54 protein-coding genes and 1 riboswitch (2 of these 55 running past the window's edge) are annotated in these 54,920 nt (G+C 63.3%); of the genes, 18 read left to right on the forward strand and 36 right to left on the reverse strand.

Going from position 1 to position 54,920, the window contains the following annotated elements:
- From phaZ to rph, 4 genes are all read right to left on the reverse strand, one after another.
- Nucleotides 1–1,364: the 5' portion of a polyhydroxyalkanoate depolymerase gene (gene phaZ, locus AC0CMF_RS16010; RefSeq protein WP_374630039.1), read on the reverse strand. It extends 280 nt beyond the left edge of the window; the window shows 1,364 of its 1,644 coding nt (coding positions 1–1,364); its start codon is at nt 1,362–1,364; its stop codon lies off the left edge, out of view.
- A gap of 318 nt (nt 1,365–1,682) precedes the next feature.
- Nucleotides 1,683–2,840 (reverse strand): radical SAM family heme chaperone HemW, encoded by a 1,158-nt coding sequence (gene hemW / locus AC0CMF_RS16015; RefSeq protein WP_019964187.1) that lies wholly within the window; start codon nt 2,838–2,840, stop codon nt 1,683–1,685.
- Nucleotides 2,837–3,478, reverse strand: a complete 642-nt coding sequence (gene rdgB / locus AC0CMF_RS16020) for an RdgB/HAM1 family non-canonical purine NTP pyrophosphatase (RefSeq protein ID WP_019964186.1) — start codon at nt 3,476–3,478, stop codon at nt 2,837–2,839. Before rdgB ends, hemW begins: the two co-directional genes overlap by 4 nt.
- Nucleotides 3,479–3,486: 8 nt before the next feature.
- Entirely contained in the window at nt 3,487–4,200 is a 714-nt protein-coding gene (gene rph, locus AC0CMF_RS16025) for a ribonuclease PH (RefSeq protein WP_122522363.1), read from the reverse strand.
- Between the two features lie 196 nt (nt 4,201–4,396).
- On the opposite strand from rph, the gene hrcA reads away from it, so the two are divergent.
- The gene (gene hrcA / locus AC0CMF_RS16030) at nt 4,397–5,446 is read left to right on the forward strand and encodes a heat-inducible transcriptional repressor HrcA (protein WP_186391455.1); all 1,050 of its coding nucleotides are present in this window, start codon (nt 4,397–4,399) and stop codon (nt 5,444–5,446) included.
- A 30-nt stretch (nt 5,447–5,476) separates the two neighbouring features.
- Complete coding sequence (locus AC0CMF_RS16035; protein WP_374630040.1) at nt 5,477–6,283, forward strand: HesA/MoeB/ThiF family protein; 807 nt, start codon at nt 5,477–5,479, stop codon at nt 6,281–6,283.
- 68 nt (nt 6,284–6,351) lie between these two features.
- Here the strand turns inward: AC0CMF_RS16035 and secB are convergent, their stop codons facing one another.
- Entirely contained in the window at nt 6,352–6,846 is a 495-nt protein-coding gene (gene secB, locus AC0CMF_RS16040; protein WP_050473564.1) for a protein-export chaperone SecB, read from the reverse strand.
- A 215-nt stretch (nt 6,847–7,061) separates the two neighbouring features.
- Between secB and AC0CMF_RS16045 the strand changes: the two genes are divergently transcribed.
- The 4 genes from AC0CMF_RS16045 to AC0CMF_RS16060 all read left to right on the forward strand — a co-directional run bounded on the left by AC0CMF_RS16045 (nt 7,062) and on the right by AC0CMF_RS16060 (nt 12,916).
- The gene (locus AC0CMF_RS16045; protein ID WP_058898195.1) at nt 7,062–8,420 is read left to right on the forward strand and encodes an ActS/PrrB/RegB family redox-sensitive histidine kinase; all 1,359 of its coding nucleotides are present in this window, start codon (nt 7,062–7,064) and stop codon (nt 8,418–8,420) included.
- 60 nt (nt 8,421–8,480) lie between these two features.
- A complete protein-coding gene (locus AC0CMF_RS16050; RefSeq protein WP_050473562.1) occupies nt 8,481–9,038 on the forward strand; it encodes an ActR/PrrA/RegA family redox response regulator transcription factor in 558 nt (185 codons plus the stop codon).
- 244 nt (nt 9,039–9,282) lie between these two features.
- A complete protein-coding gene (locus AC0CMF_RS16055; protein WP_374630041.1) occupies nt 9,283–11,082 on the forward strand; it encodes a hypothetical protein in 1,800 nt (599 codons plus the stop codon).
- Nucleotides 11,083–11,230: 148 nt separating this feature from the next.
- Nucleotides 11,231–12,916, forward strand: coding sequence for a methyl-accepting chemotaxis protein (locus AC0CMF_RS16060; RefSeq protein ID WP_374630042.1), 1,686 nt, complete (start codon nt 11,231–11,233; stop codon nt 12,914–12,916).
- A gap of 154 nt (nt 12,917–13,070) precedes the next feature.
- Here the strand turns inward: AC0CMF_RS16060 and coaA are convergent, their stop codons facing one another.
- The 7 genes from coaA to hisB all read right to left on the reverse strand — a co-directional run bounded on the left by coaA (nt 13,071) and on the right by hisB (nt 17,883).
- Nucleotides 13,071–14,036, reverse strand: coding sequence for a type I pantothenate kinase (coaA, locus tag AC0CMF_RS16065; RefSeq protein WP_050473560.1), 966 nt, complete (start codon nt 14,034–14,036; stop codon nt 13,071–13,073).
- Between the two features lie 124 nt (nt 14,037–14,160).
- Entirely contained in the window at nt 14,161–14,484 is a 324-nt protein-coding gene (locus AC0CMF_RS16070) for a phosphoribosyl-ATP diphosphatase (RefSeq protein ID WP_094462661.1), read from the reverse strand.
- A 53-nt stretch (nt 14,485–14,537) separates the two neighbouring features.
- On the reverse strand, nt 14,538–15,317 hold the full coding sequence (gene hisF / locus AC0CMF_RS16075; RefSeq protein WP_058898198.1) for an imidazole glycerol phosphate synthase subunit HisF: 780 nt from the start codon (nt 15,315–15,317) through the stop codon (nt 14,538–14,540).
- The gene (gene hisA / locus AC0CMF_RS16080; RefSeq protein WP_374630043.1) at nt 15,314–16,057 is read right to left on the reverse strand and encodes a 1-(5-phosphoribosyl)-5-[(5-phosphoribosylamino)methylideneamino]imidazole-4-carboxamide isomerase; all 744 of its coding nucleotides are present in this window, start codon (nt 16,055–16,057) and stop codon (nt 15,314–15,316) included. Before hisA ends, hisF begins: the two co-directional genes overlap by 4 nt.
- Nucleotides 16,058–16,120: 63 nt before the next feature.
- The gene (gene hisH / locus AC0CMF_RS16085; RefSeq protein ID WP_374630044.1) at nt 16,121–16,774 is read right to left on the reverse strand and encodes an imidazole glycerol phosphate synthase subunit HisH; all 654 of its coding nucleotides are present in this window, start codon (nt 16,772–16,774) and stop codon (nt 16,121–16,123) included.
- On the reverse strand, nt 16,771–17,277 hold the full coding sequence (locus tag AC0CMF_RS16090; RefSeq protein ID WP_374630045.1) for a DUF2628 domain-containing protein: 507 nt from the start codon (nt 17,275–17,277) through the stop codon (nt 16,771–16,773). The genes hisH and AC0CMF_RS16090 overlap by 4 nt, the downstream gene beginning before the upstream one ends.
- 12 nt (nt 17,278–17,289) lie before the next feature.
- Nucleotides 17,290–17,883, reverse strand: coding sequence for an imidazoleglycerol-phosphate dehydratase HisB (gene hisB / locus AC0CMF_RS16095; RefSeq protein ID WP_374630046.1), 594 nt, complete (start codon nt 17,881–17,883; stop codon nt 17,290–17,292).
- 213 nt (nt 17,884–18,096) lie between these two features.
- Between hisB and pyrF the strand changes: the two genes are divergently transcribed.
- Nucleotides 18,097–18,825 carry an orotidine-5'-phosphate decarboxylase gene (gene pyrF, locus AC0CMF_RS16100; protein WP_374630047.1) on the forward strand — a complete coding sequence of 243 codons (729 nt, stop codon included), beginning with the start codon at nt 18,097–18,099 and terminating at the stop codon, nt 18,823–18,825.
- A 517-nt stretch (nt 18,826–19,342) separates the two neighbouring features.
- Here pyrF and AC0CMF_RS16105 read toward each other — a convergent pair.
- Entirely contained in the window at nt 19,343–20,131 is a 789-nt protein-coding gene (locus tag AC0CMF_RS16105; protein ID WP_374630048.1) for a dioxygenase family protein, read from the reverse strand.
- 230 nt (nt 20,132–20,361) lie between these two features.
- Here AC0CMF_RS16105 and dut point away from each other — a divergent pair, with 230 nt between their 5' ends.
- Nucleotides 20,362–20,823: a dUTP diphosphatase gene (dut, locus tag AC0CMF_RS16110; RefSeq protein ID WP_374630049.1), complete on the forward strand. Its 462-nt coding sequence runs from the start codon at nt 20,362–20,364 to the stop codon at nt 20,821–20,823.
- A 157-nt stretch (nt 20,824–20,980) separates the two neighbouring features.
- Here the strand turns inward: dut and AC0CMF_RS16115 are convergent, their stop codons facing one another.
- Genes AC0CMF_RS16115 through AC0CMF_RS16125 form a run of 3 tightly spaced genes read right to left on the reverse strand, consistent with a single transcriptional unit; the run spans nt 20,981 to nt 22,721 of the window.
- The gene (locus AC0CMF_RS16115; RefSeq protein ID WP_374630050.1) at nt 20,981–21,277 is read right to left on the reverse strand and encodes a hypothetical protein; all 297 of its coding nucleotides are present in this window, start codon (nt 21,275–21,277) and stop codon (nt 20,981–20,983) included.
- Entirely contained in the window at nt 21,267–21,905 is a 639-nt protein-coding gene (locus AC0CMF_RS16120) for a nucleotidyltransferase domain-containing protein (RefSeq protein WP_374630051.1), read from the reverse strand. Before AC0CMF_RS16120 ends, AC0CMF_RS16115 begins: the two co-directional genes overlap by 11 nt.
- Before the next feature lie 3 nt (nt 21,906–21,908).
- On the reverse strand, nt 21,909–22,721 hold the full coding sequence (locus tag AC0CMF_RS16125; RefSeq protein ID WP_374630052.1) for a pentapeptide repeat-containing protein: 813 nt from the start codon (nt 22,719–22,721) through the stop codon (nt 21,909–21,911).
- A 399-nt stretch (nt 22,722–23,120) separates the two neighbouring features.
- On the opposite strand from AC0CMF_RS16125, the gene cysK reads away from it, so the two are divergent.
- A complete protein-coding gene (gene cysK, locus AC0CMF_RS16130; RefSeq protein WP_374630053.1) occupies nt 23,121–24,083 on the forward strand; it encodes a cysteine synthase A in 963 nt (320 codons plus the stop codon).
- 256 nt (nt 24,084–24,339) lie between these two features.
- On the opposite strand, the gene AC0CMF_RS16135 is transcribed toward cysK, so the two are convergent.
- From AC0CMF_RS16135 to AC0CMF_RS16170, 8 genes are all read right to left on the reverse strand, one after another.
- The gene (locus AC0CMF_RS16135) at nt 24,340–25,455 is read right to left on the reverse strand and encodes a siderophore-interacting protein (RefSeq protein ID WP_374630054.1); all 1,116 of its coding nucleotides are present in this window, start codon (nt 25,453–25,455) and stop codon (nt 24,340–24,342) included.
- Nucleotides 25,452–26,741 carry an MFS transporter gene (locus AC0CMF_RS16140; RefSeq protein ID WP_374630055.1) on the reverse strand — a complete coding sequence of 430 codons (1,290 nt, stop codon included), beginning with the start codon at nt 26,739–26,741 and terminating at the stop codon, nt 25,452–25,454. Before AC0CMF_RS16140 ends, AC0CMF_RS16135 begins: the two co-directional genes overlap by 4 nt.
- 61 nt (nt 26,742–26,802) lie before the next feature.
- On the reverse strand, nt 26,803–29,013 hold the full coding sequence (locus AC0CMF_RS16145; RefSeq protein ID WP_050473540.1) for a TonB-dependent receptor: 2,211 nt from the start codon (nt 29,011–29,013) through the stop codon (nt 26,803–26,805).
- A gap of 155 nt (nt 29,014–29,168) precedes the next feature.
- Complete coding sequence (locus AC0CMF_RS16150) at nt 29,169–30,953, reverse strand: IucA/IucC family protein (protein ID WP_374630056.1); 1,785 nt, start codon at nt 30,951–30,953, stop codon at nt 29,169–29,171.
- On the reverse strand, nt 30,950–31,906 hold the full coding sequence (locus AC0CMF_RS16155; RefSeq protein ID WP_374630057.1) for a GNAT family N-acetyltransferase: 957 nt from the start codon (nt 31,904–31,906) through the stop codon (nt 30,950–30,952). The genes AC0CMF_RS16150 and AC0CMF_RS16155 overlap by 4 nt, the downstream gene beginning before the upstream one ends.
- Nucleotides 31,907–31,922: 16 nt before the next feature.
- Entirely contained in the window at nt 31,923–33,770 is a 1,848-nt protein-coding gene (locus AC0CMF_RS16160) for an IucA/IucC family protein (protein ID WP_374630058.1), read from the reverse strand.
- A gap of 88 nt (nt 33,771–33,858) precedes the next feature.
- Complete coding sequence (locus AC0CMF_RS16165) at nt 33,859–35,205, reverse strand: lysine N(6)-hydroxylase/L-ornithine N(5)-oxygenase family protein (protein WP_374630059.1); 1,347 nt, start codon at nt 35,203–35,205, stop codon at nt 33,859–33,861.
- A complete protein-coding gene (locus tag AC0CMF_RS16170; protein ID WP_374630060.1) occupies nt 35,202–36,491 on the reverse strand; it encodes an MFS transporter in 1,290 nt (429 codons plus the stop codon). The genes AC0CMF_RS16165 and AC0CMF_RS16170 overlap by 4 nt, the downstream gene beginning before the upstream one ends.
- Before the next feature lie 395 nt (nt 36,492–36,886).
- Here AC0CMF_RS16170 and AC0CMF_RS16175 point away from each other — a divergent pair, with 395 nt between their 5' ends.
- From AC0CMF_RS16175 to AC0CMF_RS16185, 3 genes are all read left to right on the forward strand, one after another.
- The gene (locus AC0CMF_RS16175) at nt 36,887–37,657 is read left to right on the forward strand and encodes a PRC-barrel domain-containing protein (protein ID WP_160318750.1); all 771 of its coding nucleotides are present in this window, start codon (nt 36,887–36,889) and stop codon (nt 37,655–37,657) included.
- Between the two features lie 112 nt (nt 37,658–37,769).
- Nucleotides 37,770–38,072 (forward strand): hypothetical protein, encoded by a 303-nt coding sequence (locus AC0CMF_RS16180; RefSeq protein ID WP_082206017.1) that lies wholly within the window; start codon nt 37,770–37,772, stop codon nt 38,070–38,072.
- Nucleotides 38,073–38,075: 3 nt separating this feature from the next.
- Entirely contained in the window at nt 38,076–38,498 is a 423-nt protein-coding gene (locus AC0CMF_RS16185) for a hypothetical protein (protein ID WP_186391481.1), read from the forward strand.
- Between the two features lie 197 nt (nt 38,499–38,695).
- Here the strand turns inward: AC0CMF_RS16185 and AC0CMF_RS16190 are convergent, their stop codons facing one another.
- The 3 genes from AC0CMF_RS16190 to AC0CMF_RS16200 all read right to left on the reverse strand — a co-directional run bounded on the left by AC0CMF_RS16190 (nt 38,696) and on the right by AC0CMF_RS16200 (nt 40,485).
- Nucleotides 38,696–39,607 (reverse strand): diacylglycerol/lipid kinase family protein, encoded by a 912-nt coding sequence (locus AC0CMF_RS16190; RefSeq protein ID WP_374630061.1) that lies wholly within the window; start codon nt 39,605–39,607, stop codon nt 38,696–38,698.
- A gap of 105 nt (nt 39,608–39,712) precedes the next feature.
- Nucleotides 39,713–40,300 (reverse strand): RNA polymerase sigma factor, encoded by a 588-nt coding sequence (locus AC0CMF_RS16195; RefSeq protein ID WP_050473528.1) that lies wholly within the window; start codon nt 40,298–40,300, stop codon nt 39,713–39,715.
- Entirely contained in the window at nt 40,297–40,485 is a 189-nt protein-coding gene (locus AC0CMF_RS16200) for a NepR family anti-sigma factor (protein WP_094462866.1), read from the reverse strand. Before AC0CMF_RS16200 ends, AC0CMF_RS16195 begins: the two co-directional genes overlap by 4 nt.
- 194 nt (nt 40,486–40,679) lie before the next feature.
- On the opposite strand from AC0CMF_RS16200, the gene AC0CMF_RS16205 reads away from it, so the two are divergent.
- From AC0CMF_RS16205 to AC0CMF_RS16220, 4 genes are all read left to right on the forward strand, one after another.
- Nucleotides 40,680–41,480, forward strand: coding sequence for a response regulator (locus AC0CMF_RS16205; RefSeq protein WP_058898218.1), 801 nt, complete (start codon nt 40,680–40,682; stop codon nt 41,478–41,480).
- A gap of 251 nt (nt 41,481–41,731) precedes the next feature.
- Nucleotides 41,732–41,896, forward strand: a complete 165-nt coding sequence (locus AC0CMF_RS16210; RefSeq protein ID WP_072242536.1) for a DUF1328 domain-containing protein — start codon at nt 41,732–41,734, stop codon at nt 41,894–41,896.
- Nucleotides 41,897–41,984: 88 nt separating this feature from the next.
- Nucleotides 41,985–43,016: a sensor histidine kinase gene (locus AC0CMF_RS16215; protein ID WP_374630062.1), complete on the forward strand. Its 1,032-nt coding sequence runs from the start codon at nt 41,985–41,987 to the stop codon at nt 43,014–43,016.
- Between the two features lie 143 nt (nt 43,017–43,159).
- Nucleotides 43,160–44,788 carry a CHASE domain-containing protein gene (locus tag AC0CMF_RS16220; RefSeq protein WP_186391484.1) on the forward strand — a complete coding sequence of 543 codons (1,629 nt, stop codon included), beginning with the start codon at nt 43,160–43,162 and terminating at the stop codon, nt 44,786–44,788.
- Between the two features lie 21 nt (nt 44,789–44,809).
- On the opposite strand, the gene AC0CMF_RS16225 is transcribed toward AC0CMF_RS16220, so the two are convergent.
- Genes AC0CMF_RS16225 through AC0CMF_RS16240 form a run of 4 tightly spaced genes read right to left on the reverse strand, consistent with a single transcriptional unit; the run spans nt 44,810 to nt 47,433 of the window.
- Entirely contained in the window at nt 44,810–45,415 is a 606-nt protein-coding gene (locus tag AC0CMF_RS16225) for a thiamine phosphate synthase (RefSeq protein ID WP_374630063.1), read from the reverse strand.
- Nucleotides 45,412–46,188, reverse strand: coding sequence for a thiazole synthase (locus tag AC0CMF_RS16230; protein WP_050473523.1), 777 nt, complete (start codon nt 46,186–46,188; stop codon nt 45,412–45,414). The genes AC0CMF_RS16225 and AC0CMF_RS16230 overlap by 4 nt, the downstream gene beginning before the upstream one ends.
- 1 nt (nt 46,189) lies before the next feature.
- Nucleotides 46,190–46,387, reverse strand: a complete 198-nt coding sequence (thiS, locus tag AC0CMF_RS16235) for a sulfur carrier protein ThiS (RefSeq protein ID WP_122522306.1) — start codon at nt 46,385–46,387, stop codon at nt 46,190–46,192.
- Nucleotides 46,384–47,433 carry an FAD-dependent oxidoreductase gene (locus AC0CMF_RS16240; RefSeq protein WP_374630064.1) on the reverse strand — a complete coding sequence of 350 codons (1,050 nt, stop codon included), beginning with the start codon at nt 47,431–47,433 and terminating at the stop codon, nt 46,384–46,386. Before AC0CMF_RS16240 ends, thiS begins: the two co-directional genes overlap by 4 nt.
- Before the next feature lie 76 nt (nt 47,434–47,509).
- Nucleotides 47,510–47,625: riboswitch (TPP riboswitch) on the reverse strand.
- Nucleotides 47,626–47,858: 233 nt separating this feature from the next.
- Between AC0CMF_RS16240 and AC0CMF_RS16245 the strand changes: the two genes are divergently transcribed.
- Entirely contained in the window at nt 47,859–48,308 is a 450-nt protein-coding gene (locus tag AC0CMF_RS16245) for a GNAT family N-acetyltransferase (protein ID WP_374630065.1), read from the forward strand.
- A 51-nt stretch (nt 48,309–48,359) separates the two neighbouring features.
- Here the strand turns inward: AC0CMF_RS16245 and AC0CMF_RS16250 are convergent, their stop codons facing one another.
- The 3 genes from AC0CMF_RS16250 to AC0CMF_RS16260 form a co-directional block, all read right to left on the reverse strand.
- The gene (locus AC0CMF_RS16250; protein WP_094462687.1) at nt 48,360–48,860 is read right to left on the reverse strand and encodes a GNAT family N-acetyltransferase; all 501 of its coding nucleotides are present in this window, start codon (nt 48,858–48,860) and stop codon (nt 48,360–48,362) included.
- Nucleotides 48,857–49,129 (reverse strand): YjhX family toxin, encoded by a 273-nt coding sequence (locus AC0CMF_RS16255; protein ID WP_094462688.1) that lies wholly within the window; start codon nt 49,127–49,129, stop codon nt 48,857–48,859. The genes AC0CMF_RS16250 and AC0CMF_RS16255 overlap by 4 nt, the downstream gene beginning before the upstream one ends.
- 471 nt (nt 49,130–49,600) lie before the next feature.
- Nucleotides 49,601–50,419: an oxidoreductase gene (locus AC0CMF_RS16260; protein ID WP_122522666.1), complete on the reverse strand. Its 819-nt coding sequence runs from the start codon at nt 50,417–50,419 to the stop codon at nt 49,601–49,603.
- Nucleotides 50,420–50,701: 282 nt separating this feature from the next.
- Between AC0CMF_RS16260 and AC0CMF_RS16265 the strand changes: the two genes are divergently transcribed.
- On the forward strand, nt 50,702–51,187 hold the full coding sequence (locus tag AC0CMF_RS16265) for a PaaI family thioesterase (protein ID WP_094462689.1): 486 nt from the start codon (nt 50,702–50,704) through the stop codon (nt 51,185–51,187).
- A 199-nt stretch (nt 51,188–51,386) separates the two neighbouring features.
- Here the strand turns inward: AC0CMF_RS16265 and AC0CMF_RS16270 are convergent, their stop codons facing one another.
- Entirely contained in the window at nt 51,387–54,500 is a 3,114-nt protein-coding gene (locus AC0CMF_RS16270) for an efflux RND transporter permease subunit (protein ID WP_374630066.1), read from the reverse strand.
- Nucleotides 54,500–54,920, reverse strand: partial view of an efflux RND transporter periplasmic adaptor subunit gene (locus AC0CMF_RS16275; RefSeq protein WP_374630067.1) — the final stretch only. It continues 692 nt past the right edge of the window; only the last 421 of its 1,113 coding nucleotides appear in the window; its start codon lies beyond the right edge, outside the window — the gene reads right to left on this strand; its stop codon occupies nt 54,500–54,502. Before AC0CMF_RS16275 ends, AC0CMF_RS16270 begins: the two co-directional genes overlap by 1 nt.

Consider the following 54,920-nt stretch of genomic DNA (forward strand, 5'->3'; position numbering starts at 1 on the left):
TTGGCGGCGGCGGCAGCCGCCTCCGCCTTGGGCGCCGGTGCAGCTTCGGCCCTGGGAGCTTCGGCCACAGGCTTTTTCACCTCGGCCGGAGCGGCCGGCTTGGCGGCAGCAGCCTTCTTCAGGCGGTCGCGGTTGGCCTGGGAATGGGTCAGGATGAAGTCGATCATGCGCGGGGCAATTTCGGCGCGGAAGCGCGAGCCGTTGAACACGCCGTAATGGCCCACATTCGGCTGCTCGTAATGCACCTTCATGTCGTCCGGCAGGCTGGTGCAGAGCGTATGTGCGGCACGGGTCTGGCCACGGCCGGTGATGTCGTCCTTCTCGCCCTCGATGGTCAGCAGCGCCGTGTTGCGGATGGCGCCGCAATCCACCAGTGTGTCGCCGTGCTTCATCTTGCCCAGCGGCAGGGAGTGCTCGATGAACACGGTCTCCACCGTCTGCAGATAGAACTCGGCCGTCAGGTCCATTACCGCCAGATATTCGTCGTAGAATTCGCGGTGCTTCTCGGCGCTGTCACCGTCACCCTTGACGAGATGCTTGAAGAAGTCGCGGTGGGCGATGACGTGCCGGTCGAGGTTCATGCTCATGAAGCCCGAAAGCTGCAGGAAGCCCGGATAGACGTAGCGCATCATGCCCGGATGCGGGAACGGCACCTGCATGATGACGTTGCGCTTGAACCAGTTGATGCCCTTGGACATGGCCAGATCATTGACGGCAGTCGGCGCGACGCGGGTGTCGATCGGCCCGCCCATCAGCGTCATGGTCGAGGGCGAATAGGGGTCGTTGCGCGCTTCCATCACGGCGACAGCCGCCAGAACCGGCACGGACGGCTGGCACACGGCCACCACATGGGTGTCCGGCCCGAGGAAATGCAGCATGGAGATGACGTAATCGATGTAGTCATCCAGATCGAACTTGCCGTCCGAGAGCGGCACCATGCGGGCGTCGATCCAGTCGGTGATGTAGACATCGGCGCGCGGCAGCATGGCCTCCACCGTGCCGCGCAGCAGCGTGGCATAGTGGCCGGACATGGGCGCCACAATCAGGATCTTCGGGTCATTGCGGCGCTGGGGGGTGCCCCGCTCGAAATGCAAGAGGTCGCAGAAGGGGCGGCGCCAGACCACGCGCTCGCTCACCGGCACCTTCATGCCGCCGATCGTGGTTTCCGGCAGACCGAATTCCGGCTTGCCATAGCGCCGCGTCGTGCGCTCCAGCACTTCGCAGGCCGCCGCAACCTGACGGCCGAGCTGCGTGTGGCTCATCGGGTTGAACGGGTTCTGGAAATAGAGCCGTGTTGCGTCCGCTGCGGCACGCACCGGGCCCATGGCGGCATGGTTGATCTCGTAGAGATGATAGAAGGGCAACACTTCTGATCCTTCGTCGCTGGCCCGGCGAACACGCGCTGTCTCACCCGCGTATATCAAGCCCGGCTTCTGGCATTGCAGCAGAATAGGCTGATATTGCCCTCTGCATCAATAGCCCGATTGTGAACAGCCTGACACCAACAGATTGACAGCCCGTGAAGCCAGTTGAGGGCCCTGTATCATACGAAAGACTATTTGCTGCACCGCTGTTGTCGCAGTGCAGCATGAAAATAGAGGGAAATCCTATTTTGCTTAAGGACTTATTGCCGGAGAGTTGAAGCCCCTCGGCGGGGCTGTCCCGGCGGCAGGCGCGGGGCTTTACGCCGCCAGATCCGCCACGACTGCGTCCAGCACGAAAAAGCCGTCGCGGGTGGCGCGGACACGGGTCTCGTCCAGCTTCTCGACCATGCCGTGCTCCAAAAGGTCGTTGAGGCGGCGCGGGTCGATGGAGCGGCCGGACAGCCGCTCGTAGCGGCGCATGTCGACGCCCTCGATCAGCCGCAAGCCCATCAGCAGATATTCATCGCCCTGCTCTTCGTCACTCAGCGGCAGGTCTTCCACCATGCCGTGGCCACGCTCCTCCACATGGGCAAGCCATGTTTCCGGGTGCCGCTCGATGGCGGTGGCGCGCTTGGTGGCGCCCAGCGACAGGCGGCCATGGGCACCCGGGCCGACGCCGACATAATCGCCGTAGCGCCAGTAGACGAGGTTATGGCGGCATTCCGCGCCCGGGCGGGCGTGGTTCGACACTTCATAGGCCGGAAGGCCGAGATCGGCGGTCAGATCCTGCGTCAGCTCATAGAATTCGGCGCCCAGATCCGGGTCCGGTACGATCAGCTTGCCCGCCTGATAGAGGTTGAAGAAGGGCGTGCCTTCCTCGATGGTCAGCTGATACAGCGACAGGTGATCGGCGGCGAGCTTCACCGCCTGGCGCAGCTCCGCCTCCCAGCCGGTCACCGTCTGGCCGGGCCGGGCATAGATGAGGTCGAAGGACAGGCGCGGGAAGGTTTCGCGGGCAATCTCGATGGCCTGCAACGCCCCGGCCACGTCATGCAGACGGCCCAGCTGGCGCAGGTCCTGATCATTGAGCGCCTGTACGCCCAGCGACACACGGTTGACGCCCGCCGCCCGGTAGCCCCGGAAACGTTCCGCCTCGACGCTGGAGGGGTTTGCCTCCAGCGAGATTTCCACGTCCGTATCAATCGCCCAGTGCCGGGCAATCGCCTCCAGAATGCGCTCCACCGTGCGCGGCAGCATCAGCGATGGTGTGCCGCCGCCGAAGAAGATCGACTGCACCGTCCGGTTCGGCGTCCAGGCAGCAAAATGCGCCAGCTCCCGCTCGAAAGCCGCAACAAAGCGGTCCTGATCGACCGGCTGGTGCCGGACGTGGGAATTGAAGTCGCAATAGGGGCACTTGGCCGCGCAGAAGGGCCAGTGCACATAGATGCCGAAGCCGCCGTCCGGGGTGGTGGTCATTCTTGCTCCAGGCAGGCCTTCGAAAAGGTCACAAAGGCGCGGGCGCGATGCGACAGGGCGGGTGTGGTCGCCGACCAGCCGTGCTTTTCCGCCGAAGTCATCTCGCCGAAGGTGCGCTCGTGGCCATCGGGCTGGAACATCGGGTCATAGCCGAAGCCCTGCAGCCCGCGCGGCGGCCACACGATCTGGCCTTCCACTTCGCCGCGGAAGAATTCCACATGGCCATCGGGCCAGGCAAGGCACAGCACGGCGACGAAGGACCCGCGCCGGGCCTCCGCCGTCACGGCACCGGCCTGCTGCAGCTTTTCTTCCACATTGCGCATGGCCATGGAGAAATCTTTCTCCGGACCAGCCCAGCGGGCGGAATAGATGCCGGGATCGCCATTGAGCGCGGCCACGCAGAAGCCGCTGTCATCGGCCAGCGACGGCAGGCCGGAGGCCTCGGCCGCTGCGCGGGCCTTCAGCTCCGCATTGGCCTCGAAGGTGGTGCCGGTTTCTTCCGGCTCCGGCAGATCCAGCTCGCCGGCAGAAACCACATCAAAGCCATAGGGGCCCAGCAGCTCGCGGATTTCGCGCAGCTTTCCGGCGTTGTGGGTGGCCACGACCAGACGGCCCGGCTCCAGCTTGCGGTGTGCCATGGGGTGCCTCACAGGATGGACATCTTCTGCAGGTCGATCAGGCGGCCGATGCCGCTGCGGGCGAGATCCAGCAGGGCCTTGAACTCTTCCTCGGAGAAGGGTGCGCCTTCCGCCGTGCCCTGGATCTCGACAATGCCGCCAGTGCCGGTCAGCACGAAGTTGGCGTCGGTCTCGGCAGCCGAATCTTCCTCATAATCGAGGTCCAGCACCGGGTTGCCCTTGTAGATGCCGCAGGAAATGGCGGCCACATGGTCCTTCAGCACCGGCTTCTTGACGATCTCGCGGGCGCGCATCCATTCGATGCAGTCATGCAGGGCCACCCATGCGCCGGTGATGGCAGCCGTGCGGGTGCCGCCGTCGGCCTGGATCACGTCGCAGTCGATGGAAATCTGGTTTTCGCCGAGGGCTTCCAGATCGACCACGGCGCGCAGCGAGCGGCCGATGAGGCGCTGGATTTCCTGCGTGCGGCCCGACTGCTTGCCGGAGGAGGCCTCGCGGCGCATGCGCGTGCCGGTGGCGCGCGGCAGCATGCCGTATTCGGCCGTCACCCAGCCCTTGTTCTGGCCGCGCAGCCAGGAGGGAACGCGCTCTTCCAGGCTGGCGGTGCACAGGACGTGCGTGTCACCGAACTTCACCAGGCAGGAGCCTTCGGCGTGCTTGGACACACCACGCTCCAGAGTGACGGACCGCAGCTCACCGGCGGCGCGTTTGGACGGACGCATATCTGGCTCCTGACTTGAAAATGGCCGGTGCGGCGCACTGGCCCACAGATCTTTCCGCGCTTGTAGCCCTGAGACCCGAGAGCCGTAAAGGCCTGCTTGCACTCTGCGGCCATTTTGGTCCTATATCTTGCAGAAGAGCCGTGAATTGCCAGAAGCTGGCAGAGCACGAAACCCGGCAGAGGATGAGGTTGGATACGTGAGCCTGACCGATCTGGACAAGCGGTCCCGCGAGATTTTCCGCTCCATCGTCGAGACCTATCTGGACACCGGCGAGCCGGTCGGCTCGCGCAATGTGGCGCGCGGCCTCGGCATGTCGCTGTCACCGGCTTCCGTGCGCAACGTGATGGCCGATCTGGAGCATCTGGGGCTGCTCTATTCCCCGCACACCAGCGCCGGGCGCCTGCCCACCGAAACGGGCCTGCGCTTCTTCATCGATGCGCTGCTGGAGGTGGGGGACCTTTCACAGGAGGAGCGCGAGCGCATCGACGTTCAGGTGCGCGCCTCCAGCCACACCAAGGGCACGATGGAACATGTGCTGACGGAGGCGAGCCAGCTTCTGTCGGGGCTTTCCAGCGGCGCGGGCGTGGTGCTGACCCATAAGCAGGATGTGCGCCTGCGCCAGATTGAGTTCATCCGCATCGAGCCGCTGAAGGCCCTCGCCGTTCTGGTGGGGGAAGATGGCTCGGTGGAGAACCGCATCATCGACCTGCCCGCCGGCCTGCCGCAGTCGGCGCTGATCGAGGCGGGCAACTATCTCAATGCCCAGATCCAGGGCCGCACCCTGTCGGATGTGCGCCGCGAACTGGAGCGCCTGCGCGAGGCCAACCAGGCCGAACTGGACAGCCTCACCCAGAAGATCGTCGAGGCCGGTCTTGCGGTCTGGGCCGGGGAGGGCGGCGAAAGCGACACGCTGATCGTGCGCGGCCAGTCCAACCTGCTCACCGATGTGGATGTGGCGGAGGATCTGGAGCGGGTGCGCCTGCTGTTCGACGATCTTGAAAACAAGCGCGACCTCATCCAGCTGCTCGGGCTTGCCGAAAAGGGCGACGGGGTGCGCATCTTCATCGGTTCGGAGAACAAGCTGTTCTCGCTGTCCGGCTCGTCGCTGGTGGTCTCGCCCTACCGGGACCGGGAGCAGCGCATCGTCGGCGTTCTGGGCGTCATCGGCCCCACCCGCCTCAACTATGCCCGTGTGATCCCGATGGTGGATTACACGGCCCGCCTCGTCAGCCGCATGCTCGGCTGACGGGCTTTTCAGACACAGACAGGATCCGTCATGTTTTCTCCCGCAGAGCTGGAGCGCTATGCCCGTCACATCGTGCTGAAGGAGGTGGGCGGGCCGGGCCAGCAGAAGCTGAAGGCCGCGCGCGTGCTTGTCATCGGCGCGGGCGGGCTCGGCGCGCCGGTGCTGCAATATCTTGCGGCGGCGGGTGTGGGCACGCTGGGCATCGCCGATGACGACACGGTGTCGCTCTCCAATCTGCAGCGGCAGGTGATCCATGACACGGAGCATCTGGGCGAGCCGAAAGTGTCGAGCGCGGCCGAAGCGATTGCCCGGCTCAACCCCAATGTGACCGTGGAGCCGCATCCGGTGCGGCTCGCGGGCCACAATGCCATGCAGCTGGTCCAGCGCTATGATCTCGTCATCGACGGATCAGACAATTTCGCCACGCGCTATCTGGTGTCCGATGCCTGTTTCTTTGCCCGCAAGCCGCTGGTGACGGCTGCCGTGGGGCGCTTCGACACCACCATCACCCTGCTGAAGCCCCATGAAACCGGCGCGGATGGCACGCCCAACCCGACCTACCGCTGCCTCTTCCCGAAGCGGCCGGCGGAGGGCCATCTGCCCACCTGCGCCGAGGCCGGCGTTCTGGGGGCGCTGACGGGTCTTGCCGGGACGCTGCAGGCGCTGGAGGCCATCAAGGAGATCACCGGCATCGGCACAGGCCTGACCGGGCGGCTGCTGATGATCGACACGCTGGCCATGCGCTTCGAGACCATCAACTACCGCCGCTCGCCCGCCAATCCGCTCAACGGTGACAATCCGAAGACCTGGGCGGAGCTGCTGGAAGAGGCGCACTGATCCTTGAAAAGCAAAGGCCGCAGCCCGGAGGGTCTGCGGCCTGAAGCTGTCTTGAAGACTGCGCCGGATCAGTTCGGAACCGGAGCCGCTTCCTGGTTCGCCATGTTCTGGCGGTAGAGCTGGGCGAAGTCGATCGGGTCCAGCATCAGCGGCGGGAAGCCGCCGTTGCGGGTCGCATCGGCCAGGATCTGGCGTGCAAACGGGAAGAGCATGCGCGGGCACTCGATCATGACGAAGGGGTGCAGGTGCTCGTTCGGTACGCCGTTGATGCGGAACAGGCCGCCATAGACCAGCTCCACGTTGAACATCACCATGTTCGGGCGCTCGGCCTTGGCGCTCAGCGACAGGACCACATCGAAATGACCATCGGCGACCGGCTGGGCGCTGACGTTCACCGAGATGTCGAGCTTCGGCTGTTCGCCTTGCTGCAGCGAGCGCGGCGCGTTCGGGTTCTCGAAGGACAGGTCCTTGATGTACTGGGCCAGGATGCTGAGGCCCGGTGCTTCGCCGCCCTGTGCATCGCTGCCCTGCGCCGCGGCGCCACCTTCGTTGATGTCCGTCATCTGTCTCGTATCCGTCTTTCAGTTTCAGGCCCGGCAGAATGCTCCGGGCCATCAAGCGGCAAGCCGGTGCCCGCTCGTCGGTCGCAGAACACCATCTGGACTGGCTGGCTAGCACGCGAACACCTGTTCACACAAGAGGCCAGGGCATACAAGAGGTGAGGGCACACAAGAGGAGAGGACTTGCCACGGCACGGATTTCGGCTCAGTTAGAAGCCATGAGCAACCCAGTTGAATCCGGTTTCATCCTTTCCCACCGCAGGCTCAGCCTGGATACGCTGGTGCGCCTGCGCTGGCTGGCGGTTGCGGGCCAGACCGTGGCCCTGCTCGTGGTGCAGCTGGGGCTGGGCTATCCGGTGCCTTCCGCGCCTGCCTTTGCGCTGGTCGCCTGTTCGGCCTGGCTCAATGTGTTCCTGAAGATCCGCTCCCCTTCCGCCAAACGCCTGCCGGACTGGGCGGCGGCCGGGCAGCTGGCCTATGACATCCTGCAGATGAGCGGCCTGCTGTTCCTGACCGGCGGCCTTGGCAATCCCTTCGCCTTCCTGCTGCTGGCGCCGGTGATGGTGTCGGCCACCGGCCTGTCGGGCCGCTTGACGCTGATGCTGGGCCTGCTGGTGACGGTCTGCGCCACGCTGCTGGCTTTCCTCCACCTGCCGCTGCCCTGGCCGGAGCCGCATGTCTTCTCGCTGCCGGATGTCTATTCGGTGGGCGTCTGGGTGGCGCTTGTCTCCTCCCTCGCCTTCATGGCCGTCTATGCCTTCCGCGTGGCCGTGGAAGCGCGCCAGCTGGCTGATGCGCTTGCCGCCAGCGAGCTGGTTCTGGCGCGCGAGCAGCATCTCAATGCCCTCGATGGTCTTGCCGCTGCCGCCGCCCACGAGCTGGGCACGCCGCTGGCAACGATTTTCCTGACGGCCAAGGAGCTCTCGCGGGAATTTGATGAGGGGGATCCGCGCCGCGAGGATGTGGTGCTGATCCGCGCTCAGGCCGAGCGCTGCCGCGATATCCTGCGCCAGCTGACGACCCTGTCGAGCGACAAGGACCAGCTGTTCCAGCGCATGCCCATGTCGCAGCTGATCGAGGAAGTGGTGGAGCCGCACCGCGGCTTCGGCATCGACATCAAGGTGGGTTTCGCCGGCAAGGAGCCGGAGCCGGTGGGCGTGCGCAATCCGGCGATCCGCTATGGCCTCGGCAATCTCCTTGAAAACGCGGTGGATTTTGCAGCCTCCGCCGTTCAGGTGAAAACCTCCTGGGATCACCGGACCGTCCGGATCGAGATCCGCGATGACGGTCCCGGCTTTACCCCGGACGTTTTGTCGCGGATCGGCGAGCCCTACATCTCCTCCCGTGCCTCCCGTTCCCAGACCGGCGGTGGCCTGGGACTTGGCTTTTTCATTGCGAAAACCCTGCTGGAACGGACCGGCGCGCGGCTCATGCTGGAGAACCGCCCGGCCCCCGAAACAGGGGCTGTCGTGCGTATTTCCTGGCCCCGCAGCAGCATTGAAGGCGCCACGGATATGGACCCGGCCGCGGTTTCTGGCCATATAAAGGACACTATTCACGAGCGAGGGGCTCCGTGAGCGGCCAGACACCATGCTGGCAGCGGAGCTGATCACGTCTGTAAATACAGGACGGCACCCATGAGTGACACAGAGCTTCGCAAGATCGAGGCGGAAGACAAGAGTCTGCTGCTTGTTGATGACGACAAGGCCTTCAACCAGCGCCTTGCCCGCGCCATGGAAAAGCGCGGGTTCGAGGTGGAAACAGCGGAAAGCGTGCGTGAGGCCATCGCCAAGGTGGGGGCCCGTGCTCCGGCCTTTGCCGTGGTCGACATGCGCCTTGAAGATGGCAGCGGCCTTGACGTGATCGAGGCGATCCGCGAAAGCCGCCCCGACGCCCGCGCCGTCATCCTCACCGGCTACGGCAACATCGCCACGGCGGTGACGGCGGTGAAGCTCGGCGCCATCGACTATCTCTCCAAGCCCGCCGATGCGGATGAGGTTTTTGCCGCGCTGACCCGTGAAGGCGACGAGAAGGCCGTTCCGCCGGAAAACCCCATGTCCGCCGACCGCGTCCGCTGGGAGCACATCCAGCGCGTCTATGAAATGTGCGAGCGCAACGTCTCGGAAACGGCGCGCCGGCTCAACATGCACCGGCGCACGCTGCAGCGGATTTTGGCCAAGCGCGCCCCGCGCTGATGTGAGACCGTGCGGCGCATGAGCAATTTCAAGGCATGATGCGTCAGCATCCCGGAGCCTTGCTGTAAGCCGGGCCGCCAGCCTCGCACCAGATGCAATTGATAGCGCTGGGGCACTTCCGGCGCTTTGGGTGCGGGCCTCAAATGAGCAAAATCCCGCCCCAAGTGTTTGCGATATTGCCGTGAGTGGCCCGGCAAGGCTAAAAGCGGCTCGCGCCGGGCTTGTCCCGGACGGGTGCAAACGCATGAAGATGAGGGACGACATGGGGTGGATGTTCAGCGGCGGTGCCCGGGGTGCGACGGCCGGACTTCTGACGCTTCTGGCGGCCACGTTCCCTGCGCAGCCCGTCTTCGCCCAGAGCTTGCCGGAGCAGATCCGGGTGCAGGTCGTTCCGGCCGAGCCGGGCATCCGCTCCATTCTGGTCAACAAGCGTTACCGCCCGATCATCTCCCGCGGCATTGAAGGCGCCGTGGTCGAGACTGTGACGGGCGCCGTTGATCCGTCCACGGTCGGCTGTCAGGTCGAGCTTGAAATCACGCTGGAGAACAGCCGCGTCCTGCGCGAGAGCGCCGATATCTGTGCCTCCGGTGGCGCGGTGACGGTGGATGTGAAGCGGGAGGTTGGCGGCCGTCCGCGCGTCGTCGGCGGTGCAGGTGTCACTCCGGCGCCGGCCAGCCCCTCGGGCTCGTCCTCCTCCTCGCAGCCCGCTCAGAGCCAGAGCACGCAGACCCCGGCCGCAACGGCTCCGGCGGCGCAGGCGCCCCAGACACAGCCGCAGACACAAACCCAGACTCAGCCGCAGGTCCAGACGACGCCGCAAACGCAGGCCCAGCCGCAAACCCAGAGCGAGCCCCAGAGTGAGTCCCGGCCGCAAGTTCAGGCTCCGGTTCAGCAGAGCCAGCCGGCACCGCTGCCGCCGCTGGACAGCCCCGTCCAGCCGGCCGCGCCAGTGGAGCGGGAATGGACGGTCACCGGCACCGAGCTTGGCTCGACCCAGGCTCAGCTCGTGCATGGCTCGGCGCAAGGCGCAGATGCCGATTTCATTGCCCGCTGCACGCCGCAGTCCGGCTTCATTACCGTCAGCGTGCCCCAGACCGCCGCTCCGGTCTATCAGGGCAGCCCCGTCTCCGTGGCGCTGAAGTCGGAAGAGTTCTACACGGGCTATGATGCCACCGGTTCCGATGCGAACAACCCGCAAGGGCGCCCCCTGCCGGAGTTCACCGTGGCCGCCACCGATCCTGTCTGGGATGTGATGGCGCGCAAATCCGTGCTGGAGGTGATTGTCGAGGGGGCCGTCACGCCGGTGTCCCTGAAGGGCAGTGCCCGCTCGGTGCGCCTGTTTGCCGCCGCTTGCGCCTTGCCGGACCAGATCGTGGACCCCAATTCCAACCCGGCCATGGCGGGCGGCATGGGAGATCTGGCTTGCGCTGAACTTGGCGGGATCCGCTCGCTCGACGGCGGCTTCCGCGGCCGCATGCTGTTCCGCAACGCCCGGGGCGGACCCATTGATGTGTTCTGGATCGATTATTCCGGCATCCAGCAGTTCTATGCGCGCCTTGAGCCGGGGCAGGTGCTGGATCAGGAATCCATCATCTCGAATGCCTGGCTCGTCACGACCGATGTGGGCCAGTGCCTCGGCATTTACATCAGCCGCGAGCCGCAGCAGACCGTGGTGATCGGACAGTCGAATGCAGGCCCCATACCCGGTCAGCAAGGCCTGCCGCAGGGGGCCTTCACCCCCGCGCCGCCCGTGCAGCCCATGCAGCCGCAGGCTCCGGGCATGCTGCTGCCGCCCGCGCCCATCGGCAATGTCAGCACCACGAACTATGTCTGCACCGCCGGTATCGACCTGCAGGTCGTCTATGACACCGCCCGGGGCGTTGCCATGGTGACCGAGTTCGGGCAGGTCTCCGTCACGCTGCCGCGCGTCAATGGCGGGACAGGCTTCCGCTATGAATCAAACGGCTATGTCCTGCAGGGCCAGCGGGACAACGTCACCTGGTCCCGCCCGGGTCTTTACGACGTCTTCTGTGGGCGGGGTTGAGGCAAAGGACGGACTGGCGTCCTGAAAAATGTTGTTTCACCGGGCGAAGGGTCTGTTCTTCATCGCAAGGACTGCAATTATCAATAATTAATTAGGTAAAACCCCTTACTCCCTTTGAGCTGATACTATCGGCCAGAGGGTGGGTTGAATGTCGTTTTCCCGTATGCCGCTGATCTGGAAGTTCAGTCTTCCGGTTATCGCGGGTTTCCTGTTTACGCTTGTTGTCGGCTTTGTTGGCCTGAGTTCGTTGAAAGAGGCAATGCTGGAAGAGCGCCTCAACTCGGTCCGCCATCTCAGTCAGTCCGCACTGACAATTGCCAAGAGCTTCCATGAGCGCGCCCAGCGTGGCGAGATGACCGAAGAGGCGGCCAAGGCTGCGGCAAAGGACGCAATCGGCGCGATGCGCTACGAGGGCGACAACTACGTTTTTATCTTCCAGTATAACGGCGATACCATTGCCCATGCCCGCGCCTCGCTGGTTGGCACCAACATGCTCGGCATGACCGATGAGAACGGGACCCGCGTCATCGCTGGCCTGATCGATGTGGCCAAGAGCGGCGGCGGCGCCTTCCGCTATCTCTGGCCCCGTGCAAGCGGTGATGAGCCGTTGCCGAAGTGGAGCTGGGCGGAAGGCTTTGCCCCCTGGCAGTGGATGATCGGCACCGGCGTTTACATCGATGATCTGGATGGCGCCTTCTGGCGGCAGGCCTATGTGGACATTGGCCTGATCTCGCTCGGTGCACTGCTGTCGCTCGGGCTGGCCGGTCTGGCGATCCGCAACATCCGGGGCCCCATCGCCAGCCTGACCCGCAACATGCGCCTGCTGGCCGGCGGCGAAGCCAGCGTGACGATTGAAGGCACCGGACGGGGTGACGAGATTGGGCAGATGGCTGACGCGATGCTTGTCTTCGTCCGGAACGAGCAGGCCCGCAAGACGCTCGAAGATGAGCAGCGGAGCGCACAGGAAGCCGCCGCACGCCGTGGTGAGGAGGTTCAGCAGCTCAGTGCCGAGTTCGACGGGCAGATCACCGCTCTGATGAGTGTGATCGAGGACTCCGTCCGCAAGCTTCAGGCCGCATCCGTCGAGATGACCGAGGGCGCCGAGCTGACCTCCCGCCAGACCGGGACAGTGACGGCAGCTTCCGAACAGGCGGCCCGCAACGTGGAAACGGTGGCCGCCGCCGCAGAGGAGCTTTCGGCATCGGTCGCGGAAATCCGCCGCCAGGTTTCGGCCTCGACACAGATCGCTGCCAGGGCTGCCTCCGAAGCAACCGCCACAAACACCCGCATGCACGGCCTGTCTGAAGCTGCCGGGCGGATTGGCGAGGTGGTCACCCTCATTCAGGCGATTGCCGAGCAGACCAATCTTCTCGCCCTCAATGCCACCATCGAGGCAGCGCGTGCCGGGGAGGCCGGCCGCGGCTTTGCGGTTGTGGCCGCCGAAGTGAAGGAACTGGCGACCCAGACTTCCAAGGCAACGGAAGAGATCTCGAGCCAGATTTCGGCTATTCAATCGGAAACGGGCAAGGCAGCGGATGCCATTTCCTCAGTCACCGCCATCATCCAGCAGATGAACGAGATTGCTGCGTCCATTGCAGCTTCCGTCGAACAGCAGGGCGCGGCGACGGGCGAGATTGCCCGCAATGCCAACGAGGCCTCGCGCGGCACCATTGAGGTGACCTCCAGCATCAGCGCGGTCAATGATGCAGCGGCCTCAACCCGCACGACTGCCGGAACCGTGGATGCCTCTGCCCGCCAGCTGGAAAGCAATGCAGGCGACCTGCGCCAGCAGGTGTCGCGTTTCCTTCAGGACATGCGCCAGCGTGCGGCCTGACGTAAAATAGCCTCATACCAATGCTCAATGAGCTTGACTCATCGAGCATTGGTTAAGCCCATGCGGTGCTTGAACCTTTTCAAGGGGTGATGCGTCAGCATCGCAAGCCTTGCCATGTCCGGGGTCAGTTCCAAGAACATCCCATGGTCTGGCGTCAGATACGCCGCAGGGCGACTTTTGAAATCCGGTGATTGGCATCCTTGGTCAGGATCAGGTCGGCGCGCGGGCGCGTCGGCAGGATGTTTTCCTGCAAATTCAGCAGGTTGATGTTGGTCCAGATGGTCTTGGCCGTGGTCAGGGCTTCCTCATCCGTGATCCGCGAGTAGCGGTGGAAATAGGAGCCGGGATCGCGGAAGGCGGTTTCACGCAGGTGCATGAAGCGCTCCACGTACCAGGTCTCCAGAATGTCCTCCGGCGCGTCGATATAGACCGAGAAATCGAAGAAATCCGAGACGAAGGGCACGGCACGGCCATCCTTGGGCAGCTCCCGCGTCTGCAGCACATTCAGGCCCTCGACGATGAGGATATCCGGCTGGTCGATGGTGACCGAGTGGCCGGGCATCACATCGTAATAGAAGTGGGAATAGAGCGGCGCCCGCACGTTGCGCTTGCCCGCCTTGATGTCGGACAGAAAGGTCAGCAGCGCCGTGCGGTCAAAGCTCTCGGGAAAGCCCTTGCGCTGCATCAGGCCCTCGGCTTCCAGCACCGCATTGGGGAAGAGGAAGCCATCGGTGGTGACCAGATCCACCTTCGGGCTTGCCGGCCAGCGGGCGAGCAGGGCGCGCAGGATGCGCGAGGTGGTGGACTTGCCCACCGCCACGGAGCCTGCAACGCCGATGATGAAGGGCGTCTTGCTCTCCGCCACGCCGAGGAAGCGCTTCGTTGCCTGATGCAGGATCAGCGTCGCTTCGGCGTAATAGGCCAGAAGCCGCGACAGCGGCAGATAGATGCTCTCCACCTGCGCCATGGAAATGGGGTCGTTCAGCGCCCGCAGCTCGCTCACCTCGGCAGAGGTCAGCGTCATGGGCGTATCGGCGCGCAGCCGCGACCATTCGTTTTCCGTGAAGACCCTGTACGGCGACAGGTCCATGGTTTCGGGGCGGATGACAGTCTGGTCCATGGGCGGCTCTGTCCCGGTTGTTCCAAGGGATTGCACGCGGGCCTTTCCGGTCCGGATGCTGTGTCTCAAGGCATCCGCGATGCCGGCGCATCACGCCTTGAAAGGCTCAGGCGCCGCACGGGCGTCAGCTTGCAGGCCGCGAGGCTTTTTCCTCAAGGCCGGTCTGCCCGGTGCGTGCGGCCAGTTCCGCCATGACCTCGTCAAGGCTCACATCGCAGACTTTCAGCACCACCATGAGATGATACAGAATATCCGCCGCCTCACCCTTGAGGCCATCCCTGTCGCCCTGCACGGCGGCAATCGCGGCCTCCACGGCTTCCTCGCCCAGTTTCTGGGCGCATTTGCCGATGCCCTTGCCCACCAGCTTGCGGGTGTAGGACATGTCGTCATCGCTTGCCGCACGGGCCGCTACGATGGCTTCCAGATCGGCCAGAGTGAATGCAGTCATCAGAGCAGTCTTTTCCCGTAACAGGTGAAACTTACACCGGATTTCGGCCGAAATCAGGTATCCATTCGCATAGGTATCCCAGCGGCAGCCATGTGGGTTTTTGCCTCACCGATGCTGTAGGTGCCGAAGTGGAAGATCGAGGCGGCCAGAACGGCCGTCGCATGGCCGTCGCGCACGCCCTCTACCAGGTGGTCGAGCGTGCCGACGCCGCCCGAGGCAATCACCGGCACCGGCACCGCATCGGCAATCGCCCGCGTCAGGGCAATATTGTAGCCGGACTTGGTGCCGTCCCGGTCCATGGAGGTGACCAGCAGCTCGCCCGCACCCAGCTCCACCACTTTCCGTGCGAACTCGACGGCGTCGATGCCGGTGGCGTTGCGCCCGCCATGGGTGAAGATCTCGAAGCGCGGCGCTTCACCTTCCGCATTCACCTGCTTGGCGTCGATGGAGACGACGATGCACTGGGCTCCGAATTTCTCGGCAGCCTCGCGCACGAAATCCGGATTGCTGACCGCCGCCGTGTTGATCGACACCTTGTCGGCGCCCGCGATCAGCAGCTTGCGGATATCCTCCACCGTGCGCACGCCGCCGCCGACGGTGACGGGCATGAAGCAGGCCTCCGCCGTGCGCCGCACCACGTCGAAGATCGTGTCCCGGCCCTCATGGCTGGCGGTGATGTCGAGGAAGCACAGCTCGTCGGCGCCAGCGGCATCATAGGCCTTTGCCGCCTCCACCGGGTCTCCGGCATCCACCAGATCAACGAAGTTGACGCCCTTGACGACACGGCCGTCCTTGACGTCGAGACAGGGAATGATGCGGGCCTTGAGGGTCATGCCTTGGTCTCCCTTGCCGCCCGGATCAGGGCCATGGCTTCGGCCGGGTCGAGGCGGCCGTCGTAGAGGGCGCGGCCGGAGATGGCGCCTTCCAGGATGGCGCAGTCCGGCTGCAGCAGGCGCTTGATGTCCTCGATGGAGGCAAGCCCCCCCGAGGCGATGACGGGAATGGACACGGCAGCGGCCAGTTCCAGCGTCGAGGGGATGTTGAGCCCCTTCAGCACGCCGTCCCGGTCGATATCCGTGTAGATGATGGCCGAAACGCCGGCATCCTCGAAGCGTCTGGCAAGGTCCACGGCGGTGAGCTCGGAGGTTTCCGCCCAGCCTTCCACCGCCACATGGCCACCCTTGGCGTCGATGCCGACAGCGACCTTGCCGGGGAACTTGCGGCAGGCCTCGCGCACCAGCTCCGGGTCGCGCACCGCGACGGTGCCGAGAATGACGCGGGTGATGCCCTTGGCCAGCCAGCTTTCGATATGGGCAAGCGTGCGGATGCCGCCGCCCAGCTGCACCGGGTTTTTCGTTGCGCCGAGAATGGCTTCCACCGCCGCGCCGTTGACGCTTTCCCCGGCAAAGGCGCCGTTGAGGTCAACCACGTGCAGATATTCAAAGCCCTGATCTTCAAAGGCCTTGGCCTGCGCCGCCGGATTGTCGTTGAAGACGGTGGCCTGGTCCATGTCGCCCAGCTTCAGGCGCACGCACTGGCCGTCCTTGAGGTCGATGGCGGGAAAAAGGATCATGGCAATGTCTCTCTTGCGGCGCCTGCCGCGCTGTAATCGTGCTTCAGACGGGAAAGCCGGGTCTCAGGGCTTCCAGTCAAGGAAGTTGGCAATGAGGCCAAGGCCGAGCCGCTGGCTCTTTTCCGGGTGAAACTGGGTGCCCACCATCGTGTCGCGCGCCACCATCGCGGTGAAGGTGCCGGCATAGTCGAAGGTGGCCAGCCGGTCTTCCGGGCGGGCGCAGGCGAAATGGAACGAATGGACGAAATAGGCATGCAGCCCGTCCGGCCCGGTATCCAGTCCCTTGAGCACGGGGTGCGTGTCAGGATGCACGCTGATCGTGTTCCAGCCCATGTGCGGGATCTTCAGCGACGGATCAGCCGGCTTCATCGCCGTGACATCGCCGTCGATCCAGCCGAGGCCTTCCACCGTCTGGAACTCCAGCCCGCGGGAGGCCATCAGCTGCATGCCGACGCAGATGCCCAGGAAGGGCTTGGCCTTGCGGCGCACGCTTTCCTCCAGCGCCTCACGCATGCCCTCGACGGCTTCAAGCCCGCGCCGGCAATCGGCAAAGGCGCCGACGCCCGGCAGGACGATGCGGTCCGCCTTCAGCACCTGGTCCGGATCGGAGGTGACGATCACATCCGGCACCTTCGCATGGTCGCGGGCGGCGCGTTCGAAGGCCTTGGCAGCCGAGCGCAGGTTGCCCGAGCCATAGTCAATGATGGCGACAGTCATCTTGCACTTTCTCCTGCAAAACCGGAGCCGGACAGCGTCAGGCCGATCACCTGCTCACGGCCAAAGCGCGGCACGAAGCCCTGCGGCTGCGGGGCAGCGGGTGTGTCCACCGGGCGCGGGGCCGGGCGGTAGGCGTTGAAGAAGCGCAGCTCGGCCTCTTCTCTGTCCTGCCCCGTGACAACACCGGCAAAGATCCAGCCCTTGCGCTCCAGCGACCAGCGCCGCAGGTTGCCGCTTTCAAGGCCGATGAGAATGCCGGTCAGGAAGGCCAGAACGCCGGGGATCGACTGGCTGAAATTCTGCGCAATCAGCTCCAGCACCAGCGAAACGGTGAGATAGGCCAGAAACGGCAGCCACAGCCGGTGCACCAGCATCCAGATGCCGGTGAAGACCAGCGCCGGTGTGGAGAAACCGTCGCGGACGAAAACCGCCTTTTGCGCCATGGCGGGCGTCAGTTCACGCCCCTCCGCCTCCGGCGGCAGCATGACCATATATGAGCTCATTGTCCTGCCTCCTCAGCCGCCCAGCTGGCCCTTGGTGGTGGGCACGCGGCCCGCCTGGCGCGGATCGATCTCGATGGCCTTGCGCAGCGAGCGTGCCACGGCCTTGAAACAGGTTTCCGCGATATGGTGGCAGTTGCTGCCATAGATGTTGGCGACATGCAGGGTGATGCCCGCATTCATGGCGAAGGCGCGGAAGAACTCCTCGAACAGTTCCGTGTCGAACTCGCCCACCTTGTCGCGGGAGAACTCCACCTGCCAGACGAGGAAGGGCCGGCCGGACACATCCAGCGCGCAGCGCGTCAGTGCCTCGTCCATGGCCAGATGCGTGTCGGCATAGCGGGTGATGCCGGACATGGACCCCAGCGCCTGAGACAGGGCCTGCCCCAGGGCGATGCCGGTGTCCTCCACCGTGTGGTGGAAGTCGATATGGGCGTCGCCCTCGGCGCGCACCTTGATGTCGATCAGCGAATGGCGCGCAAGCTGTTCCAGCATATGGTCGAAGAAGCCGACCCCCGTCGCCACGTCATAGGCGCCGGTGCCATCGAGGTTGATCTCGACGTCAATGCGGGTTTCCTTGGTGTTGCGCGAGATTGCCGCTGTGCGCATCTGTCATCCTTCCATCGGCCAGCCTTACTACCTGCCTGGCGAAACCGCGCCGTTTTAGCAGGCGGTGCCACGCATTGAAACACAAATGGGCAATCTGGCCAGAGACTTCTTTGCCAGATCATGGAGGCCGGGGAAACGCTGCGGTTCTGGCGTTGCAGCAGCTGGCCTGCTAGGAAGCGGCAACGCCTCACCTCCCGATGAAAGGAAACCCGGATGGCCGCCTCCAGCCGTTTTGCCCCCAAGTCCGCCACTCACCGCCTGATGCTGCCGCTGGATGTACCCACGGTTGAGGAGGCGCGGGCGCTGATTGCGGCGACGAAGGGCGCCGTCGGGGTCTACAAGATCGGCATGGAGCTGCAGTTCGCAGGCGGGCTGAGGCTCGCCGAAGAGCTGGCGGGCGAGGGCATCGAGGTGTTCCTCGACGTGAAGCTGCTCGACATCGACAACACCATTGCCAGCGCCGTGCGCAACATTGCCCGCATGGGCGTGCGCTTCGTCACGCTGCATGCCTATCCGCGCACCATGCGCGCCGCCGTTGCCGCCTTGCAGGAGACGGATGCCAAGGACCTCTGCCTGCTCGGCGTGACGGTTCTGACCTCCATGGACGAGGAGGATCTGGTCGCAGCCGGGTATCGCGGGCCGGTGGCGGGCCTTGTCGAGGCGCGCGCCGGGGATGCGCGGGCGGCCGGCATGGGCGGCATCGTCTGCTCGCCGCTGGAAGCGGGCCTCGTGCGCCAGGCCGTGGGCAGTGAACTTGTGGTGGTGACGCCGGGCGTGCGGCCCGCCGGCAGCGACAAGGGCGACCAGAAGCGCGTGATGACGCCGGGCGATGCCATCCGTGCCGGGTCCGACTATCTCGTCATCGGCCGCCCCATCAGCCGCGCCCCCGACCCCCGCTGCGCGGCAGAGGCCATCGTCGCGGAGATCGAAGCGGCGCTGTGAGGCTGGGCCGTTCCAGCCTTCTGAAACGGGCTGTGAGGATGACGGGAAGGCCTCTCCGCCCTTGAGCTACTGCATGCACACATCATGCCCGAAGCAGAATACAGATCAGGGAAAGCCTGAAGTTTGATCACTCTGGCACGGCGTTTCAGCCCCCCTCCCCCTCGTGGGGAGGGGTGAGGGGTGGGGGGAAAGGCCTCTCCGTCTGGCGGAGTGTCCATTGATCATGGTCGGTTTCGCTTCCTGATGACTCATCAGAAAAAGATCTATTTTTCAAAATCTTGCAGGCTCATACCCCCCCCCACCCCTTACCCCTCCCCACCAGGGGGAGGGGGGCGGACAGGCCCAGCCACAGAAAAGATGCATCACTGCGGGTGGTGTCTGAGCCTGATGTGTGAATCCGGTAGCCCTCAAGGGGCAGAGAGGACTTGGTGCCTGCCAGATACGCAGAGCAGTCACTGCCAAATTCGCAAGGGGTGAACTTCTGAGAGACTGAGCCGGCGGCCTGAACACCCGCCCCTTACGCGGCTTTTCCGAACCGGTAGTAGGACATGGACAGGGTGCCGTATTCGTAGGTGCGGTGAAGCAGCTCGCCCTTGGCGCCCTTGCCGCCAGCACCGAGCGCAAAGAATACGGGCAGAAGGTGCTCCTCCCTCGGGTGCGCCATCCGGAAGCCGGGGGCGGCGTCGAGATCAGTGATCCGCTCCGCCTCACCGGTGAGAAGCCCTGCATCCAGCCAGGCATCAAAGGCCGTGGCCCAGTCCGGCGCCGGGCTGCCCTGCGGCAAGATCTGGCGCAGGTTGTGGGTTGTGCTGCCGGTGGCGATGATCAGCACGCCGCTGTCCTGCAGCCCGCTCAGCGCCGCGCCCAGCTCCAGGAGCTCCTGCGGGCCGTAGCTCAGCGGCAGGGAGAGGGCGACGACCGGAATATCCGCCTGCGGATAGGCGAGATAAAGCGGCACCCAGGCGCCGTGATCCAGCCCCCAGCTGGGGTCGATCTGCGCCTCGATGCCTGCGGCACTCAGCTTGTCCATCACCTCGCCTACGACACCTTCCGGCGCGCTGGCCGGATACTGGATCTCGAACAGGGCACGCGGAAAGCCGCCGAAATCATGGATGGTGCGCAGCGGCCCGGGGGCGGAAACCCGGAGGCCCTCTGTCTCCCAGTGGGGCGACAGCACCACGATGGCGCGCGGGCGCGGCAGGCTGGGCCCCAGTTCCTTCAGAAACCGGTGCGCGGCGCTGTCCGCAATCGCCAGCATGGGCGAGCCATGGGCCAGAAACAGCGGTTCAAATCCTGTGGCAGACATGTGATCCCTCCAAAGGACACAGGGGTGTCGATCTTGGGTCTGAGAATAGGAATGTTTCCGGCGTGAATAAAGAGGCGCAAATGCGACGGATCGTTCACACGGGAGAAACAGAAGCCGTGCCCCCCGTCCGGCGCCCTGCCGCATGACCTGTTGACCGCAGGCCGCAAGGCTTGCGCTGGGCCGCCAATGCTGACAGCAAGAGGGCCGTATTTCCTTCAAGGAGAATTGCCATGCCCGTTCCTGCTTCCGTCACCGTTGAACTGCTGCGCCTTGAGCATGGCGCAGACCTGCCGCTGCCCGCCTATCAGAGCGCCGATGCGGCCGGGTTTGATCTGATGGCAGCGGTGAGCGAAGATCTGGTGCTGCAGCCGGGCAAGAGGGCGATGGTGCCGACCGGCCTTGCCATGGCCATCCCGCGCGGCTTCGAAGGCCAGGTCCGCCCCCGCTCCGGCCTTGCCGCCAAGAACGGCATCACGGTTCTCAACTCCCCCGGCACGGTGGATGCGGATTATCGCGGCGAGGTGAAGGTCATCCTGATCAACCACGGCGACGAGCCCTTCACCATCACCCGCGGGTTGCGCATCGCCCAGATGATCATCGCCCCGGCCATGCAAGCCGCCCTGACCGAAGTCACCACCCTCGACGCCACCCAGCGCGGCGCTGGCGGGTTTGGGTCGACTGGGGTTGGGTGATTGGGTTTTTGCAGGGCGGGGGAAGGGCGAAGCAGGTGGTTTCAGAGGCCCGCTTCTCAGGTTGAGAGGGGAACTCCCGCCTGAGGCGCAGTGTTGATATTGGGCACAAGGAAAAGGCCGACTCCTTCTGCCACAAGGCCCCATTGAGAAAGGGGGATTACCAACCTAATTCGCGCTCTATGTCGTGGCATGCCGCAGCAATATCAGATTTAACCATCTGATATTGCTCTGAAATTTGCTCTTGGCTTTTGTTTGCGAGGAAAAAGAGCTTATCTGAGACGGCGACAATCGTACGTACGAGTGCCGTCTGTGGATCCAATTGATTCGCTCGAATCCACCGGTCAATTGCCTTGGAGGATAAACCAAACAAATCCTCGACGGGCCAAGGGTTTCTATTGATAATATTCAGCAATTGGCGTTGAGCGGAAATTCGGTTGTTAAATTCATGCTCCATATCCAGGTGCCCTTACTTTTGACAAGAGATGAACCATCCATTTTTCTATAGTAGTGAAGTGTCTTATGGCGAGTTCGACCTCGGCGTCCGTTACCCCGGCACCTTTACCGCGAGTACATAGAATACGAGAACGTTCAAGTATCTTATAGGCATCCTCAGGTATCGCCAAACTGGATGCGCCGATACGGATTGCAGCACGTCTAGAAAAATCGGGCTTATCCAGAAAGCCAAGGGAGAAACACGTAGCGAAGTTCCGGATGGCAAGAAAAATCATCGAGAGATCGAACACCCTTGTGGCCCTGCCATTCGCTATGGACGATCGAGCTTCGAGGAACAACGCCTGAAACTTCTCACAATCACGTGCACATGCATCATACCGCGTTGGTCGGCCGAGTTCGACTAAGATGTTAGTTCCATCCGAAGAATGCAGCATTCGGGACTCTAGAAAGAGGTGCCATGCAAACGGATTCCCCTCAACCCAGATTTCTTGGATGCGTTGGCGTGAGTATATCGAATAGTCGTCTGGATCAAACCGGTCATCGAACCCGTCTACGATGGCTAATAGGTCGATATCTGAGTCCGGCCCAATATCTCCGCGGCAAACCGACCCGAATGCGTATATGTGCATTGATTAACGCCTATTGAATTTCTTGAAAATGATAGAAACCAGGAACGCGATAGCAATAAGCCGAACCAACGTTATTATGCCGACATATGGCTGGGGATAGTCTATTGGACCGAATGGCGCGCCCATGAACACTTGGAACGAACGAGCGAATGAAGTTCCCCAACTGTTCATCAAGTTGGGGTTGCCGAACTTTACGACGTCGAAGATAGTCATCGCGATCAGTACTAATAGCACGCATCGCAGTAGGCGGCCAAGGCTCTCGCCGTTGCCCCAGACGAAGTCGCCCAGATGGAAGAGCAAAAGATCATAAAGTGCCCTCCACCAGAGAACGCCTGTGTACTTCGATCTGTAGTATTTTTCTTCAGAGAACACGGCCTTCCGGCAATGAATGCCTGTAGCTTCAAGCTCCAACTTCATCGCCTTGTTGGCCGATGCGACATCCCCTAGTTGGGCAAAGTTCATGCGGAGTGTGCGTGCGAAGCGGGCACGAAGGTTTTCGGGTTTGGGGTATTCGGTATCGAGGATAGTTGGGTCGATCGTGGTCCTCTCGAACGACGCATAGTCGAATTTGCATCCAGAAAACGTCGCGCCGTGGAGGTTAGAACCAAGGAACCGACAGCCTGTAAAATCGCAGGAGTCGAATTGCGCATTCCTAAGGTAACAAGAATCGAAAGTAGAATAGCGAAAATCCACATTCGTGAATTTTCGCCCCTTGGCGGATAGTCGAATGAATACATGGTTGCGGTACTGTGATGCAGATTCATCCTGCTCGAATCTTTTGTCCGTGAGGGGATTTCTGCTGCTGTCAGTGTACATCTGTAGCCTGATGATATTTCTACGAGTAGTAGCAATATAAGCTTTTACGAGCTTGGCCAGGCAATCACAATCTGGAATTCATCTAGATGTAGACGCTTCGGGAGTGAGCCGAGCCACGCAGTCTGAATGGACGACTGCTTTCAGGCGCGGACAGCCAGATTTCAAATACCGGCAACAAGCGCCAAGTGTCATTCCGCTACCCATGCCCCCTCTATGCCCCAAACCAATCGTCCTCCCCCCTCCCTACCCCCCCTTTGGCACAACTTTCCTTATTCCTCGGGCTTTTGAGCATGAGAGCACTCGATTCCGGCGGGAATTGTTCCTAGGTTAGGGTTCAGAATTCCGACAGAAGAACAGGTGCCCCGCATCACGGTGCCGGGGCCAGGACGGGAGATGACAATGACCGACAGGAAGCCGGGCCGCGGCCGGATTTACAGCTCGATCACCGAAACCATTGGCGACACGCCGCTTGTGCGGCTGGACCGCCTTGCGGAAAAGCACGGGGTGAAGGCCACTCTGCTGGGCAAGCTGGAGTTCTTCAACCCGATTTCCAGCGTTAAGGACCGCATCGGCGTTGCCATGATCGAGGCGATGGAAGCTGCGGGCCAGATCCAGCCGGGCAAGACCACGCTGGTGGAGCCGACCTCCGGCAACACCGGCATTGCGCTGGCCTTCGTGGCCGCCGCCAAGGGCTACCGGCTGATCCTCGTCATGCCGGAGACCATGTCCGTCGAGCGGCGCAAGATGTTCAAGATCCTCGGCGCCGAGCTGGAGCTGACCGAAGGGCCGAAGGGCATGAAGGGCGCCATCGCCCGCGCCCAGGAGCTGGTCAGCGAGATCCCCGGCGCGGTGATGCCGCAGCAGTTCGAGAACCCGGCCAACCCGGAGATCCACCGCCGCACCACGGCCGAAGAGATCTGGAACGATACGGACGGCAAGGTGGATGTGTTCGTCTCCGGCATCGGCACGGGCGGCACCATCACCGGCGTGTCGCAGGTGCTGAAGAGCCGCAAGCCGGGCCTGCATGTGGTGGCGGTGGAGCCGGCCGACAGCCCGGTCCTGTCCGGCGGCAACCCCGGCCCGCACAAGATCCAGGGCATTGGCGCCGGTTTCGTGCCGGGCGTGCTGGACACGTCGGTCTATGATGAGGTGATCAAGGTCACCAATGACGAGGCCTTCGCCACGGCCCGTGAGGTTGCCCGCACCGAGGGCGTGCCGGTTGGCATTTCCTCCGGCGCGGCGCTGACGGCGGCCATCAAGGTTGGTCAGCGCGACGGCATGGCCGGCAAGACCATCGTCGTCATCATCCCGTCCTTTGCCGAGCGCTATCTCTCCACGGCGCTGTTTGACGGGCTGGAGTGAGACAGGGCTGCAACGGCCAAGCGTAACAAAGCCCCGGCGGATGCTGCATCCGCCGGGGCTGAAGAAAACCCTCTCCGCCGTCATCCCGGACGCGCCCTGCGCGATCCGGGACCGGTGAGCCGGGGTGGATGCTGTTTCAACGCGTTTTGACCGAAAGGCTCGGGCTCACCGGTCCCGGATCTCCGCTTCGCTGCGTCCGGGATGACGGCGTTGAGGCAGAAAGAAAATGCGGCTCGTCGCCGTCCCCCCCTGACGCTTACCGCTCCATCCCGGTCTTGCCCTTCGTCCAGTAGGCAATCGCATACTGGCTGCCCTTGCCGAGGCTGAACTCCTTGCGGAACAGGGGGCGGAGCTGCTGGGCGGTCTGCTGTTCGCCGGCAAACCAGGCAAAGGCGGGCTTCGTGCCCGTAAAGATGGCGCGGATGGCCTGTTCCAGATCCGCATCGAAGCTTTCCGGGGCAAGGCCATGCACCGTGAGGCCGAGGCGGGCAACCTTGGCGGCGGAAAGATAGGCCAGCGCTTCCTCATCCGTGCCGAGCCCGAGGATCACATGTCCGCCGCCGGAAACGGGCGCGCCTTCCCGCTCCATGTCCGCCGCCAGCGCCTCGATCATGCGGGCCACGGCCGGCGCGCCGGTGCCATCGGCGGCAAGGAGCAGCGGGCCTGCGAGCGGCGGATGCTGGAAGCCGGAGGGGCCGAGCAGGCCGATCACATCGCCCTCATGGCAAGCCTCGGCCCAGTCCGAGACGGCGCCGCCCGCATGGCGGACAACGTCAATGTCGATTTCGCCGGCCTGCGTGCGGGTGTCCTTGAGGGTGTAATAGCGCATGTGCAGCCCGTCCGGCCCTTCCGGCAGGATCAGCGCGCCATTGGCGGCAAGCTTCGGCCAGACAGGGGTGCGGCCTTCCGGCGGCAGCAGCAATTTCACGTGAATCCCGTCGCTGCCAAAGCGCTCCATCCCCTCCACCTTGAAGGTGAGGCGGAGCAGGACAGGGCTGAGCGCCACCTTCTTCAGCACCGTCAGCTCGTGGAAATAGGGCGGGGCCACCTCGCCATCGCGCGGGTCATCGTCGGACCAGCGCAAGGCGGCGGTCGTGCCGGGCTGCAGCTCTTCGAGATGCTCCATCAGCCATTGCTTCAGCCGGTGCAGCGGAACCAGCCCGTTTGCCTGCACCGTGATGCGCAGCCCTTCGCCCTCATGAACGGTGAGGCCAACGGTGTTGGGGTCAAGGTTCAGCACCACTTCGGCCGGGGAGGGGCGGGTGATGTCCATGCCGTTGCGGAGCATTTCGGACACGAGCGTTTCCAGCAGGCCGGCGGGGGCGCCGCTGGGAAGCGTGGTGAAGGCAATCAGAGGGGCAGGGCCGTTCATGGGCGGACTTCCTCAAACATCGGCGGGGCGGGCTTGCGGCGCAGGAGTGTTGCCGTCAGCAGCACGGCAAGGCCGGACAGGGCCGTGGAAAGGGTGAAGAGGGTGCCATAGCCGAGCTTGTCCGCCAGCATGCCGGAGGCGCTCGACCCGGCCAGATAGACCACCAGCTGGGCGCAGGCGAGAATGGTGAAGTCCGTGCCGGGCTGGTCCTTCGAGGCGACGGACATGAACAGCGAATAGAGCACGACGATTTCCATGTAGCGGATCAGCGTCTGGAACCCGGCCGCACCGATGACCGTGTAGAGGCTGTCCGACAGACCCAGCGCATGCAGGGCGAACATCAGGAAGCAGATGGTTCTGAGGCCGCCAAGGGTGATCAGGGCCGTGCGGGTGCCCTGCCAGCGCATCAGGCCCACGGCCACCACGGAACCGAGAAGCCCGGCCGTCGCCGCCGAAGCGCCCGAGAGATAGCCGATCCAGGACAGCGGCAGCTTGATATCAACGAGGTAAGACCCTTCCATCGCCTTGACGAGGCCTTCGCTGGCGCGGAACACCAGTGCCACGATGAGGATCTGCACGGCCTCCGGGCGGCGGAAGAAGGCGCGGAGCGAGGGCCGGGGAGCAGCGGAGCGTTCGCTGGTTCGGGAAGGGCCGCTGTCCTCGTCTTCCTCCATCATCACGGTCATGGCGAGGGGAATGAGGGACAGGGCGGCGACGAAGAGCAGCGTCGGCTGCCAGCCCCATTTTTCGAACAGGAACAGCGACAGGCTGCCGCCGATGACGACGCCGAAGGCGACTGCCCCGCCCTGGCAGGCATTGCCGATGCCCCGGTCCGCTTCCGTCAGCTTCTGCGTGGCATAGCCGTCCGTGGCGATGTCCTGGGTCGACATGGCAACGGAAATGACCATGCAGATGATGAACAGCCCCACCACATCCGTGGGCTGGATGAAGGCCATGGCGAAAAGAGCGGCCGAGCAGGCGAGCTGCATCGGCACGATCCAGCCGCGCCGGTGGCCGATGGGCAAAAGACGGATTCGGTCGACGAAGGGCGCCCAGGCGAATTTCACCACCAGGGGCAGCATCAGCAGCGAGAAAAGCCCGATGGCCGTACGCGAAACGCCCTGCTCGCGCAGAACGGGCGGCAGGGCGGCGGCGATCAGATAGGTGGGAATGCCTTGCGCCAGATAGAGCCCGGCCAGCGTCACATAAAGACGGATCCGGCTCTTCTCTGCTGGTGCTGTCTGGGCTGGCGCTGTCTGGCTTTGGGGCGCTGGTGCATCCCGCATGGCACTGGTCTTTCCGGAAAAAAGGCAAGCCTCCCGCAATCGCTTGCGGGAGGCCTCAGGATCAGAAGGTCACGCGGTAGGTGAGGGCAACCGTACGGCCAAGGCCCGGCACTTCCGCGCCGCGCACGGCGCTGGCAACCGGGTTGACGTAATAGGTGTCCAGCACGTTGCGCACGCCCAGTGACAGCTTGCCGGACTTGCCCATGTCCTTGGACATGCCAAGGTGCAGCAGGGTCACATTCGGCAGATGCTGGCTCGTCTGCTTGCGGCCGGACAGATACTCCACCTCGGCGCGCGCCATGATGTCGTACATGAACCGCATTTCACCATAGAGGTTGATCTTGTAGGTGTTGGGGATGCGGTTGTTCGGCAGGTATTCGCCGGCATCAATCTTGCCATCGCCATTGGCGTCATACTTGCCTTCCACATAGGCGAAGACGGTGCCGATCTTCAGCCGGTCGGTGGCATCCGCTTCGGCAGTGAGGTCAAAGCCCCAGATCTTTTCCTTCTGCTGGGAAACGCTGTTTGTGGTGGCGTCGAAGGACGTGCCCTTGTCCGAAGTGGAGATATAGGCGCTGGCGGTGCCGCGGAACCGGCCCCAGTCTCCGCGCAAGCCCGCTTCATAAGTGTTCACGAGCGCCGGTTCCGGGGCGATGTTCGCATAGCTGATGTTGAGGTTCGGCGCGCCGGTTCCGCAACCATAAGCAGCCAGAATAGAGCCGTATGTCGCGCAGATGTCGGCAACGGAATTGGCGCCGGCCCGGCGTGTGAAACCGCCAATGTCCGCGAGGGAATAACCTTGCGAGAAATTGGCGAAGGCCTGCGCTTCCTCGGTCAGATCAAACACACCGCCGATGTTGTAGGTCGGCGAATTATAGGTGAAGCTGCCGCCGGTGACGCTGACTTCGCGCAGCGGGACCCGGAAACCATTGTACAGGAAAATACCCGACGGCCGGGTGAAGTCTTCGACATCAAGGTAGAACTGGTCGAAGCGGGCGCCACCCTGCAGGGTGAACCGGTCTGTCACGGGCACTTCCAGCTGGGCAAAGGCGCCGATCTGGTTCTGCGTCATCGGTGCAATGACAGCGGCCCCATCCACGCGCTCCTGCGTCGTGTGATCGTAAGTGTAGTCGGCACCCCAGGTGATCTTCGCGCCGTCACGGATGAAGTCCAGGTCACTGTTGACCGTTGCATTGATCCCGGCGCGGTCGCTTTTGAGAATGGTCTGGTTGTAGGGCGATACAACGGTGGACCCATTCGATGCGCCATAGACGAACGAGTTTGCAGTCGAAAGAGTGTTGAACAGGGACTGCTTCCGGATGGAATTGTAGAATGCCGTCACGTTCAAGGTGCCGAAGATGAAGTCATTCTCGGTGAATGTTCCAGTAAAATACTTGGAATCTTCCTTCAGGCGCTCGCCGGTATAGGGTGAGTTGAAGTCCGGGCTGATCGGGTTGCTGGAGTAGTTGGTCAGCCAGTCGGGCTTCTGGTCGAGATAGGTCCAGTCGAAGGACAGGCCGAAACGGCGGCTCTCATTCTCGTATCCGAGCGAGGTGAACATGTTGCCCTGACGCGTCCGGTCACTGCCGCCCTGCCCGATCATGGCATCAGAGGGCATTTCGTTGCCGCGGCCATCATAGGTCTTGCGGGTCATGTCGCCGGAGAGGGAGAAGAAATAGTCGAACTGGCGGATACGGCCTTCCACATTGGCACTCACGGACGGGGCAATGGAATTGCCGATGTCCTGGGTGTAGGCGGATGCCTGGGTGGTGATGGTGGTGCGGATGCCCTCTTCCACCCCGCGCTTGGTGATGAAGTTGATGGTGCCGCCGGTTGCGCCTGCGCCATAAAGGCTGGAAGACCCATTCACCACTTCGATGCGCTCGATCGTGTTGAGATCGATCATCGACAGGATGCGGGAGTTATCGCGCAGCGGCGTGTTGCGCGGCACGCCATCGACCATGATCAGCACGCTGCGGCCACGGAAGGTTTCCGAGGCACCCGAAAGGGTCTGGTTCGACGGGGCAAAGCCCGGAACAAGGCGGGAGATCAGATCGGTTGGATCGGTGGAGCCAAAACTGGCAGCCTCGATCTGTTCGCGGTCGATGACGACAACCGACTGCGCCAGCGTGCTGACTGCACTTTCACTGCGCCCCGCAGTGATGACGATCTTGTCGAGGGTGGACGTCTTCTGCGCGGTCTCATCCTGCGCCAATGCCGGAAAGGCTGCGATAAGCGCCGTTGTCGTCAGCGCGAGTGTCTTCAGATGCATGGCCTGCCACCTTTTGCATGTGTGTTTCAAGTCGGTTGGCGGTGGCTTGGCCCTTGCGGCCTGGCTTCCTGATATTGGCGCTACAACTGCATATATGAATTATGGATTCAAGTTTTGTTCGGTATGTGCGCCTTGCAAAAGTTGTGCTGTTGCGTTCACGCAACATTTCCGCAACGGCACAATGGGTTGCGTAGATCCGTGCCGAGGGCTGGCATCGGCCGCTGGGCGGCATCGCCATAGCCAATGGCAAAGCGCACCTTGTTGATGCAGACCCTCGGCATTGCCGGATTGAACAGATCGAACATCTTGTGCCGTTCCGCCAGCTCCGGATGGGCCGCCATGTAAGCCTCAAGCACATCCGCCAGAAGCCGGTAGAACCTGTCTTCCGGCAGCACGCCGGACGCCTCGAGCCGGGCAGAGAAGAAGCGCAGCACGGTGACGAAATGCGCCGTCTGGATGTTGTGAACGATATAGGCCGGAGGCTTCGACGGCAGCACCGCCCTCACTTCGTCCGGCAGGTCCGCCTGTTCGGGAAACACCACATTGACCAGATCCACGTCGCCCTGCAGATCCTTGATGGCAATGCCAGCCGGCACGTCCCTTTCCAGCACCACGGTGATGTTCTGCCCATGGGCGATGAAGCCCGTGCCGAAGCGGCAGAGCATGTGATAGAGCGGCACCACGCTGACCTCGAAGAGGCGCTTCAGCCAGTCCTCGAAGTCCAGTCCCGCCCGGCGGGCATGGGCCACGGCCAGCGGCCGCCCCTCCGCATCGGGATGCAGCAGCGCGGCATAGAGACAGGCGCGGCGGTTTGGCCCCACCCGGCCGGAGGCATTGTCGCGCCAGATCACGCCCAGCGTTTCGCCATGCTGATAGGGCGCATCCTCCATCTGGCCATAGAGCGGGTGCCGGTACCAGATGCCGCGTGCCTCGCGCAGGATCGTCACGTGCCGGGCCAGCAGATCATCTGAGGCCACGATGCCTTCCAGCCAGTCAGAGAGCGCAGCGCCGATGGCGATGTATTTGCCCGGAATGCCGCGCCAGGCGGAGGTGTTGAGGATGGTCAGCGCCACCTTCACATCCGCAGAGCCGGGCCGGTCGATGCTGGTGAGCGTGCGCAGGCTGGGACCGGCCACATAGCGCCCGCCGAAGCTGCCGAGAAACACCAGATCGCCGGTGGCAAGATCCGTGACATAGGCCTGCTGGATCACATTGTCCCACTGCCAGGGATGCACGGGGATCAGCGTGTGGGTCTCAAGGCTGAGCCCCTTTTCCGTGAGGCGGGCGAGAAGCTTTGCCGCCTCAGCTTCGCCGAGCTGGCGGCGCAGGAACGCCGCTTCATAGTCGTCACCGCCCAGACGGCAGTTCTGCCGGCTGGCTGCCAGCCAGAACAGGGAGAAGGGTTCGGCCGATTCCGGTGAATAGCGGGCAAGGTCATCCGCGCCCCAGCCAAGGCGCCCCTTGTTGGCCACCGCCTTGGGGTGGCCTTCCAGCAGGCCGTGCAGCACATGCACGGGCAAGTCGAGCAGCCGGTCCGCCTCAAGGCCTTCCGTTTTCTGATGCAGGATCATGTCCTGCCGCAGGGTGTTGGAAAGTTCGCGCAGGAAGGTGGCAAGGGTTTCCGGCGCCATGCCGAGCTCGGCCCTTGCGTCCAGCGTGAACTGCAGCGGCGAGGTGGCCCCCTCCGGCTCACGGCGGATTGTCCGGCTGTCCGTCAGAAGGTTGCCCCAGGCGCCCGTGCGGGCGGCAAAGCGCCAGGTGATGCCGGACTTGAGGCGCAGGGCATATTCGCTGTCGCCTTCTGCTTCCGGCGCCAGCACTTCCTCGTAGGTCAGTTCGTCCAGCATCTTGGCAAGGCCTGCGCGGCAAACCTCCTGCCAGCGGGCGTCAGCGGCGCTCCGGCTGTCTGCCGGGGTGGAGACTGCAAAGGGCGCGTTCACAGCCGCACCTCCGAGAAGAACCGGTCACGCGGGCAGCGCATCAGGGCCGAGCGCTTGTGCGGGAAGTCGAACTCCTTGACCTTTTCGTAGCCGACTTCAGCGGCGTAGTTCAGTAGCTTGGCATTGTCGACGCGCGGCTCGCCCATGATGTTTTCCGTCATCGGGCAATCAAGGAAGAGGTAATGCAGCAGGCCGCGCAGCCAGGCGCCGGTCTTGGCGCGGCCAAGGTGGCGGCGCTCGCCGATCAGCCCATGCCAGGCCCGGTCCCAGGGGCCGCTGTCATAGAAGGGGCCAAGCCGGTCCTCCCGCACCCAGTAGGTCTCGAAATAGCCAGCATCCTCGCCGTTGAAACAGCCGATCAGCGGATAGGTATGCGGCCGCTCCGCGAAGGCGGCGAGATAATCGCGCAGCTTCGGCTTGTCCCAGGCCAGTTCCCAGAAATAGGCGACGCGGCCATCGTTCATCCAGCGGTGGAAGGTGTCGAGGTCCCGGTCGATGTCCACCGCACGGAAGGAAACGGTGAGATCGGCCACCGGATCATACCGCTCGTAGACCACGCCCACCGGATGGGGCGGGCGCAAGGGGTGGTCGCGGCCATCAGGGCCGGGTACCAGACCGGTGCGCAGCCGTCCCGTGGGCCTGTGCCCCAGCCAGAGCTGGTCTGTCTGATAAAAGCCGTCGCGGCGCACCTCCAGCCCGCCCGCAACCGGATGGGCAAAGGGCAGATCACGGATGGTGAGCGGCGCATCCGCCGGATCAAGGATCAGCCGGTGAAGCCTTCCGTCGGCGGCAAAGGCCGCTTCCAGCGCCCGCAGCACGGCGCCGGTCAGTTCGTCCGCGCCGGGCGTTGCGCCGTTCAGGCGCAGCGACAGAACCGGTGTTTCCCCGGCGCTGTCGAGGCGGGTGGTCACGAGGGCTTCCGCCCGGGTGGTGCTGGCAGCATGAATGTTCATGGGCTGGGTCTCCGTGTCACTTCCCGTCCGCGCGCATCAGCGGCAGCAGCGGGTTCGGCATTTCAAGGAAGGCGGCAAGCTGGCCCGAGCCATCGCCCGAGGCCTCGTTCACGTTGCTGAGGCTGGTGCGGTAGTTGCCCTTGCTCACCCAGGTGGGGCGGTTCAGCAGGAAATCATGCAGGCTGGAGTCACCCCGGCTCTGCGCCTTCTCCCGCTGCAGGAAGGTCAGAAGGCAGCGGTTGGCCCGCTCTTCCGTGATGAGGTCATCCAGCACCAGTGTGGCGATCACGCTCATCAGATTGTTGACGATGACGTAGTAGCAGAAGAGCCCGTCACCTAGTTCCGGCGGCACCACGTTCTCCGCGTGGCGGCCGATATCGGGCAGGTGCCTGGCCAGCATCTCGTGATGGGTGGTCAGATGGCCGGTGCCCTGACAGTCGCGCAGCCACAGATGCGCGGGCCAGCCGTGCTCATCCAGCGCCAGCGTCATGTTTTGCTGATGCGCCCCAAAAAGCAGGCCGTAGCGGGCGCGGATTTCCAGAAGCGGATGGATCGCCACATCCAGGAAGCCCTGCAGCCAGCTTACCGCCAGATCTTCCGCTGCACTGCCATCGCGGGCGGCACGGGCCAGGATCAGTTCGCCCAGCGGAGAAGCGCCATCCGGGCGCTGCTCGCACAGGCCTGCCATCATCACCGGACCGGCAGTGGTTTCATCACGGAACGGGTTGTCGCGCAGGACAACGAAACTTTCCTCCAGCGCCCCGCCATCGGCATCCTTCAGCGCCACATAGGCAGGCTCGCGCAGGATGGATGCCTTCGGGAATTCGGCGGCAAGACTGTCCCCGATCGGGCCATCCAGCAATTCGGCCAGTTGCAGCCCACGTTCCACCTCCTTGCGCGCCAAGGTGCGCCGCGAGTTGGTGAGCCGCAGGGAGAGCGAGAATTTCAGCATGGACGGTGCATGCCAGGCATGGACACCCCGGAACGAGCCGGTGGCGGCAAAGGGCTGGCCCAGCTCGCCCAGCGGCCGCAGCAGGCCTTCGCGCAGGAGGGCGATGACATCCACCCGGGCAAGAAGCTTCGGCGCCTGAAACGGATGCCAAGGCAGCGGCACGAAGCCGTCTTCCGGCTGGTGCAGCTCTTGCGGCAAGGACGGATCGCTCTGGGCCAGCGCCCGCAGCATCTGTTCTGCCGGGGTCAGCGTGCCGCTGGCAAGGACGAGGATGGAGCGGTGGGCGAGGCACCAGAACAGCGGGAAGCGTCCGCCCAGATCCGGCGCGAAGCGGCGGGCATCCTCCAGATCCAGCCCGTCGCGGCTGCGCGGATTGGGATGGGTGGCGTGGCCGCCGGTCAGGGCCTGCTCGCCCTGCTGGAAAGTCCAACCTGAGGCGAGGCCCAGCGGCGGGCGGGCACGGAAGGCTGCTTCGGCGGCAAGGCGGCTGTCCATCACCCGCTGCAGCAGCTTCATCTGCAGGGCTTCATCGCCCGCGCTTGCCACAGGATCAGTAACGAGCAGGGCCAGAGCCGTAGCCAGCGGTACCTTGCGCAGGCTGCCATCAGCGCCCATCAGGCAGAAGGGCAGGCGCACGGCGGTGCGGAAGGGGGTGCGGGCCGGGGCGTGGATCAAAAGCGCACCGCCGCCCGCAAGCGGCAGTTTCAGGATTTCCCCGCCCGGCGCGGCAAAACCGTCCGGCAGGGAGGCCTCAAGGCTTGCCCGCTCACCGGGGGCAAGCGCAGACCAGCCGTCCCACTCACGCAGAAGGGCATTCAGGAAAGCGCTGGCGGCGGAATGATCGGCCAGCGCTGCGGCATCCATGGGCGCGGCAGCGGGTGTCATCCGGTTTGAAGGCAGAAGCTGGTTCATGCCGGGTCCTCGTCAATCGGGATCAGGTCAGCCGCCGCCGCCAGGACCGGGGCAGGTCTGGCAGGCGGCGGCGATGGTGGCGGCCGGGTTACCCGACGGCCCGGGTGAGCGGGGCTTCATCCGGGAGGCGCTTCGGCCAGTCCACCAGTTCCGGTCCGGCGCTGACATCGAAGAGGTCTTCTCCGGTCAGGGCGTTGATGATGACGGCGCTGCGCCAGGCCATGAGGCTCATCTGCGGATCGACGATGCCATGCGACGACAGGCCGAGATTGAGGCCGAAGAGGCCGATGCTGGAGGGCCCATCCCATTGCAGGCGGTAGCTGGCATCCAGAACCGGCAGGCCATTGGCATCGAGATCCAGCCGGTGGCGCAGCGGCTCAAGGCAGGCTGGCAGGGCAGGGCGGGCGCCGGTCGCCAGGATCACCGCGTCAGCACCGAAAAGCTCGCTTTCGCCGCTGGTGATCGCGTGGGTGTGCAGCAGGAACCCGCCGTTCTGCCGGTCCATCGCCTCCAGATTGCGCCCCGGCAGCAGGGAAATGCAGTTCTCGCCCAAGAGATGGCGGCGGCGGTAGATCTCTGCAAAGAGTGTGTCCACCGTAGCGGGCGTCAGGCCGTCGCTGGCGAGCTTCTGGCCAGAAATCTCGCTGCGCTGGGCCTCGAAGGGGAGCGTCTGATAGGCCGCGACATAACCCGGCGTGAACACCTGATCGACAAAGCCGCCTTCCTCCAGCGGCGAGAACCGCGGCAGATTGCTGATCCAGCTTACATGCGCAGGCGCGCCCTCGGCACGGGTCAGAAGATCCAGCACGATTTCCGCGCCGGTCTGACCGCCGCCGATCACGGCCACGCGCTTGCCCGTGAAGCTGCGCGGCTGGGGCAGGTAGGCTCCCGCATGGAAGCAGTCAGCCCCCAGATGCGCGGCCGTGCAGGGCGGCACAAACGGCGCCATGCCTGCGCCTGCAATGAGATTGTGCGCCAGCTCCGTGCGGCCGCTGGCAAATTCCAGCCGCAGGCGGCTGCCGTCCAGATGCACGGCCGTGGCTTCCTCGCCAAAGCTGAGGGTGTCGAGCCGTCCGCTCACCCATTGCAGATATTCGTTGAACTCCATCCGGGTGACGCCGGTGAAGCGGCCGGAGAGGAAATCGTAGAAGCGCTTCTTCTCCACCAGAAAGGCGGTGAAGGAATGGGGGCTCGTCGGCAGGACGGGCGTCACCAGATCCTTGAGGAACGAGGTCTGCAGGATCGAGCCGGGGAACATCAGACCCTGATGCCAGACGAATTGCTTCTTCTTTTCAAAGAAGCGCGCATTCAGCCCCGGCACGCTGTCGAGGAGCGCAGCAACGCTGAGATTGAAGGGGCCGATGCCAATTCCGGCCACATCAAGCGGCAAGGCGGGGGTGCCGGCATGGGGGCGCATTTCGAGCACGGGGTTCATTCGGATGCTCCTTTATGAGGGGCGTGGGCAGGGGCGGCGGCGGACAGATCCGGGAGGGGGAGTTGAAGCGCCGGGCCGCTGCTGCGGCTGAAACGGGTGAGGATTGGGATGAGAATTGCGGTGAGCGCGGTTGCGCCCGCCAGAACGGCAAGGGCCATGTCGAGGCTGATGGAGCCCAGAACACCGCCCGCAAGGGAGCCCGCAGCAAGCCCTGCAAATTGCAGGCTGCTGAGGCGGGTGGAGGCCAGGGCGCGGCCTGACGCTGGCATGCCTTCGGCAGACAGCGTCAGCGCCGTATTGGCGCCCAGGGCAACGGAAAGACCGGCAGCGGTGAGCGCTGCGGCAAGCGCCAGCACCGGCAGGCTGGTGGCAAAGGCGAGAAGGCCAAGCCCGGCAGCGCAAAGCACTGCCCCGGCCAGGCGGCCTGCCTGAAGGCGGTGGCCGATGATCCGCTCAAGGCCGAGTTGCACGGCAATGCCCACCGCGACAGAGACGGCAAGGCACAGTCCGGCTGCGCTGGCCGCTTCCGAAGGAGAGAGGGACAACCGCTGCGCGATGACGGGGCCAAGGAGCACATAAGCCGCGCCGGTGGACAGCTGCAGCAGGAAACCAAGAGACAGAGGCCCCGCCAGCGGGCGCCAGCCCGGTCTGGCTGCACCAGCTTCCATCTTCGGAACCGGGCGGACGGCAGGTTTTTCGCCTGCACCCTGAAGCAGGAAAAGCACAAGCGCCGCCAGATAGACCGGCAGGGGCAGCAGAACGGGCGCCCAGGCGCCAAGCAGAAGCAGGGGCGCGATCAGGGCGTTTCCGGCGAGGCGGCCAATGCCGTTCATGGCATTGAGCCGGCCGATGTGACCGGCCAGCGCCGCGCCCTCTGTTCCGGTGTCCTGCGGTTTCCGGACCGTGCCCGCGCTTTGTGCCAGCGGCAGAATGGCCGGGGCGCTGAGGCTGTAGATCAGGCGTCCGGCAGCCAGAAGCGCGAAGGCCGGCAGGGCGGCGAGCCAGCCATATGCTGCTGCGGCAATGCCTGCGCCCATCATCATGGCGCCGAGGCCGGCACCTGTCAGTGTCAGCTGCAGGGCCCGGTCAAGCCCGCGACTGGCTGCCACACGGCCCCAGCCCGGAATGGCAAGAGCGGCCGCGAGCAGACCAAGCCCGACCAGGGCCCCGAGCGTTGCGAGACTGACACCGAAAAGATGCTGCAATACCGGCACAAGGGCGATCAATGCCGCCTGATGGAATGCATTGGCCGCCAGGGCCAGCATCAGCATCCGGAGTTTTGTCACGGGTACGCAACCTTGAGTTTTTGATTTTGCCTTCGATACCTGAGTTTTTGATTCAAGTAAAGATGGTTGATGATCCCGGCCCGGCGAAAGGTGCAGCAAAAATTTTTGGAACAAAGTTCTCCGTGGTGTGTTTTGCTACCGTGTGTGGGAAAAACAGGATGGCTTTCAGTTTTTTCTCAATTCAGGGATCAACAGGGCCATCTGCAAGAAATGGAGGATAAATAATGATCCAAAGGATTCTTGCTACAACCGCTCTTGTTTCTGTACTTGTTGCCGCTCCGGCAATGGCGCAGGACATGAATAATGCGCCGGGGACGGCGCCGTCTGTCGAAAACCCTGCAGTAATGCCAAGTGCTCCGATGGATACACAGCCGGGCGTGATGCCTGAGCAGGACATGAGCCAGCCCTCTGGCACGATGGCTCCGTCCGGCCTCTCCGGCATCACATCCGAGGTTGTCGCCAGCAGCCTGATCGGTGAGGACGTCCATGCGACCGGTTCCACCGAAGGCGAGCGCATCGGCAGAGTGTCCGATGTGGCGATGACCGAGACCGGTGAGGTCAACGCCGTGATCATCTCGGTTGACAGCACCGCTGAGGCCGAAGGCAAGGACGTTGCCGTTCCCTTTGATCAGTTGACCTGGATCGACCAGAACGGCGAAAGCCGCCTGATGGTGCAGATGACGCCGCAGCAGCTGAATGCAGAACCTGCCTTCGACAAGACCAGCCTGACCGGCCCGTCGGTGATCGATGAGCTGAGCGAATCGGTCGGTTTGACCGACGATACCGCCGGCACCACCACGGCGATGCCGGGGGCAGGAGCCACGGGCCAGGTGGATGGCAGCCAGGCAGCTGGTGTCAATGTGATCAGCACTGACAACCTGATCGGCACCAATCTGGTCACGGCAGACGGCAGCACCGCCGGGAAGATCTCCGATGTGGTGATCGCGCCCGCCGGCAAGGCCGAGGCCTATGTGATCAACGTGGGCGGCGTGCTTGGCATCGGCAGCAAGCCGGTGGCCGTTGAAGCCTCCAACGTGATGATCCAGCGGGATGCCGAGGGCACCATTCAGGCCACCACGTCGGTGACGCCCGAGGCCATCGAGAATGCTCCGGCCTATACGCTGGAAGCCTACCGGCAGAGCCCGGAAACCACGGTTATCCGCTAACCCTGCCTGAACTTAGGTCAAATCCTGCGTGGCGCCCGCAATCGTGGGCGCCACCGGCCGGACTATTTCCCTTCATCCGGGCCGGCTTCCGGCCCTGACACAGGAGCACATCATGCCTGCAGCAGTTCAGAATGCCGCAAATGACACCAGCAAGTCTGTTTCCGCCAAGGATCTGGAAGAGCGCATCGCCCGCGTCCGGGCCGACGTCGCCGATCTCGGCAAGGCCGTCGCCAGCTATGGCAGCGGCAAGGCCGATGACCTGAAGGTCGCCGGTGAGGACGCGCTGGAAACGCTCAAGAAAGAGCTTGCCGATCTGGAAGGCAAGGTTGCCACACAGGTTCGCGCCCGCCCGCTCCAGTCGCTGGCCATTGCCGCTGGCGCCGGCGTGCTCGCAGCCCTGCTGATGCGGCGCTAAACCATGCGCCTTCTGGCTTCCCTCGCCCTGGACACCCTGGGTGATGCAAAAGGAAGGCTGCGGCAGCTTCGCCGCAGCGTCCTGCTGCTTGGGGGTTGTGCCCTGCTGGTGCTCACCGCCTGGGGCTTCGGCGCCACCGCCGCCGTGATCTGGGTGATCCGCACCGGATATGATCCGGTTGCCGTCCTTTTCGTTGCTGCGCTGCTGCTGCTGTCTCTGGCTGCGCTGCTGGTGGCCATCATGATGCTTTTGAACCGGCAGGACCGGCGCAAGCGTGAGCAGAAACGCGCGCTCAACGCCATTGCTCTTGCCGCGGCTGCACCCCTTCTGGCGGGCGGCGGAAAGGGCAAGACCATGGGCCTGGCCGTTCTCGCAATAGCCGGCCTGTTCCTCGCCACCCGCACCCGCTCGTCCGGCAGCGAATAACACCACCCACTGAGCTTGACTCAGTGGGTGGTAACCAAGTCCGCGCGGTGCCAGAGCAATGTTCCAGAGCAATTTCCTGCCGTGATGCGCCTGCATCGGGAGCCTTGGAACAAACCCTTACCAAGCCAACCATCTGCATTCGTCCCGGTCTTGTGCCGGGATTTTCCGTTGTCAGGAGAACGGAGCCGGAGGGGGGCTCACGCTGCCCCGGCCGCAGAAGGGCGCAGCACGGCGAGAGCCTGCGGCTCGATCTTCACGGTGATCTTCAGCGGCAGGTCGATCAGCTCGCCATCCAGCACGCCAATCTTGCGGCGCATGGAAGGGGAGAGTTCCACCTCGACCTCGCGGGCGCGGTCATACATCAGATTGGCGTTGGAGCGCCACGCACCACGGGCAAGGTCGGCGGCCAGCAGCGTTGTTTCCAGCGAGGTCAGCCGGTGGACGCTGTAGACCCCCAGAACCCCCTCGTCCAGCCGCGCCGCATAGGGCAGCGTGCCCTCGCCATAGACGTTGTTGGACACGGCAATGATGCTGAAGCGCCCGCGCCGGACCTCGCTGCCGGTGCGCAGTTTGGCGCGAAAGGAAAAGGGGCGGAAGGTGGAGCGCAGGAAGGCGCGGAAGCTGCCCCACATCTTGGCAAGGCGCGAGGCATGTTCCGCCTTGTCGCGCTCGCGGATCATCTGCGCCTGCAGGCCGAGGGAAAACTGATGCACGAAGGGCCGGCCATTCATCAGGCCGATGTCGGAGCGCACCACCTCTGCCTTCGCCAGAGCCGCGATGGCCTTGTCGAGCGGCAAGGGAATGGCGAGCGAGCGGGCAAAGAGATTCATGGTCCCGGCCGGAAGCACGCCCAGCACCTTGCCGGAGCGGTAGGCCATCGCAGCGGCAGCCGAGATGGTGCCATCCCCGCCGCCGGCAAGGATGACCTCTGCCGCCGGATCATCCGCAATGCGCTTCAGATTGTCTTCAAGGCGGGCAGAGGAGGTGACGATACACTGCACCTCATGGCCGGCGGCGGAGAACTCCGTCTCGATAAGGTTGCAGACCGCCTGAATATCGGCCGTCTTCAGGGTGCCGCCATCCCGGTTCAGGAGAGCTGTAACGCGCATTCAAACTCCCTCTCGTGCCGCAGCCGGGACATCCAGACAGCCCAAGCAGGCAGAACGAAGGACAGTTCTGCCCGCCGCAGGCAAGGCCACAGGGCTGCTTCGCGGTCAGCCGTGAAATAGCTGCTGGGTGACAGGCGCAGACAGGCTGTCGGGGCCGTAATCTTCTTCGCCGCTGATCTGCAGCCGTTCCTGCAGGCGGTTGCGGGCGCGGTTGACCCGGCTCTTGATCGTGCCGATGGCACAGCCGCAGATCTCCGCCGCTTCCTCATAGGAAAAGCCGGAGGCGCCGATCAGAATGATGGCTTCGCGCTGATCGTCGGGCAATTCTTCCAGCGCCTTGCGGAAGTCCTGCAGGTCGAGCGAGCCATACTGGCCCGGATGCACGGCGAGGCGTTCGGTGAACAGGCCGTCGCTGTCCTGCACCTCGCGGCCGCGCTTGCGGGCCTGGCTGTAGAATTCGTTGCGCAGGATGGTGAAGAGCCAGGCCTTCATATTGGTGCCCAGCTCGAAGCTTTCCTGCTTGGCCCAGGCTTTCATGATGGCGTCCTGCACCAGATCATCGGCCCTGTCGGCGTTCCCGGCCAGCGACACACCAAAGGCGCGCAGGCTTGGCAGGCAGGCGAGCATCTCACGCTTGAAGATCTTGCGCGGGTCTGCCGCCTGCGCCGTGTCTGCCGTCCCCGCTGCCGTCATTTCTTCAAGCTCCTCTCCTCAGCTTCGTCGAGGCGCTCCAGAAGATCGAGGAACCGGTCGGGAATCCCTTCATTCTGTACCGTGTCGTAAAGCTGCCGGAGGCGGGCCGAGATCTGCTGCGCATGGGCGCCATCCAGCGCTCCAGTGCCAGCGTCCGGTGTTCCGGGCTTTTTCCAGTCGTTCATGGGCATCGTGCATCCGTTTCGTATCTGTCAGGAAAATGCAGACCGTCAAAAAAAGTTCCAGGCAGGAGGAACTTTTTTTGGAACCAGCCGTTCCTTCCCCAAGATGCCCGTGCGTGCGGGCGGTCACAATCCGGTTTCTCCCCGGCACAGTTCCATTCCGGACGCCACACGGGGAGCCCTATGGAGCGTTTTTTATGTCGCTTTCGACCCGTATTGCACCTCACCTGAGCTATCTGCGCCGCTACGCCAGAGCCGTGACCGGCTCGCAGGCATCAGGCGATGCCTATGTCGCGGCGACCCTCGAGGCCTTGATTGCCGATGTGTCGCTTCTGCCAGAGGCGCAGGACGACCGGGTTGCGCTTTACAAACTCTTTGCCACGCTTTTTGGTTCCACGCTGATCAAGATCGAGACGTCGGAATCGCCGTTCCTGTGGGAGCGCCGGGCCTCCAGCTACCTTGCGTCGCTGCCGCCACGCAGCCGTCTCGCTTTCCTGCTGGTGTCGGTGGAGGAGTTCACCCCAGCTCAGGCAGCCGATATCCTGTCCGTGACGGAAACCGAGTTTGGCGCCCTGCTGCGCGAGGCGGCGGAGGACATCTCCCGTCAGGTGGCCACCGATATCATGATCATCGAGGATGAGCCGCTGATCGCCATGGACATCGAGCAGATGGTGGAAGGGCTGGGCCACCGGGTTACCGGCATTGCCCGCACCCATGCGGAGGCCGTGGAACTGTTCCGCGAGACCCGGCCGCGGATGATCCTCGCCGATATCCAGCTTGCCGATGGCAGTTCCGGCCTTGATGCGGTGAACGAGATCCTCGCCGACGTGACGGTGCCGGTCATCTTCATCACCGCCTTCCCCGAACGCCTGCTGACGGGCGAGCGGCCGGAACCGGCGTTCCTTGTGACCAAGCCTTTCAATCCGGACATGGTGAAGGCCCTGATCAGCCAGGCCCTGTTCTTCGACGAAAGCGCCAGGGCTGCGGCGGCGGAGTAATGCCATGCCGCATGGCGCTTCCGCCTTCCAGGGCTTGATGCGTCAGTGCCGCAGGGTCTTGCTATAACAGGTTTCACCCCTCGAGAGCCGGATGCGATGGAACCACACGGGAGTTCAGCCGTTACATGATCAGCACCTTGCCTCTGCACTGCATACTATCGTTGCAAAGCAGAGGTGGTGAAAGTCTCGAAGCTGGAGAGCGGAAAGTCCTGTGGCAATGCAGGACTTGTGTCTTTCAGAAGGAGTTGATCATGCTGTATTATGCGGCTGTATTTCTTGTGATTGCGATCATCGCAGGTGTGTTGGGGTTTGGCGGCATTGCCGGTGCTTCTGCCGGTATTGCACAGATTCTATTCTTCGTGTTTCTGGTCTTCCTCGTCCTGTCCCTGATCGCTGGTGTGCTGCGCCGGGGCTAGGGCAGAGGTGATGTTCCGGAGCGAACAGCAGGAGGGGCTGGCTGCAAGAGCAGCGGAGCCCCTTTCTGCGAGAGTTGGAGTGGCGCCGGTGGTTCATCGGTTGATCTGGAAGGATCCGGGGCAGCCGGAGACCCATCTGCGTGAATATCTGCTGCTGGCGCTGGAGCGGTCGGGCATCTGTCTTACCCTTCAGGACAGCCAGCTGAACTATGTCTATGCCGCCAATCTCCCCGCGCCCTGGAGGCTGGATCCGGAAGCAGGCCATCCGACCGATGCCGCCATTTTCGGTGATGAGGTGGCCGGAATGCTGGCGGCCAGCAAGGCTCAGGTCATGGCCTCGGGCGAGCCGGCTTTTCTTGAGGCCGATCTCGGTGATGCCGGGGTTTTTTCCTTCAATGTGGAACAGGTGACGTCCTTCGGCGCGCGGCCCTATCTGCTGACGACGATCGCCGACCTCACCGAAAAGACCCGCCGTGAGAAGGTGCTCCGGGCGCTTCTGCGCGAGGTCAGCCACCGGTCCAAGAACCTTCTTGCCATCATCCAGAGCATTGCCTCGCAGACGGCGCGGCATTCCACCCGGATGGACCAGTTTCTGGCCAAGTTCCGGGGGCGGCTGCATTCGCTGGCGCAGTCTCAGGATCTGGTGACGGACTCCAATTGGCATGGCGCCTATTTCGAGGATCTGGTGCGCCAGCAGGTCAGCCGCTATGTGCCGCAGAATCCGCATCTGGTCGAGGTGCTGGGCGACAACGCCCTGCTGGACCCGAATGCGGCCTTGCATGTGGGCCTGGCCCTGCACGAACTGATGGTCAATGCGGTCAGCTACGGAACGGCGCTGACCGTCGGTCCGCCGGTCACGGTGCGCTGCCGGCTGAGCAAGCAGGACGGTGTACGGATGGCGGAAATCGTCTGGATCGAAACCGTGACGCCGCAGGCCGGCGAACCGGCCGCCGGGACGGGCGCCGGCCAGACATCCCGCACGGCCTATGACCGCCATTTTGGCAGCACCGTGCTGGAGCGGGTTGTACCGCTGGCTGTCAACGGCAAGGCCAGCTATAGCCTTACGCCGCGCCTGGTGACATACAGCATCGAGTTTCCCGTGGAGCCCCATCCGGCCTGATTTCTCCGGCCAGATGGGGTTAACCCCGAAAATTCAGCACATTGTCCTAACGTAACCTATTGAAAACTGACAAGGCACACCGTTTACTCCCTCAACCGGCAGGGTGTCTTCACCCCTGTCCCCCGAGCACGGTTGCAGATGTCATGAGGAAGTATCTCCCCCCGGCCGTGTTCCTTGCCGTGGCCTGTGTTGGGCTGTGGCTGACCTGGGCCGTTTTTCAGGCTGAAACAACGGCAGAACGGCAGCGGTTTGAAGCCGTTGCCCGGGAGGCTGTGGACAGGGTCAGCAGCCGCATAGAGCAGCAGCTTGGTGTTCTGGCGGCCACCCAGGCCTTTTTCGAGGCTGCGGGGGGCATTGCCAAACATAACGAGTTTCGCACCTTCGTTCTGGGCCTTGAGCTGACAGGCCAGCTCCGCGGGCTGCAGGGCGTCGGCTTTGCACAGTTGGTCCGCACCGGGGCTGAGGCCCCTGTGAATGAGGCGCTGTCCGTCCATTTCGGGAGTGAGGCTGCCGTCTGGCCCAAGACCACCGCAGAAGACTGGCGCACGCCCATTGTGATGCTGGAGCCGCAAGATCCGCGCAACGCCCGGGCCATCGGATATGACATGTTCAGCGAGCCCCTGCGCCGGGCCGCCATGTCGCGCGCCATGGAAACCGGCAAGCCCCATGCCTCGGCGCCGGTCGAACTGGTGCAGGAGACCGGAACAGAAAAACAGGCAGGCTTTCTGGTCTACAGTCCCTTTCGCGGAACGCAGCCGCGTGTGCTGGGCGATGAGCCCGGCGGGCTGCCGGACGGTTTCATCTATGCTCCGGTGCGCGCAGGAGATCTGATCCTTGCGTCTTTGACGCATCCGCTGGAACTGCCGGTCGAGGTAGAGGTGACGGACACCGGTGCCGACAGTTCCGCGCAGCCCGTGCTGTTCCGGTCTGACGGTTTTGTGAAGCTGTCGGAAAAGGACTTCCAGTCCATGACGGGAGAAATCACCGTTGCCGGCCGCGACTGGCTCGTGCGGGTGCGGCAGCCTGATGCGAAGAACGGCATCGCGGCGCATTGGCGCTCCCTGCTGATCTGCACGTTTTCGCTGCTGTTCGCGGCGGCGCTGGCGGTCTCCATCCGCAATCAGAGCCGGGCCGTCGAAGCCCGGCGTGAGCTGGAAACCATGTCGCAGCAGGTCATCGCCGAGAAGGATCTGATGCTTCAGGAAATGAAGCACCGGATCAAGAATTCCATTGCCCGCATTCTCGCCATTGCCCGCCAGACGGCCAGCAGTTCTCCCTCACTGGAAAGCTTTTCTTCGTCCTTTGCCTCCAGACTGCAGGCCATGGCCAATGCGCAGGACCTCCTGACCCGGTCCCGCTGGCAGCGCGCCGGGCTCAACGAGCTACTGGAACAGGAGCTGGAGCAGGTGTTCGGCGAAGCGCTCCAGCGTGAAAAGCTGTGCGGCCCCCCCGTGGTTCTCAACGAAAAGGCTGCGCACGCGCTGAGCCTCGTCTTCCACGAGCTGGCAACCAACGCGCTCAAATATGCCCGTGTCGGCGATGACGGGGCTTCCCTGACCGTGGACTGGACGCTGGAAGCCGCCCCAAAGGGCAAGCTTCTGCAACTGGTGTGGACGGAGAAATCCGCGCAAGCCGTGGAACCGGGGACAGCCAAGGGCTTCGGCACACGGCTGATTGACGCCAGCATCCGCGGCGAACTGGGCGGCAAGATCGAGCGCGAGTTCACCGGCCATGGCCTTGTCGTGCGCATGACTGTACCGCTACAGGCCTGAGGCTCGATCCCCCGTTGATGCTCAGCGCCAGCGGGCCGTGGCGGCGAGCCATTCGCGCACGCGCGCTTCCGGATCTGCATTGCGGGTGATGTCGGTGACAACCGCTGCACTGTCGGCGCCGGCGGCAAGCGCCGCCTCCGCCCGCTCCGGTGTCAGCCCGCCAATGCCGATGAGCGGCAATGCACCAATGCGGCTTTTCCAGATGCCGAGCCTTTCCAGCCCCTGCGGTGCCCACTTCATCTCCTTCAGGATGGTGGGGTAGACCGGACCCAGCGCCACATAATCGGGCTTGGCGGCAAGCGCCGTTTCAAGTTCGGCCTCGTCATGGGTGGAAAGGCCAAGCTTCAGCCCGGCGCGGCGGATGGCGGGCAGATCGGCCTCCGCCAGATCCTCCTGCCCCAGATGCAGCCAGCTGCAGCCTTCGTCGATGGCCATCTGCCAGTAGTCATTCAGCACCAGTGTGGCGCCATGGGCCTCGCACACGGCTTTTGCGTCGCGGATCTGGCGGCGCAACTCGTCCGGCGCGCAGTCCTTGACCCGCAACTGCACCAGCTTCACGCCCTGCGGCACAAGGCGGACGATCCAGTCCGCGCTGTCGACGATGAGATAGAACGGATCAAGCGTCATCCGAAGGCTCCCTTGCCAATGATGGGGGTTGATGGCACGGCCATGTCCCTTGGTTCAAGCAATCCGGCAAGATAGCCTTGGCGCCCGGCCTCCACCGCCCCGGCAAAGGCTTCGGCCATCAGCTCCGGATCCGCGGCTCCCGCCACGGCCGTGTTGAGCAGCACCGCATCAAAGCCCAGCTCCATCACCGTGGTGGCATGGGAGGGGCGTCCAAGCCCTGCGTCGACGATCAGCGGCACGTCCGGGAAGGCGGCACGCATGGACCTGAGGGCGGCAAGGTTCTGCGGGCCCGCAGCCGTGCCGATGGGGGCGCACCAGGGCATCAGCACCTGGCATCCGGCTGCCAGCAGCTTCTCCCCCACGATCAGGTCATCGGTGGTGTAGGGAAACACCTCGAAGCCTTCGGCGCTGAGAATGCGCGCGGCCTCCACCAGTTCGAACACATCGGGCTGCAGTGTGTCGTGGTGGCCGATCACCTCCAGCTTGATCCAGTTGGTGGCGAAGACCTCGCGCGCCATTTTCGCCGTCAGCACGGCCTCGGACGCGCTGTGGCATCCGGCGGTGTTGGGCAGAACCTTGACGCCCAGATCGCGGATCATCTGGAAAAAGGCGCCGCCATTGCGCCCGCCCGCCGTCTCCCGGCGCAGCGACACGGTGACGATCTCGACCTTCGAGCGGCGCACCGCCCCGGCCAGCACGGCAGGGGACGGATAACGCGCCGTGCCCAGCAGCATGCGGGATGAAACGTCGCTGCCGTAAAGCGTCAGGCTCATCTCAGCCTCCTTGCATGGGGGACAGGATCTCGATCCGGTCGCCCTCGTTCAACCGGCAGGCCTCGCGCGCTTCGCGCGGCACCAGTTCGCCGTTGACGGCGGTGGCCAGCCAGTCGCCTTCATAATCGAGTTCCTGCAGCAGGGCGGGCAGGGTTTCCGCCGCACAGGCCACGGCCTCGCCATTCACCAGCACATTCATGGGTTTGCATCTCCCTTGTTTTCCATCAGCCGCCGTGCGGCCATATCCGCTGCCTGCCGGGCGAGGGCCGGGGCGAGCAGGAAACCATGCCGGTACATGCCGGCCACTGCGAGATCCGTGCCGGGGGGCAGATGTTCCCGCTCTGCCACCACGCGCGGCATGTTGTCGTCAAAGGCCGGGCGCACACCGGCACCCAGTTCCACGATGCGTGCTTCGCCAAAGGCGGGATGCAGCGCATAGGCGGTGTTGGTCAGTTCCATGACCGAGCGGGCAGTCACCGGGCCGCCGTCGTCGCTTTCGATCATGGTCGCCCCTACCATGAAGCGCCCGCCACCGCGCGGCACCACATAAAGCGGATGGCGCGGATGCAGCAGCCGCACGGGCCGCGACAGGGAAATCTCGCCGGTCTCCAGATACAGCATCTCGCCGCGCACACCGCGCAGGCCCTGTACCCGGTCTATGGCGCCGGGCCCCGTGCAGTCGATGACGAGGGACGCCTCGCTCTCAGCCCCTTGCGCCGCATCGCCCAGGCGGAAGGTGACGCCTTGCGCTTCCAGCTGCTGCCACAGCGCCGTCATGGCAAGGCGCGGGTCGAGATGCGCTTCGCTCTCGAAGAACAGCCCGGTCATGAACCGCCCGGCCAGCGCAGGTTCCAGCTCGGCAATCTCCGCCGCATCTACCATTCGGTGGCCTGAGGACCTGCTGGCAAAGCGGCGCAGTTCCGCCTGATCGCGCGGCGGGCACAGCACCAGCGTGCCCTTGCGGGAGACAAGCCCCGGCACGGCCGCCTCCCACCAGTCTGCAGCTTCCAGTCCAAGCTTCAGCACCTCGGGCCCGGCGGTCTCCGCCTCGCACCAGGGCGCCAGCATGCCGCCGGCATAGAAGGAAGCCCCGTGTCCCGGCGCCGGACTGGTGTCCGCCACGGTGACGGCAAGTCCAAGGCGGGACAGTTCGAGCGCCGCCGCAAGCCCGGCAACCCCGGCCCCGCGCACGAGCACCGTGGAAGAGCCTGACAGTCTGGAAAGGCGAGAGTGTGTCTGGCGCATCCGCTTCCGGCTTCCGTGGCATTTGTCTCACGGGCGGAAGGGCTTTGTGAGGCGCCCGCCGGCAAACGCCGGACCTCCGCGCATCACACACCATCCCTCCGCCAGCGTGAACTGGATCAGGTTCAACGGGTCACTGCGCTGCATCGCCAGCAGTATCTCAGCCCCTTGCACGGGACTCCCCAAGGTGAAGCCCAACCTTTGCGCCGGGCGGCCGGGATTGTCAATTGCATGACAGGAGCTGCATGGCAGGGGCTGCATCAAGGCGGCTGCGTTGACAGGGAAGGGCCGCGCGTCTAGGACAGGTTCAGTCAGTCAGGGAGATTTATGCGCAGACGCTTCAATCCAGTTTGACCCTATTGGGTGAGCGGCCATCCGGCCGGATGATTGAGTGTGCGCATTTGCGCCTGACTGACGGAAATATGAACATGACAGACCTTTGCATCAGGCCGTACCGGCCGGATGATACCTCCTGCCTGCTCCGCATCTGGCGGGCAGCCTCCGAGCTGGGCCATCCCTTCTTGGGCAAGAACCAGCTCGATGCCCAGGAGAAGCTGACCGCAGAGATCTATCTGCCCATGGCCGAAACCTGGATCATCGAGGTGAATGGCCAGCCGGCCGGCTTCATCGGCCTCCTCGATGACTTTATCGGCGGTCTTTTTGTGGACCCGGCGCAACACGGGCGCGGCCTTGGCAGGGCGCTTGTGGCCCATGCACTCAAGAGCCGCAGCAGCCTTGAGCTGGAGGTCTATGCCCGCAACGAAGCCGCTCACGGCTTTTACCGCAGGCTGGGCTTTCTGGAGGTCGGACGGCGTCCGGAGGATGACAACCGCTTGCCGTTCGAAGTGATCCGGCTTCGCCTCGGCAAGCCCTTCTGACGACAAGGGATGACCGGGCCGCATCTTGTGGCGAAGCGGCCCGGCCAAGTGTCAGTCCGGCTGATTCAGTCCGAAGGCGGGGTGATGGATCAGCTCTCCCTGCGGGGCCTGCCCGCCGAAAGGCAGCGCCAGAACCACGCTGGAAGGAAGGCCCGTGACACCCAGCCCGGGAAAGGCCCGGAAGCCAAACCGGGCATAATAGGCCGGGCTGCCCACCAGCGCCGCCCCGCGCGCCAGCGGCCTGAGCTGGCGCAGTGCTTCGCGCATCAGGGCCGTGCCGGTGCCCTGACGATGCCGTTCGGGCAGCACCGCCAGAGGGCCGATCAGCCCCCAGGGGCCATCCGGCCCCATGCGGGCCCAGGAGGCGGCGAGATAGCCCGTTACCTCGCCGTCTTCTTCGGCGATGAGTGAAAGCGCAAGGGCCCCATCGGCCCGCAGCGCCTCGACAATCGCGGCCTCCGTGCCGGTGGATTGCGCCAGCATCTTGAGCGCTTCGGTGACCACGCGGCGGATCGCCGGAGTGTCTCCGGCCATTTCGGTGCGGATGATCATGCGAATGCCTCCTGACGGTTGTCGGGCTGAGCCCGGACGCTGAGGCGTCCCTTGCCGGAAATCCGGTAGGGGCTTGATGCCCTGGATTCAATGAGGCGCTTGCGCCGCAGTTTGGCAAAGACCTCGGGCGTGCAATCGGACAGGAGAAGGCCGTCGCGCGTGAAGCACTGCACGTTTGTTATGCGGCCGTTGCCGGACCGGTGATGACGGATATAGCCGCCTTGCGCCAGCACGTGCAGAACGCGCTGTTCGCTGCGAGAGATGTTCATGGAAAAGCCTGTGTGCAGAAATCACCCTGGCACCCTTCGGGCACGGCAAAACCGCCGCTGCGAAACGGTGCATCTGGATGTCCCGGTCGATCGGGACAGTCAGCGGGTGGTCACAAGCTCCAGCATCTACAATCCCCTGTTGGCTTGGATTGGACGGCCACGATTTAACGCAAGGGCAGGCAAACCGTCAACAGCAGCGTGGTCACAGTTTTCGTCAGCATTCCGGAGCATGTGACCAGGACCGTTCGGACGTCTCCGGACGGAGATCTCTGGAAGCCCGTATGTGAGAATCGCCCCCACTTCCCGCCTCAATTTCTACCATGATACTTCTGATAAACCCTACTGCACTTGAGGTGATATTCAAGCGTAAAGTAAAGAACATTCATATGTGACAGGTGTTTTACTGAGTGAATCTGATAGTTGAGGCAGGGGGTAGTTCAGGGGATGTTCGTCATTTTTATTTATTTCACCTCAAGAAGAACTCTTCGGGAGGCCGAATGATTTGCGAAGGCTTTTGTCGAATGCCTTTGCCGGTACGAATCTGCGCAGACGGCTGAGAAGCGTTGCCTCTTTGCCAGCGGGCTGACGCATTTTATAGGGGCTCTTGAGGGCGGCGAGGATCTTCTCTGCAACCAAAGCCGGAGCAGGTGCGGATTTGATCTGAGCGAGAACAGTTTTCACCGTTGCGTCGGCTTGCGCGGCATAAACGCCCATTGGAGCTTCCGTGACTGCAGCATTCACGTCGAGATTGGTGTTCGTAAACGCAGGCTCCACCAGAATGACACGCACGTTGAAGTCCCTCACCTCATGATCGAGAGACTCGGACAGGCCCTCAAGAGCGTGTTTGCTGCTGGCATAAACCCCCATGAAAGGAGCCGGCAGGAAGCCGAGCACGGAGCTGATGTTAACGACCAGTCCGCTGCGCGCATTGCGCATCGAGGGCAGAACCGCCCGGATCATGCGGAGCGGACCAAACACATTGACATCAAAAACCTTTGCGGCTTCCGGAATTGTTGTGTGTTCGACCGGCCCCACGAGGGAAACACCGGCATTGTTGATGAGCACATCAATCCTTCCTGCTTCGGACAAGACCAGATTTACGAAACCGGCCACGGATACATCATCCGTGACATCAAGGGCTGCAAAGGTCACGCCGGGAAAGGGCTTTGCCCGCCTGGGGTCGCGCACGCCACCAAAGACCCGGTAGCCGTTTTGCGCAAGAAGGCGCGCCGTCGCTTCTCCGATTCCTGATGACGCTCCGGTTACCACGACAATTTTCTGCTCGGGCACTGCGGCCTCCTCTTTGTGTTCATGCTGCCGGATGGCATGCAAGCAATATAGATTTCGATCAAAATCTATATTGCTTTTAGATTGTGGTCGCAATAAAAAAATCAAGGGCATGATGTGAGGAGATTTCGGCAAAACTGAACTCTGCGCAGATGGAACGCGCCGGAGGCTGCCAGCCGCGAGCGCTCTTGAGGCGGCGTCAAGAGCGCTCGCGGCCTGGAAAATGCCCAAGCCCCGGCAAGGCTGCGGATACGCCACATCCACTCTTGGGAGGCTCCCTCAACAATGACAGACAGAAACGAACTTCCCGCATCCGGTCATTCGCGGCTGGACATGACGTCCCTCACGGGCCTTGAGTTCGTGCAAGGGCTTGCGGACGGCCACTACCCCCGGCCCCCCATGGCGGAGTTGCTGCCATTCGTGCTCCTTCCACCAAGGGAAGGTACGGTCGAACTCCGGGCCTCTCCCGAGCCACGCTTCCTCAATACGCTGGGCACCGTTCATGGCGGCTGGAGCATGACAATGCTCGATACCTGCATGGCTCTGGCCGCTCACACGACTCTGGCACCAGGTGAATTAAGCCCGACTTTGGATACAGCCGTGAAATTCGTCCGCCCGATCTCCGGTGACAGCAAGGAGTTGCGCTTGATAGGCCATGTCATTTCGCGCAGCCGCAACGTCATAACGCTCGAGGGCAGGATAGAAACGATACAGGGAAAACTTCACGCCCATGGCACGTCAACCTGCATGATTGTGCGCAGGGAAAGGTGATGTCAGTTCCTTGTGAACCTGCCTCACGGGGAACTGATTAATATCAGCTCTCGATGAGCTTGACTCATCGAGAGCTGGTCAAGCCCGTGCGGCGCCTGAGCAATTTCAAGGCGTGATGCGTCAGCATCGAAAGCCTTGGTATAAAACCTGGGCGGCGTCTGAGCCATGAGAAGGCTCAGGCGCCGCCCGGATCTGATAGTCACTCTGCAGCCAGTTCCAGTGACTGTTCTCCATCCTCCTGGCCGGAATGGCCGTCCGTTTTCTGCCTCGGTGGTTTGATCCTGAACCATGCGGCGTAAAGCGCAGGAAGAAACAGCAGGATCAGGACTGTGCCGACCGCGGTGCCACCGATCAGGGTGTAGGCCATTGACCCCCAGAAGACCGAATGCGTCAACGGAATGAAGGCCAGAACCGCAGCAAGAGCCGTCAGAATGACAGGCCTGGTTCTCTGCACGGTCGCCTCGATGACGGCATGGTAGTCATCCAGCCCGGCATCCTGGTTTTCCTTGATCTGCTCCGTCAGGATCAACGTGTTGCGCATGAGAATGCCCGCCAATCCAATGAGACCGAGAATGGCGTTGAAACCGAAGGGCTGGTTGAAGGCAAGCAGTACCGGAACTACACCGACAAGACCGAGGGGCCCTGTCAGCATGACCAGAACCATGGTCGACAGACTCCGGACCTGCAGGACAATCACGATGAGCATGGCGGCAATCATCACCGGAAAAACCTGGACGAGGGCCGTATTTGCTTTCAACGACTCTTCAATATTGCCGCCCATCTCGATCCTGTAGCCAACAGGCAGAGATGCAATGAGCGGCTGGAGTGCCTGCATCACCTGCATCGACACCTCCGGCGGCTGAGTTGCCTCGTTGATGTCGGACCGGATGGTGATCACCGGCGTACGGTCCCGGCGTTTCAGGACGGGTTCCTCGAAGCGGATCTCGGAATGGCCGATCTGGTCCAGCGGAATTGGACGGCCACTGCGGCTGATCAGGGAGAAATCGGCCAGTCTGGAAGGATCGAGCCTGTTTTCCCCGGCACTGCGCGCAACCACCGCAACAGTGCGGATGTTTTCGCGGACCTGTGTGATGGGCACACCGGCCAGCAGCAGTTGCATTTGCTGGGCAGCCTCTGCGGGAGAAAGCCCGATAAGATTGAGCCGGTCCTGATCAGGGATGAAACGCAGAACGGGTGTTCTGTTGCCCCAGTCGCGGTTGGCCTGACGGACATCCGGAACGGTCTTCATGACAGCAAGGGCCTGTTCCGAAAGTCTGTAGAGCTCTTCCGGGTCCGGCCCCATGATGCGAAACTCGACCGGAAAGGGCGTGTAGGGGCCGAAGACAAGCTGCGTCACCCGCACATAGGCTTCCGGCGCCAGCCCATTGGCGATCTCTTCCCTCAGGCGATGCTTCAGAAGCTCACGCTCTTCTGCGTTCTGCGTCAAGACGACGATCTTCGCGAATGCAGGGTCAGGCAATTCCGGCGACATTGCGAAGAAGAAACGCGGCGCACCCTGGCCGGTGTAGCTGGTGGCGATTTTCGTTTCAGGCTGCTCCTTCAGCCAGTTCTCAAGCTTTTTTACTGTTGCAATGGTCGCCTCTATGCTTGTTCCCTCCGGCATGCGTACTTCAACCAGAACCTCGGGGCGATCCGAAGTCGGGAAGAACTGCTGCTTCACAGACCCCATGCCTACGACGGAGATGGCCATGGCAATGCCCGTCAGAGCGCAGACGAGGAACTTGTGGCGGACCGCGAACTCGACAAGGCTGCGAAGGCGGCGGTAGTTCGGGGTGTTGTAGATGGCGTGGTGACCGCCCTCCACGGGCTTGATCTCCGGCAGCAGCTTCACCCCGAGATACGGCGTGAAGATCACCGCGACAATCCAGGAGACGATCAGCGCGAAGCCGACGATCCAGAAGATGTTGCCGGCATATTCGCCGGCCGTTGACCTGGCGAAACCGACCGGCATCAGGCCGATGATCGTCACAAGCGTGCCGGACAGCATTGGAGCGGCTGTGTGGCTCCAGGCATAGGCGGCCGCCTTGATGCGGTCCATGCCCTCTTCCATCTTCACCACCATCACCTCGATGGCAATGATGGCGTCATCCACCAGCAGGCCGAGCGCAAGGATCAGCGCGCCGAGAGTGATGCGATCAAAAAACCTGCCTGTTTCCAGCATGATGAGGAAGACTGCTGCAAGTGTCAGAGGCACGGCCAGGGCGACGACAATGCCAACGCGCCAACCCAGGGCAACCAGACTGACAAACAGCACGACCCCAAGCGCCATCGCAAATTTCAGCATGAACTCGCTAACGGCGGAATCGATGTTCACAGCCTGGTCGCTGACCTTCGACAGCGATATGCCCAGCGGCAGGGATTGAGCAATGGCCGACGACCGCTCCTCCAGCGCCTTGCCAAGTTCCAGCCCGTTCCAGCCTTGTTGCATGACCACGCCGAGCATGATGGCAGGTTCGCCATCGTGGCGGATGACATAAGTCGACGGGTCCTGATAACCACGGCGCACCTCGGCAATATCTGACAATTTCAGCGTTCGCCCACCCGCAACGATCGGCGTATCGGCGACCGCATTCACGCTGTCATAGGCCCCGTCAAAACGGATGAAGACCTGAGGGCCGCGCGTATCGATCGAACCTGCGGGGGTTACCGTATTGCGCCGCTGCAACGCGGCAGCAATATCCTGTGCCGAGACACCGAGGGTCGCCAGTTTCTCATAGGAGAACTCAACGAAGATCTGTTCCGGCTGCTCACCGAGAATATTGATTTTTTTCACGCCGGGAACATGGAGCATGTCCTGACGGATTATCTCAGCTTGCCGCACAAGGTCGCGCATCGCCATGCCTTTTGCCTTCAGGGCATAAAGAGCGAAGCTGACGTCGGAATACTCGTCGTTGACAAAGGGGCCAAGAACGCCCGAAGGGAGGTTCCGGGCTTCGTCGCCAAGTTTCTTCCGCGCTTGGTAAAACTCCCCTTCAACGGCCGATGCAGGCGTGTTGTCCTTCAATGTGACCGTAAGAAAGGCATAGCCGGGGCGTGTCACCGTTTCGACGCGGTCGTACCAGGTCAGTTCCTGAATCCGCTTTTCGAGCGGTTCGGCAACCAGGTCCTGCATCTCCCGTGCGGTTGCGCCCGGCCAGACAGATGTGACAGTGAGTGTCTTGATGGTGAAGGAAGGATCTTCAGCCCGGCCCAGCTTCACAAAAGCATATGCACCGGCAGCAGCCAGCAGGACGATGAAAAACAGAGTGATGGCGCGCTCGCGAACGGCCAGTGCTGAAAGATTGAGGCCCATCAGTTTGCTGCCTCTTCTTTGACCGCCCCGGTGCGAACGCTTGTGCCATCGTGAAGCAGATGAGCCCCGAGGGCGACGATGACCTCACCGGAGGCAAGGCTTGAGACGATAGCCTTTTCCTCTCCGATCCGCTCAACTGTCACTTCCCGGAAATGGACGCTGGACGTCTGTTCGTTCAGTACCCAGACACCCGTGCGGATACCATCATTGAGCAGCGCCCCAACGGGCACTTCAGCATGGGTCTGGACATCTTTGTTCTCGACCGTCACCGTGACCGTCGCACCCAGCGGTGCGGAAGCTGCGGTACCCTGAAGTACCCAGCGTGTTTCATATGTCCGGGTCTGGGGGTCGGCTGCATCGGAGATCTGCCGGAGTGATGCGCTTTCCTGAGTCCTCTGCCCATAGACGGCCGCCTGTGCC

It is taken from the genome of Pannonibacter sp. CBAS1226 (genome assembly GCF_055685825.1).

Bases quoted from the DNA above. Each gene is read 5' to 3' on its own strand.
- hemW (WP_019964187.1), bottom strand. From the start codon at position 2,840: ATGACCACCACCCCGGACGGCGGCTTCGGCATCTATGTGCACTGGCCC.
- rdgB (WP_019964186.1), bottom strand. From the start codon at position 3,478: ATGGCACACCGCAAGCTGGAGCCGGGCCGTCTGGTCGTGGCCACCCAC.
- rph (WP_122522363.1), bottom strand. From the start codon at position 4,200: ATGCGTCCGTCCAAACGCGCCGCCGGTGAGCTGCGGTCCGTCACTCTG.
- AC0CMF_RS16035 (WP_374630040.1), top strand. From the start codon at position 5,477: ATGTTTTCTCCCGCAGAGCTGGAGCGCTATGCCCGTCACATCGTGCTG.
- secB (WP_050473564.1), bottom strand. From the start codon at position 6,846: ATGACGGACATCAACGAAGGTGGCGCCGCGGCGCAGGGCAGCGATGCA.
- AC0CMF_RS16045 (WP_058898195.1), top strand. From the start codon at position 7,062: ATGAGCAACCCAGTTGAATCCGGTTTCATCCTTTCCCACCGCAGGCTC.
- AC0CMF_RS16050 (WP_050473562.1), top strand. From the start codon at position 8,481: ATGAGTGACACAGAGCTTCGCAAGATCGAGGCGGAAGACAAGAGTCTG.
- AC0CMF_RS16055 (WP_374630041.1), top strand. From the start codon at position 9,283: ATGAAGATGAGGGACGACATGGGGTGGATGTTCAGCGGCGGTGCCCGG.
- AC0CMF_RS16060 (WP_374630042.1), top strand. From the start codon at position 11,231: ATGTCGTTTTCCCGTATGCCGCTGATCTGGAAGTTCAGTCTTCCGGTT.
- coaA (WP_050473560.1), bottom strand. From the start codon at position 14,036: ATGGACCAGACTGTCATCCGCCCCGAAACCATGGACCTGTCGCCGTAC.
- AC0CMF_RS16070 (WP_094462661.1), bottom strand. From the start codon at position 14,484: ATGACTGCATTCACTCTGGCCGATCTGGAAGCCATCGTAGCGGCCCGT.
- hisF (WP_058898198.1), bottom strand. From the start codon at position 15,317: ATGACCCTCAAGGCCCGCATCATTCCCTGTCTCGACGTCAAGGACGGC.
- hisA (WP_374630043.1), bottom strand. From the start codon at position 16,057: ATGATCCTTTTTCCCGCCATCGACCTCAAGGACGGCCAGTGCGTGCGC.
- hisH (WP_374630044.1), bottom strand. From the start codon at position 16,774: ATGACTGTCGCCATCATTGACTATGGCTCGGGCAACCTGCGCTCGGCT.
- AC0CMF_RS16090 (WP_374630045.1), bottom strand. From the start codon at position 17,277: ATGAGCTCATATATGGTCATGCTGCCGCCGGAGGCGGAGGGGCGTGAA.
- hisB (WP_374630046.1), bottom strand. From the start codon at position 17,883: ATGCGCACAGCGGCAATCTCGCGCAACACCAAGGAAACCCGCATTGAC.
- pyrF (WP_374630047.1), top strand. From the start codon at position 18,097: ATGGCCGCCTCCAGCCGTTTTGCCCCCAAGTCCGCCACTCACCGCCTG.
- AC0CMF_RS16105 (WP_374630048.1), bottom strand. From the start codon at position 20,131: ATGTCTGCCACAGGATTTGAACCGCTGTTTCTGGCCCATGGCTCGCCC.
- dut (WP_374630049.1), top strand. From the start codon at position 20,362: ATGCCCGTTCCTGCTTCCGTCACCGTTGAACTGCTGCGCCTTGAGCAT.
- AC0CMF_RS16115 (WP_374630050.1), bottom strand. From the start codon at position 21,277: ATGGAGCATGAATTTAACAACCGAATTTCCGCTCAACGCCAATTGCTG.
- AC0CMF_RS16120 (WP_374630051.1), bottom strand. From the start codon at position 21,905: ATGCACATATACGCATTCGGGTCGGTTTGCCGCGGAGATATTGGGCCG.
- AC0CMF_RS16125 (WP_374630052.1), bottom strand. From the start codon at position 22,721: ATGTACACTGACAGCAGCAGAAATCCCCTCACGGACAAAAGATTCGAG.
- cysK (WP_374630053.1), top strand. From the start codon at position 23,121: ATGACCGACAGGAAGCCGGGCCGCGGCCGGATTTACAGCTCGATCACC.
- AC0CMF_RS16135 (WP_374630054.1), bottom strand. From the start codon at position 25,455: ATGAACGGCCCTGCCCCTCTGATTGCCTTCACCACGCTTCCCAGCGGC.
- AC0CMF_RS16140 (WP_374630055.1), bottom strand. From the start codon at position 26,741: ATGCGGGATGCACCAGCGCCCCAAAGCCAGACAGCGCCAGCCCAGACA.
- AC0CMF_RS16145 (WP_050473540.1), bottom strand. From the start codon at position 29,013: ATGCATCTGAAGACACTCGCGCTGACGACAACGGCGCTTATCGCAGCC.
- AC0CMF_RS16155 (WP_374630057.1), bottom strand. From the start codon at position 31,906: ATGAACATTCATGCTGCCAGCACCACCCGGGCGGAAGCCCTCGTGACC.
- AC0CMF_RS16160 (WP_374630058.1), bottom strand. From the start codon at position 33,770: ATGAACCAGCTTCTGCCTTCAAACCGGATGACACCCGCTGCCGCGCCC.
- AC0CMF_RS16165 (WP_374630059.1), bottom strand. From the start codon at position 35,205: ATGAACCCCGTGCTCGAAATGCGCCCCCATGCCGGCACCCCCGCCTTG.
- AC0CMF_RS16175 (WP_160318750.1), top strand. From the start codon at position 36,887: ATGAGCCAGCCCTCTGGCACGATGGCTCCGTCCGGCCTCTCCGGCATC.
- AC0CMF_RS16180 (WP_082206017.1), top strand. From the start codon at position 37,770: ATGCCTGCAGCAGTTCAGAATGCCGCAAATGACACCAGCAAGTCTGTT.
- AC0CMF_RS16185 (WP_186391481.1), top strand. From the start codon at position 38,076: ATGCGCCTTCTGGCTTCCCTCGCCCTGGACACCCTGGGTGATGCAAAA.
- AC0CMF_RS16190 (WP_374630061.1), bottom strand. From the start codon at position 39,607: ATGCGCGTTACAGCTCTCCTGAACCGGGATGGCGGCACCCTGAAGACG.
- AC0CMF_RS16195 (WP_050473528.1), bottom strand. From the start codon at position 40,300: ATGACGGCAGCGGGGACGGCAGACACGGCGCAGGCGGCAGACCCGCGC.
- AC0CMF_RS16200 (WP_094462866.1), bottom strand. From the start codon at position 40,485: ATGAACGACTGGAAAAAGCCCGGAACACCGGACGCTGGCACTGGAGCG.
- AC0CMF_RS16205 (WP_058898218.1), top strand. From the start codon at position 40,680: ATGTCGCTTTCGACCCGTATTGCACCTCACCTGAGCTATCTGCGCCGC.
- AC0CMF_RS16210 (WP_072242536.1), top strand. From the start codon at position 41,732: ATGCTGTATTATGCGGCTGTATTTCTTGTGATTGCGATCATCGCAGGT.
- AC0CMF_RS16220 (WP_186391484.1), top strand. From the start codon at position 43,160: ATGAGGAAGTATCTCCCCCCGGCCGTGTTCCTTGCCGTGGCCTGTGTT.
- AC0CMF_RS16225 (WP_374630063.1), bottom strand. From the start codon at position 45,415: ATGACGCTTGATCCGTTCTATCTCATCGTCGACAGCGCGGACTGGATC.
- AC0CMF_RS16230 (WP_050473523.1), bottom strand. From the start codon at position 46,188: ATGAGCCTGACGCTTTACGGCAGCGACGTTTCATCCCGCATGCTGCTG.
- thiS (WP_122522306.1), bottom strand. From the start codon at position 46,387: ATGAATGTGCTGGTGAATGGCGAGGCCGTGGCCTGTGCGGCGGAAACC.
- AC0CMF_RS16240 (WP_374630064.1), bottom strand. From the start codon at position 47,433: ATGCGCCAGACACACTCTCGCCTTTCCAGACTGTCAGGCTCTTCCACG.
- AC0CMF_RS16245 (WP_374630065.1), top strand. From the start codon at position 47,859: ATGACAGACCTTTGCATCAGGCCGTACCGGCCGGATGATACCTCCTGC.
- AC0CMF_RS16250 (WP_094462687.1), bottom strand. From the start codon at position 48,860: ATGATCATCCGCACCGAAATGGCCGGAGACACTCCGGCGATCCGCCGC.
- AC0CMF_RS16255 (WP_094462688.1), bottom strand. From the start codon at position 49,129: ATGAACATCTCTCGCAGCGAACAGCGCGTTCTGCACGTGCTGGCGCAA.
- AC0CMF_RS16265 (WP_094462689.1), top strand. From the start codon at position 50,702: ATGACAGACAGAAACGAACTTCCCGCATCCGGTCATTCGCGGCTGGAC.
- AC0CMF_RS16270 (WP_374630066.1), bottom strand. From the start codon at position 54,500: ATGGGCCTCAATCTTTCAGCACTGGCCGTTCGCGAGCGCGCCATCACT.